A 56,599-nucleotide genomic window follows, 5' to 3' on the forward strand; every position below is an offset into this window, starting at 1 on the left:
CTCGATCCGAACCCACAACTCGTCAGAGACGATCCACGGCGCAGCCATCACCCAAGATCATCTCAGCCCGAGATCACCAACGTGTTAGGGGCTCTTAGGGAAAAAGTTTTCGGGTGGGGTTAGGGGTCCCCGCCCGAAAAGTTTTTCCCTGCGACTTGACGCGCCCCGGTGGAGGGCTACCCTCCGCTGCCTTCCAGCGGGAAAAAGGGGAGCAGACCTAGGTGAGACGGCAACGCAGGCCACCGCCGTCAGGCAGCATCACGGCCCGCGTTCTGCACGCGAAACGCTGCAGCGAAGCGCGCTGTGCCGATTCGAGCGGTATGCGCGGTAGCCTGACCGGGCACTGCGCGCGTGGTCGGTAAACCCCTCCCACGCCCGGTGTCGGGCAGGGTGCGTTTTTGGTCGAGCCGCTTCGGCGGTAAGCCCTTGGGGCTTGCGCACCCTGCCCACCTCGACCACTTCCCGGCGCCGCTCGTCCCACTGCCTCGGCGAGCTCTTCGCGTCGGCGCGCCCGCTCGGACGGAGCGGGGCACCTTGCTCGACACCGTTCTTAGCCTGGCAAGGCCAGTGCTGCCGAACACCGTCGAGAGGGAAGGCCGCGATGACCGAAGACACCCGAGGTACCGGCAGGCGCCGCCGCCGGTCCACCAAGATCAGTGAACGGTTGGAGGCGGCCCGGCGCCGCAATCTCGACCAGCTCGCCGAGCAACGTCGCCGCGAGCAGGAAGTCGAAGGCGCGTTGGCGGAGTTCGTGGAAGCGGGCGAGTCCATCGCCGCCGCGGAGCGGACCGCGGAGGAGAAGATCAACGCGTTGCAGCGCAAGATCGACGGTGTCCGCGCGGACCTTCGGTCGGTCACCGCAGCTTCGCATGATCGACAGGCCCAGGCGGCTCTGCGGATCCACGAGATCGGCGGCCGGACTGTCGAGCAGGTGTCCGACCTGCTGGAGATCGACTCGGTCAAGGAGACCCGACGCGTCCTCGCAGCGGCGCGGGTAGGGCACGCACCCGACGATGAAGCACGGTTCGTGCGGTTCTAGCGGCCCCACCGGTATTGGCGCACGAGCGCGAGTTCGCGCTGGAACCCGCGGAACCACAACCACACCAGGACCGCAGCGCTGAGCAGGACCACGACCACGGCCGGTGGACCTGGCTGCGTGGTCTGGTTGATCCCGCCGAACCCGAGCGGAAGTGCTCCGGCGCCGATGAGCGTGAACAGCAGCCTGCGACGGGCGATGCAGGGACGCAGCCACAGGCAGGTGAGCCTTGCGGTGGCCAGCCCGAAGACTGCACCGAGCAACGCCAGGACCGGTGCACCCAGCAGCCATTCGGGAGTCAGCGAGATCCGCCCCAGCAGGAGCCCGAACAGGCTCGCGATCGCACACCCCAGCAGCACACCGATCCCGGACGCGCCACTGCATCGCAGGAGCACGATGTAGAAGTGGAACCGCATGTCGGGAGGGTAACGCGGCCCTCCGACGCGAGGGCTGACATAGCGCTGCGAGTCGGAACGCGGGAATCGAGCGACCCGCTGTGCGTGGCGGAAGGTGGTCCTGCGCATGGAGCTCCTTGGCGAGGGCTTGCCGGGCCGGGCCCCAGCAGGATTCGGAAACGGGCTTCGGTCCCGGGACGAGCTGACGACGACGCCAGCGACTACGTGAACGACGACTTCGTGCAGAACGCTGCGGCACGCCGAGGTGCTTGGTCGGGGACTTGGCGGACGTTGTGGCTTAGATCGTGGGTGAGGTCGACGCGTCGGCCAGCGCAGGCGCAAGGGGAGGGGAGACGTGAAGGTGCGTTACCGTCGCGACATGCGTCCCGTCCAAAACGTGCAACGGCGTTCCTAAAACCCCAGTTCGCGAAGGGTGCTCTCCACACACGTGGAGGTGGTCCGCGCAACCGCGAGAACCAGACGGTTCCCGGGATGTGCTCTCCACGCACGTGGAGGTGGTCCGCACGGAGATGTGGTACCGCACCGTCGACCGCAGTGCTCTCCACGCACGTGGAGGTGGTCCGGTGGCGGCGGCGACCTGGTCGGACATGCCCATGTGCTCTCCACGCACGTGGAGGTGGTCCGTCGTTCAGTGCGGGGGGGTTCCCCTTGCCCTGGTGCTCTCCACGCACGTGGAGGTGGTCCGTCGAACTCGACGAGCACCTCGCCGCCAGCGTGGTGCTCTCCACGCACGTGGAGGTGGTCCGCGGGTGCTCGCCGCTCGGGCTGAGCGGCGGGTGTGCTCTCCACGCACGTGGAGGTGGTCCGGCGAACTTCCTGGACAGCGCCAGTGCCACGGGGTGCTCTCCACGCACGTGGAGGTGGTCCGCGCTCCCCGGAGGAGGCCCGCGCCGCCCGAGAGTGCTCTCCACGCACGTGGAGGTGGTCCGAGCAGGAACGCGTCGACGCGCTGCGTCCGCAGGTGCTCTCCACGTACGTGGAGGTGGTCCATCCTGTCGCCAGTCGGGCAGTACCAGGGTCAGGTGCTTTCCACCCAGGTGCTGACATCGGGGCTCGGGGATCAGCGGATGTGCTGATCCCCGAGCTGCGGGTTCAGAACGGGGCTTCGTCGTTCTGGCCTTCCGGCGTGGGTGCGCTCCACGGGTCCTGTCCGGCTCCGGTGCCGCCGTTGAAGCCGTTGTTGGTGCGGGCGGCCTTGCTCACCTTGGCGGTGGCGAAGCGGAGGCTCGGTCCGATCTCGTCGACGTCGAGTTCGATGGTGGTGCGCTTCTCGCCTTCCTTGGTCTGGAAGGTGCGCTGCCGCAGGCGGCCCTGCACCAGCACCCGTGCCCCGCGGGTGAGCGTCTCGGAGACGTTCTCGGCGGGCTGGCGCCAGAGGGTGCAGCGCAGGAACAGGGCTTCGCCGTCCTGCCACTGCCCGGATTCGCGGTCGAAGGTCCGCGGGGTGGAGGCGACGGTGAAGTTGGCGACCGGGGTGCCGGACTGGGTGTAGCGCAGTTCGGGATCGGCGGTCAGGTTGCCCACGATGGTAGTCGGGGTCTCGCCGGCCATGATGTCCTCCTAGGTATCGGGAAAAGGGGAGTCGTGCGGGATCCGCTCATTCGCGGATGAGGGGTTGGGCGCCGTGGTCAGGCGCTGTGCGGCAGCAGGGCGCGTGGTCGTTGGACGCCGTAGGCGAGGCCGTCCTCGACGGTGCGGTGCACTTCCTCGGCGGGGAAGTCGGCGCGGTGTCCGGATGCGGCGCTGTGCAAGGCGTTGCGGGCGTCGTCGACGTCGAGGACTCCGGCTCCGGCGAGGGTGCCGAGGGAGATCGCGGCGTGCAGCAGCGTGGTGTGCCGGGTTCCGGGTACGGCGGCCGCGACCGCTTCGCATTCGGCGGTGAGGGCTGCCGCGACGTACCGGCTCATCCGTGCGGGCTCGACCGGTGCTGGTGTGCCGGAGCGAGCAGCAGGCGCGAGCGCGTCGTGTAGCCATCGGGGGAGCGGTGCGATCGGTCCGTCGCGCTGCACCCGGTAGCTGCCGTCGGGCCGGATCGAGCCGGGTGCGACGACGAACCCGCCTTCGCCGCGGGTGTCGATGTGCCAGCCGAGTCGGCCGACCGACGAACGCAGCACCGGGTTCCGGGGAGCTTGGAAGTACAGGTGCTGTCCGTGCGGTGTGGTGACGGTGTAGGTCTCGGCGGGGAACGGTTCACCGGCTTCCCGCGCTAGGCGGGCGAGTACGTCGGTGCCGTCGCGCGTCCCGGCCCAACGGGAGGGCGGACGGTGCCCTTTCGCGTCGTCCAGGTCGATGACGAGCAGTCGGGACGGGCCGCAGGCGATGCCGATGTTGAACGGCGTGGCGGCCCAGATTTCACGGATTCGCAGCGGGTCGGTAGTGGCTGCGTTCTCCCAGTCGGTGACGACCGGGCGTTTCGAGCGGGGCCACAGCGGGAGCACCGCGTGTCCTCGTGCGGCTGCGGTCAAGGCGGCGCGGAGCAACGGCGGGTCGGTGTCGGGCATGTCGTCGAAAGCGCCGGCAGGGACGCTCATGGGCAAGACCTCCCCTGGACAGCAGCCTCGACGTGGACGCGGCGATCACGAGGCCGAAGCAAGTCGTGGCGGTGCAGCACGAGGCCCCTTCCTTCCTCGGTCGGCACCTGGCCGGCCTCCGCAGGGAGCGGGGCCGGCCAGGTGGACGTGGTTCAGGCGGCTTCGCCGAGTTCGGCGGCGTCCCCGATGTCGCCCGTGTTCGACGGGGCCTCGTCGGTGACGAGGGCTTCGACGTCGGCGGGTTCGTAACCCCACTGCTGGATCTGTGCGAAGTACCCGCGCTGGAGTTCGTCGGGCCGTTCCCAGGTGCGGCGCCGGTCGGTGCTCACTTCGATCGCGGCCAGCGCGAGCACCGTCAGGATCACCGTGGCCCGCCCCGGCGTGGCGTTCGCGGCCGCACGCGCGATCTCGGCGGGGCCGCCGGGGAGCCCGAGCAGTTCGCCCGCGAGTTCGTGGCCGCTCTCTAGGGCCTTGCGCAAGCAGTGCGCACCGCTGGCCCAGACCTGCGCGGTCCACACCGGCGCGTCCTTCGGTGCTGTGCGTCGTGCGGCGAACGTGCGCAGCCAGTCCCGGCGCAACGTGGTGGCCGAGTCCCACGATTTGCCGTGGGCGATCACGGTGCGCCGGTAGGCCGTCTTCGCGGCGCGCTCCCGCTCGGTCAGCGCAGCGCCGTTGCTCGGTGCGCTGGTGGCCTGCCCTGCGGGTGCGAAGCGCTCGGCGTGCCCGTGGGCGGGGAAGTCCGAGCAGACTCCGACGTCGTGGACCTGACCGGTGGCTCGGGAGTAGTCCAGGAACACCGCGTGCCCCGGGCAGTGGCGGTGCTGGTCGGGGTCGATTTCGTTGCCGGGTTCGGATTCGGGCGTCGGACGCAGCATGCTGAGCCGGCGGAGTCCGTTGGGGTAGAGGTAGGGCCGCTCGATGACGGTGACGCCCTGCTCGGCGAGTTCGGCGCTGCGTGCGGCCAGGGCGGCGTCCTCGGCGCGCTGGTCCCGCCAGCGCTGAGCGACGTGGTCGAGCTGGTGGGGTTGTTCGGCGGCGGTGGTGCGCAGTTCGGCCATCGCTTCCTCGTCGCCGTCGAACTCGGCGAGGGCGGCGGCCTGGAGGAGGTCCATGCCGGTGTCGAGGACGGCGTGACGGGCGGCGTCGCTGCGCGCGACGACGACCGTTCCTTCGACCCGCTTGCGCGGGATCGAACGCTCACGCGCGATCTGCCGCGCGGTCAGGCCGAGGTCGAGCAGCTCTTGGGTGGCGGCGAGCTCATCGCGGTCGGTGATCTGCTCGCGGTGTTCGTTCTCGCCCAGCTGATCGATGACCCTGGCGATCCGGGACTTCGCGTCGGTGTCCTCGGCTTCGTCGAGCAGCAGCGCGGGGACGGTCGGCTGCTCGGCCTTGATGGCCGCGAGAACTCGCCGCTGCCCCTTGCACACGACGAGTGCACCGTCGCCTCGACGGACGACGGTGACGGGTTCCCGGACTCCGCGTCGCTTGATGTCGGCGACGAACCCCGAGCCCAGCACCGCGTTCGCACGGACGTTGACGCCGATGATCAGCTCGTTCGGATCCACCCGCAGGAGCTGGGCCTCGGACGCCTCGGCGCCGGGGACCTCCTGCGTGTCGGGTTCGGTTGTGGTCACGGTGTTCTCCTTTCAGCGCAACAAAAAAGCACCCCGATCGGGGTGCTTGGGGAGGCGGGATCCCGTCAGTCCAGGCGGAGACTCGGGTCACCGGCGAGGCCATCGAGGATCTCGCGAAGGCGCGCGGGCTCGTGCAAGAGCATCTGGTCGAGCATGCACACGAGGTCGCCGGGTTCCCGGGGAGCAGCGGCCTCACGGGCGCGGTCCAGTGCGATACCGGCCATCGCGCCGTCGCCGTTGAGGTGTGCAGCGGTCGCCAGCAACACCGCGGGTGCCTCGACTTCCGCGTCCGGGGCGTACCGAAGCAGCAGCGTCCAAAGCTGCTCAGCACCCGGCTCCCGACGCGCGAGCATCATGTCCCGCACGAGCGGGTAACCCAGCGCACCGAGCGCTGCCACGGCCTGATCCGTGCTCAACGCTTCGCCGCCGCGGAGCTTCTCCACGGCGGTCAACACCGGAGCAGCGGCGTCACGCAGCGAACCGAACGCGCTCTCGGGAAGCGTGTACCACGCTCGCAGACCGTCGGCGAACTGCTGCCGGTCCTCGTCCGGGACGGGGGCGACCGAGGCCACCATCTCCTCCCGGCTGCCCCAGCGGCGAAACCCTTGGACGGCCGCCATCGCGGCCAGCTGGGACCCGCTGGCGTCGTACACGACCCCCTCGCAACCATCGTGCTGGTAGCAGCACCAGTTCTCCCCGTCGCGCAGGGCTGCGGTCCACAATGCGTGCACGTCCATCTCGTGCGCGTCGAACTCCGAACCGACCGCGGCGATCAGCTCTCGCTGCTCGTCGCGGTCACCGCCGATCACGACCGCGATGACGGCGTCGATCTCCCTGCTCTCGGCGAACTGCCGCAGGTAGCGCGCGGCCGGAGCGCGGTGCTCCGGTGCGGGCAGGTCGATGCGCAAGGTGACTTCCACCTTCGACCTGGTCCCGAGGTCGACCAGCCCGACCAGCACCAGCGAATCGGTGGGGACGAAACCGATGAGGTTCGGGATTTCGCTGACCAGCGGGTCGATTCCGTTGAGCGCCAACTTCGATTCCTCCATGGTGAACGACCTTCCTGTCGTGTGGTGAACGGACGGATGGGGTCAGGCAGAGAGGCGCCGCGGCCCGGCCGCGTACCGGCAGTCCGCGGGCACGCCGTGGTGCCATCCCGTGCAGGTGATCGCGGCGAGCACGCGTTCCGGGCTGCCCGCCTTGCGGCGCGTGATCGTTTCGAGCTCGTCGATCCGCGCACCTTCCAGCGCCTCGTGGGCGTCGTGGCTGTCCCAGAACAGCGGCTGGTCGGGAAACGCGCGCCGCCACATCCGGCAGTACAAGCCGGAAGCGACCGAGGTCAACGGGGTCACCTGGCTGGCTTCGGCGAGCACGCAGCACACCTCGGCCGCGGTCGCCGGTCGCGTGTCGTGTCCGCCCGCGACCCGTTCCAAGATCTCCTTCGCGTGTGAGCGGTACACGAACTCCGTCGACATCAACTCGTGCCGGGGTGGCAGCAGGGCGAACGAATGCCACAGCGTGTCGGCATCTTCGGGGTGCCGGGTGCGCGCGGCGTCGATCTCGTCTTCGGCCCACCCCAACGCCTCGAACGTGCTGGTGATCTCGCGTCCGAGGTTCCCGAGTGCCGCGGAGATCGGGCTGTTCATCGTGATCACGGCCGGATTTGGGGCCATGTGCACCTCCCATGAAAAAGACGCCCGTCCGAAGACGGGCGTCGGTTGAATCGACATGCGGATGGCTCGTTGCTGGTCGAGGAGCCGGTGACGGAGCGGGATGTGCTCGTCAGCCGGCCGCGGGGAATGCGTTCATCCCGTCGACGCGGACATCGATCTGGACCTCGGTCCCGGGTCTTCGGTAGCGCTTGCCTGCCCGTTCACGACTGACGTCGATCAACAGGTGACCGTTATTGCTGATACGTGCAGCGATGTGCACCCCACCGACGGTCATCGTGGGAGCGGATGTCGGCTCGACCAGCCACAGTGGATCGCCGCCTTCCGCGCACAGCTTCGCTCCGAACGCTCCAGGGACGACGGAGGTGGCGGCGGAGATCTCTTCGTCGCCGTGCAGATCGACGTGGAACCGGTCTGACTCGTCCCGTCGCCAGCGGTCCTGCGGCGACCGGACGCCGAGCGCGGACGTCAACGCGTACTCGATCTGCTCGAGCACGTCGGTCCAAGGCGCCGAATCGGGATCTTCGGGGACCGGTGCGTCGTCACCGGAAGACCAGAGCCGGCGTTCGTCCTCGGCCAGGGCGCAGCACACTTCGATGCCCGTGCGGCGAACGGCGACGACCAAGGCGTCGGCTTCCGGAAGCACGCCGCGGACGAGCTGGGACACCTCCAGCATCCGCAGCCGGTAGAGCTGGTCGGCGGCGTGCTCGGCGGTCTCGTTCGCACGAGCGATCCGTTGCGCCAAGTACCGCGAGGGAACAACCGACAACATGACCTCACCTGCCCTTTCGCTCGAAATCGAACCGTCATCGGGACCCGGCGCCGAAGGCGTCACTGCTCGGCTCCGGGAAGATCAGCGATCGTCTGGGGACGCCGCACGACACGATTCGGCACAGGTGGGTCGATGCGGTCATCTCCGAGGATGGCTTCGTCGTTGCCAGCCGTGGTGTTTGCCGCCGGTGATGCGGGTGAGGCGGTCGGCTTCGGCGGGGTGGAGCAGGTGGAGGGCTTCGTTGTTGCTGGCCCATCGGTGTTCGGCGACTTCGGTGGGGTCGGGGTCGGGTGTGATGGTGCCGGTGAGGTGGGCTTCGAAGAGGAAGTGGACCTTGTTCTCGCCGGTTGATGACTCGGCGTGGGAGGTGCCTGCCCACAGCAGTTTCCCGGCGGTGGCGGTGAGGCGGAGTTCTTCGTGGACTTCGCGGACCATCGCCTCGGGCGGTGTTTCGCGTCCGTAGGGGTGGCAGCGGCCGCCGGGGAAGCTGAACCGTGTGTCGTCGGGTCCGCGGACGAGCAGGAGTCGTCCTGCGGCGTCGCGGATCATCGCGGAGGCGCGGACCGGGAGTGTGGGTCGAGGGTGGCTTTGCGGGATCCAGCGGTGGATTTCGGTGACGGCGCGGGAGAGGTCCGCGGCGGTGCGGTAGCGGTCGGTGTCGGCGACGCGGGGGATTCGCCGGTGGTCGGGGTGGATCAGCAGGGCGCGGGCACCTGCGAGGAGTGGTGCGTGGGAGTCCTCTTGTTCGTCTGGTCCGATGTGGACGATGTTGGTGACGTGGATGTCGTGGTGGTGGGCGAGGTTTTCGAATGCTTGCGGCCCGGAGCCGTTGACGTGTCCGGTGTGGTGGGAGAAGTGGGTGGTGTCGAGCAGGGGGCCGAGTTCGGCGCGGATGAGGTCGGCGTGGCCGGTGTCGGCGGCGGCGAGGTTCGTGCTCACGGCGAGCCGGAGTTCCGGGTGGGCGTCGCGCAGTCCGGCGAGCAGTGCTCGCGCGGTCGGTGCGAGCATCAGGGGCCGTGGTGAGTGCAGGAGGCAGCGCACTTTCCGCGCGGGAAGCGCGAGTTCCGCGGCGAGTTGGGCGACCAGTTGTGGTGTGGTGCCGGCCCGGGGGTAGAGCGTGCGGCGCAGGACGTCGGCGACGGTGGCTTCGTCGTGGGGTGATGCCGCTGTCAGGGCGGCGGGGAGCGTCGGACCGCTGGTGGCGGCGAGGGCGCCGATGCTGAAGGAGACCAGCCGGATCCCGTGGTGGCGGGCGGTCATCTCTGCGGCCTCCGGTGTCCGGGGCGGTGGTTCGCGGGTTGTTCCAGGAACCGGGCGAGTGCGGCGAGGTCGTTGCGGGCGGTGATGAGCTTCCTGCGCAGGGCGGGAACGCTCATCGCGGTGGTCTGCTCCGGGTAGAGCACCTTTCCCGCGTCTGGTTGCGGGGACTGGGGAGCGTCCGGGTTGGCGGCGACGCCGGGGATGACGTGCCCTGTTTCGTACATCCAGACCACGAGCTGGGTTCGCGAGCGGGCTCCGGTGCGGCGCAGCAGGGTGCTGGCCTGGGATCGGATTCCGGCGCAGCTGCGTTGCAGGTGGGCGGCGATTTCCGCGTTGGTCCATCCGCGGCTGATCAGTCGGGCGAGAACGAGATCGGTGCGCGAGAGTACGGCGTCGAGGTCGAGCCGTTCGGTGCGATCGGGCGATTCGAGCATGGGCTTCTCCTTCCGGTCGTGGGGTCAGAGCGTGCCGAGGCGGGTGAGTGCGGCATCGACGTCGGTGCGGGCGGCGGTGATCGTGCGGTGCAGGCGGTAGGCGACGCGGTTGCGCTCGGCTGCGGAACCCAGCGGGGGAGGGCTCGCCGGGCGTCGGGCGTGGTCAGGGAAGCCGGGCTGGCCGGGCACGACGTGGCCGCTCTCGTACATCCAGATCACCAGGCCGGACCTGGTTGTGGCGCCGGTTTTGCGCAGCAGGTGCCGGATGTGGCACTTGACGGTGTCCTGGCTGCGGTAGATGCGGGTGGCGATGGCGCTGTTGGTGAGCCCGCACGAGACCAGCCGCGCCACGTCGAGTTCGGCGGGCGTGAGTGCGGCGTGCAGCTTCAACGTGGTGATCCGGTCGGGGTGTGGGTGGGTCATGGTCCTGCTCCGTTCCGCGGGTTGGCGCGTGCCCATGCGCGTGCTTTGACGGCGACGTCGGTGTCGTCCTGCCAGGGTTTGCTGACGCGCACGGTGTCGATCAGGGCGTGGTCGTCGCGCCTGCCGCGTTGATCGCCGTTGTGGACGGTGAAGTGGCCGTCGGGCCGTCCCCAGCGCAGCGTGATCCCGCGGGCGGGTTCGTAGTGCCAGGCGCAGGGGAGTCCGTAGGTGCGAGTGGTCATCGGGCGAAAGTCCTGTTCGGGGACGCGGAGCGCTGCGCGCTGATCCGCTGGGAAGTGCCGCGCGTGGGCAGCCGGGCCCGGCCGCACGACCGGGAAGGGGGTCGTGCGGCCGGGCTGGCCGGTGACGTTCGGGGGAGCGCGTCACGCGGCCGGCTCCCGGCACCTGCCGAGGGGAGGTCAGGTGCCGGTGCACCTCGAACCGGCGGTCGGGGTCCGTCCGGTCCGAGGAGTTCGGGTCAGCGCTGCTGGCCGGGGAACACCCGGGTGCGCGTCGTCGCGCAGCTCGGGGGAGAGGTGGGGCAGAGCCCACCGAAGCGGTCGAGGCGCTTAGCGAAACCGCGCAGCGACGCCGCGAGCCGAGTGCAGTCCTCCGCGGTCACCACGGACGGCTTCTCCATCGCAGCCACGAGTTCGAGGAGCCGGCGCTCAACGGCGTGCGCCTGCTCGACCACCTCACCCGCGTTCGGCGGTGGAGGTGATTCCGAGGGAGTCGGTGGTGAAGGCATGAACAGCTCCGTCTCTTCCGCTGCGGTCGAAGCGTCGGGATCTCCGTGGACGTGACTTGTCGCGACTCCGAAGCGTCCAACTACGACTTCGGACGGTGGTATAGCGTGCACCTAGCGGCGACTGACAACGCGACACTAACGCGAAAGTTTCGAGTAAACGATACCCTGGAAGGGTGAGGTCCGGTTCAAGCCTCGCCATGCTCGGGCAGGAGGAGATGATCGTGTCCACGAAGGACCCGCAGGTCGTGCTGATCCAGCTCGGAATCCTGCTCCGCCGTCTACGAGAGGCGGAGCACCTGACCGCAGCGGCGGCTGCCGAGCACCTGGGTTGCTCCACGGCGAAGATCTCGAAGATGGAGAACGGCAAACAGAGCATCAAGTCCGACGAGGTCGGCAAGCTGCTCGAGCTGTACGGCGCCGACGATTCACAAGCCGCGGAAGCGCTCCGTCTGGCTGCGGTCCCCACGCCGCGCCGTCGCGGTACGTACCGGGACAACGTGCCTGACTGGTTCCGCCGCTTCCTGGTCCTGGAGTCGGAGGCGACCGCGCTCACGATCTACGAGAACGAGGTCATCGCTGGGATTTTGCAGAGCGAGGACTACGCGCGTGCCGTGCTGACCGCTGGTTATCCGTTCGCGTCACGTCAGGAGCTAGACCGGCAGGTTGAAGTCCGGCTTCGAAGGCGTGACGTGCTCATCAAGGAGGACGCTCCGCACGTGGACGCGATCCTGCATGAGGCGACTCTGCATCGAGTTCTCGGTGACGACCAGGTGATGAAGAAGCAGCTGGAGCTCCTCGAGGAGTTGGCCGGACTGCCGAACCTGGATCTTCACATCTTGCCGTTCCGCCCGAAGACGGCGGCTGGGACGGATGGAGCGTTCATCGCGAAGAGCGCCTTCGTGATGCTTCAGCTTGAGTCGACTGGTGCCGTGGTCTACGTCGAAGACGTCGCCGGTGCCAACTACCCCGAGGAAGCTGCCGTCATCGAGGCTCACGCGAACGCCTATCGGCGTCTGCGTAACGCCGCTCTCACGCCGGACGAGTCCTTGGAGTTGATCGGTAAGGTGAAGGCCCAGTACGGATAGGGCGAGAGCATTGTGAGAGGTCGCTGCCATGACCAGCACTGAGCTGCGACAGTTGTCGTGGCGCGTGTCCAGCTACTCCGGCAACACCGGCAACTGCGTCGAGGTCGCAGCCCTGCCGGCCGGAGCACGCGCGGTCCGCGACACCAAAGACCGCGACGGCGGCGTACTCGTCCTGGGCGCCTCCGCATGGACGGCGTTCCTCGCCCGCATCCAACAAGGTACCCTGGCCGAGTAGCGGCCCAGTCGAGTTCGGTCCTGCCCGCTGGGAAGCAGCCGACAGGCAAAGTGATCACGTCGCGCAACTGGGCCGCGAAGCCGGCTCGCGTCGCTCGATGACCTACCCCTGAGCGGCTGTTGGCGACGAAGCCACCGAGGAAGGTTCGACCCGACCCAACATGACTCCCTCCCAAAACGTGCAACGCCCCGCCTAAAACCCCAGCTCGCAAAGGGTGCTCTCCACACGCGTGGAGGTGTTCCGGTGACTGGCGGCCTAGGTGCGGGACAGATGGTGTGCTCTCCACACGCGTGGAGGTGTTCCGTTACTGAGCGCCGGTTCCGGCGGTCGGTGACGGTGCTCTCCACACGCGTGGAGGTGTTCCGCGCTCGACGATCTACATCGGACCCGTGGGAGGGTGCTCTCCACGCGCGTGGAGGTGTTCCGTTCCGCTATCCGGAAGAAACGTGGCGGTGCACGTGCTCTCCACACGCGTGGAGGTGTTCCGGGGTCGAGATGGAGCAGGCGGAAAGCCCGCGCGTGCTCTCCACACGAGTGGAGGTGTTCCGGCCCCGCAGGTCGTACGGTCCGTGCACAAGCTGTGCTCTCCACGAGCGTGGAGGTGGTCCGGGCTGCACCCGCAGCCGCGTGGTCGAACTCAGGGATCGCGCATGGCGAGGTGATCGGCACTGCCTCCGCGTGCCGAAGCGAGGACATTGTGTCCACATGGTCGGCGTCAATGCGCCGATTGCATTGAAATAGAATCTGTGTTGTTCATTCGTCCAGATCAATGGCTTAGGTCAGGTGGGTCGCTTCCGGTCGAACCGGGACACGGAGTCCCATTCGCCGAAACTCGGGATATTTTCCCAGTTCATAGTCACGTCGACATCGGATATGTCGCGAACAGTCTTCTCTTCGGCGACTTTGTCGATCACCTCGTGTTGGATGATCCCATCAGGGTTGTAGCTGACCCGTTCGATCACTGACGCCTGGTTGCGCAACCTGGCATCGTCGGGGTACTTCCAATTCATCACCGTCGTAAGGAAAAGCTTGCTCTCGCGCGCTTGGAAGGAGAAGTGAACGGTTCGGCGAACCTTCTCGTCGAAAAACCACACGCCGAGGTGGTCGTTCTTCCATGCAACGTCGATGACCGCGTCCGGCGAGCCGGGGTCTCCGAGCGTGACTGCGTACGGTTCGCCCGAAGCATGGCGCTCACGCGCTTGTTCTTCGCTGAGCGGCCCCGTGGGCTTACCGGCGAGATCACTGTATCGCTCGCTGTATACCACAGCTGTCATTGATAACGTGGACCTGTCGATTTCGCGACGGATCTGCTGTTGTCGTCGCGGGTTTGAGTCATTCGGGTGCCACTGAAGTCCGGTTGAGGTCAAAAACGTCGATCTGATGGTCGACGAAAATATCTTCCAGTGCTTCTGGCCCATTTGCTTCTGCGTATTGCTTCTCATTCTCGGAAATTGGTACCGCCTGGAGCCAGGCTACCGTCTTGTCGGGGAATCGAAGCGTTTCCAGGTTGTCTTTCCACAGGAATGGGGGGACGAACAAGATGTGGCGCATGGTTGCCTCTGGGTAGTACATGCTGACCACGTTGGGGAATGTCGAACCCGGGGAGCAGAACCATTTGTCATTGATGATGAAAAATGCGATCGTGCTGATGATGTTCGGAAACTTGGAGTTGTCCGTTGCGCCCGCTCCAACAACTTCTGCGCGAACGGAGTACTCGCTGCCGTCGCGCATGAGCGGGTGGTCCGAAAGGCCGAGTGTGCTGCAAGAAGTGACGCCTTCGGTTGGGCTGTCCGCGCACTCCAGGATGTCAACGGAGCCGTGTTCCCGGTCGTCCCAAAATCGAGCCACGGTCGGTTTTGTGCCGAACTCCGTGACCACGGCGCGAGCGATCGCTCGGTTGTCGGCTGTAACGTCGCTCATCAAGTATGTCCGTTAAGCTACTGGAACGCGGTCGAGGTCATAGTAAGGAATCTCGTGCTGCTCGAAAAGTGCTTCGAGCGCAAAGTATCCTTGTTGTTGCAAAAATTTCCGCTCGGATTCGGAGATCAGGATCGCCAGTAGCCAGTGAGCGGTGATCTGTTGGGATGCTTCGACGGACCCAAGGTCCTCCCATGGGAACGGTTCCGCCCACAGGACGTGTTCCAAGGTGTCCGACAGATTGAATTGCTTGACCACTCCGGGAAATACCACTCCCGGTGCGGCCAGCCAGTTTTCCTTGATCAGTTGGAAAGCGGCGGTGGCCAGGAGATTAGGGAACAGTGTCAGGTCCGCGGGAGCTACCCCAGCGAGTTCGACTCGGACATCTGCGTCGTCGATGAAGTTCGGGCTTTCGTGCGCGCCGACGGTGCTGTATGTGCGGAAACCTTCTTGCGGTGTTCCCTCGCACTGAAGAATGCCGATAGAGTGCGATTCGTCCTCGTCGTAGTACCTGTGCACGCTAGCGGCCCCGCCGAGCACTTGAGCCGCCGTCTTGGCGAGGTAGCGGGACTCGCTGCTTACCTTACTCGCCGAAGAGTGCATCGGTTTCGGTGATGATGTCGGTCACAGTGCGCTCTCGATGGCGCTGCTCAACACTGCCATGTTCTCGTCGGCGGCGTGATACGCCTCGTAAAGTGCATCGGACGCGGCCTCTGCGGAGGAGTCGCCGAACGCGGCAAGTGCGGCGCTGGCCGCTCGGGCACGAGTAAAGGCGCGGACGTAATCCTCTTCGGTTCCGAGACCTGAGTCGAATCGGTCTTGAGCATCGAAGGCTGCATTGTCCAAATCATCAACGGCCGCCGATGCGGTGGCCAAGTCGGGAGCTTCATCCGCTGGCGCTCGAAGCTGCTCGATCACCGGCGTGAGACGTTCGTCATCGAGTCTGGTGTGCTCGATCGCGGCTAGCGCAACCGCACGGGCCAGGGTGCGCTGAACGTCCGGCCCGACGGCTTCGATCCGTTCAAGCAGGGCGGGGTCAATAAGGCTAAGGCGATTGACCACGAGGAGGCGCTCCCTTGAGTGGACTGGCCGGCTGCGCGCCGGCGTCGCGGATGATCGGTTCGCACTGGTTGCAGATGGGTCGTCCGGCGCCTACTGAACCGGGGGTGATGCTCTCGCGTTCCATGTAGGACAGGATCCGTTGTTCCGCGTGCATCGTACCGTGGACGTTCGCTACCTCGTCGCCGTCCTGGAGTGCTTCCGCGACCGGTTTGCGCAAGTAGCCGTTGCGTTCACTGGACCCGACGACGTTGCGGACGTTGCCGTCGGCATCACGTCCTACACCGAAGCCGATTGTCACTCGGCCTCGAGTGTTCTCCGGAAGCGTGTTCTGCAACTCCTGGGCGCGGCCGTCGACGTTTTTGAGCGGCACTCCGGTTACGGAATCTGCTGCATTGATGTTCTTCGCGGTAGCCTCGGCGGCTTCCTGTCCGCCTTCGCTGACGACCTTCGCGCCCTTGCCGAGGAGTTTGCCGCCGGTGGCTCCCCAGCCGGCGAACGGGATCATCGCGGCTGCGGAGAGTCCGGCGTTGGTGTAGTCGCCTTCGGCGGCGTACCAGGAGGCGTTGGCGCCGTCGGCGAGTTCGCCGATGCCGGGGATGAGGCCGCCGAGGTCGAGGACGAAGTGCCCGATGTCGGAGAGCGGGTTGCCGGTGTCCTCGGTCTTGCCCCAGGGGAGCCCTTCGTCGCTGCCGGCGGCTGCGGTGAGCTGGTCGGCGGTGTAGCCGTACTCGCCTGCGGCCTGGTGGCCGTCGGCATTGTCCGCGGTGTAGTGGGTGCCGCCGTAGAGGGCGGTGATGGTGTTGGCGCAGCGGCGTTGCGCGGCCATCCAGTCGGCGACGGCCTGGTTGACGGCGCTCATGATGTGGGCGTCGCGGTCGACGAGGTCTCCGTCGTCGGTCCAGTCCTTGTCGGGGACGATGCCGGTCTTGGCGCTGGCGGCGAGTTCGGAGTTGCTGGGTTTCTGGTTCTCGTAGCTGTGGATGTCGGCGACGAGCTGTTCGGCTTGGGCTTTCAGGTCGCGCAGGCGTTGCTGGATGGGGCGGACCTCGTCGGCGTAGGCCTTCAGCGCGCCGGAGACCTGTTCCACGTCGCGGCCGATGTTCCCGGCGACCTGCGCGACGGGCGCGGTGGCCTGCAGCAGCTGGCCGGATTCCGGGGCGGTGTAGGCGGGCGCCAGCGCCTGCCAGTTCGCGTGCACGTCGGAGCCGGTGTCGGCGATGCCGGTGCCTGCGGTGCCCACTCCTGCGGCGTGCGCGGACAGGGCGCCCATGTCGCCGGGGATCTGCGGGATGGCACCCGGGTTGATCACCGGTGGCCTCCCGGCATCTGCGCCCGCGGGTCCGGGGCGTTGGCGATACCGCGTTGGGCGTTGAGCACCATTTCGTGATCACCTTGCAGGTAGGCGTTCACTGCCGTGGTCGCCCCGCCGATCGCCGATTCGACGCGGGAGTACACGAATCGCAGATCCCGGCCGGTGGCTTCGGCGAAACCCACGAGTGCGTCGCCGATGATCCCCGAGCTCGCCTGCCCGGCGGCGCCTTCCATGTCCGAGAGCATCGTCTCGACGTGCCCGTCGAATTCGGCCGCCGTGCTCGCCGTCCGACCCAGCACACCCCGCACCTGCTCGGGGTGGATGTCCCACTGCACCGATCGACTCCTCTACCGCGTCGAGCTGAGAGCTGTACCGATGATCAGCCGATGCCTTGCACGGCGGAACGGGCGCGGGACAGGGCGTTGCCCGCGGAGTCGTCGTTCTGCGTCATGGTCTGCTTGACGAGCTGGATGATCTGGCGGACCTCGGTGGCCGCGGACTTCCACCGCTGCTCGACGTGGTGGTAGTCGTCGGAGACCCCGTCGGCCTGGAAGTCCGCCATCGCCGCGGCGACCGCCTGGTCGCGCTGGCCGATGACCGCTTCCAGGCGCCCGACGATCCCTTGGAGATCGCCCTGCACGGCCTGCGAGGTGCCGGTGTCGAAACTGCGCCGATCCATCGTCATGATCTCTGCTCCCCAGGTCAGCGGGCGCCGAAGCGGGCCGCGTCGAAGTTGGCGCCGGCCTGCGTGGACGTGGCGTTGTCGGCCATCTCGGTGTCGCCCTGCACGAAGGAGGTGTCCATGCCGGACTGCCCGCCGAGGATCGCGTTGAGCGACCCGTTCAGTTCGGCGGTGATCTCGTCGGCGCGCGCCTTGAACCCGTCGAACGCCGCACGACCCGCGCCGTTGAACTTGCCCTCCAGCGGTTCGGCCGCGGCGATCAGCTGCCGGATCAGCGTGCCCAGATCGTCGCTGGAACCCTGCGTCTGCTTGGTCAACGTCGACAGCGTCGACGACCCCATGTCGAACTTCACGTCACACCTCACCAGTCCTCGACCCGGACGTTTCCAGAGCAGATCGTAAAGGTCCGATCAGCTCTTGTGGGCCGAACCGTCGAAATCGGCACACCCGATCGCCGGTACGCGTTGGGTTATCGCTGCGCACGCTGTTTCGGGCATTCGGACTACTCCCTCGTGATCCAGTCGTGATCAACGATTTCACGCAAGATCGAATGGCGCGTCACGTTTCCTCGAGCATCGCGGTCTGCACGACGCGCGGTGCGTCGCCGGGGCGGAGGAACATGCCGCGGCCCGGCGGCAGCGTCGCGGGCCGGACGCCGGGGAACAGCTGGCCTTCGGAACGGTCCCCGGACATCAGCAGGCTCAGGCAGCCGGACTCCCGCACACCCAGCACGAACGGTTCGAACAGCCCGCGCGCCGCGCCCATCACCCGCCGGGTCAGGACCACGTGCAGCCCGAGTTCGCGGCCGGAAGCCAGGTAGGGCACGAACGGGGCCAGCGGCTGGTTGCCGGAGGCGGCGAGGACGTCGTAGTCGTCGACGACCAGCACGATCTTCGGGCCGTTCGAGTTCCCGTTCGCGTGCCGGTGCGACAGCTCCTTGGCTACCGACATGGCGAGGCCGTTGGCCAGCGCGTGGTTCGAGGCGTAGCCGCCCAGGTGGGACTCGGGGACGAGTTCTGCCAAGGCGTGGCGAGGGTCGAACACGGCGAACACGATCTCGTCCTCGGAGTGCTGCCGCAGCAAGGTCGTGGTGACCAGCTTGAGCAGGTTCGTCTTGCCGGTGCCCGTGTCGCCGAGGGCCACGAAGTGCTGGTCCCGGCCGAACAGGTCCAGTGCGGCGGGCTCGAAGTCGTGCTCGAAGCGGCCGAACGCGATGGTCCCGGGCGCGGTGGCGGGCAGTTCCCGCGGGTCGAGCACGGCGGGCAGCACGCGCACCGGCGGCGGCACCGGCCCGGTCCAGCTGTCGCGCACCAGCGCCGCCGCGTCCGCCAGGCCGGAACCTTCGGACAGGTGCGGGAGTGCGACTTGGGCGTAGAGCCGGTCGGTGGTCAACGCCCTGCCCAGCTGCTTCGGGCCGATGCCGCGGGCCAGCTTGCCCTCGATGCTCGACTCGGCGGCGTCGTTGAGCCGCAGTTCGATGCGGTTGCCGAAGGTGGCCTGCTGCGCACCGCGCACCTCGTTCCACCGGCGGGCGGTGGCGACGACGTGGATGCCGTAGCGGCCTCCCCGGGCGAGCAGGTCGTGCACCCGGGCTTCGATCGCCTCGAAGTCACTGGCGAGCTGCCCGTAGCCGTCGATCAGCAGCACGACGTCGGTGCAGGGCAGCTCGGACCGGACGCCGCGCAGCTGGGCGATGTCGTCGATCTGCCTGCGCTGGAACAGCTTCTCCCGCTGGGCGAGCATGGCGTGGACTTCGTCGACGGTGCGCCGGATGCGCTCCCGGTCGTCGCGGGCGGCGACGCCACCGACGTGCGGCAGGTCGGCGAGCGCGCGCATGCCGCTGCCGAGCAGGTCGATGCCGTAGATGCCGACGTCGACGGGCCGGTGCGCGCCCGCCAGGCCGAGGACGAGGGTGCGCAGCGCGGTGGTCTTGCCCGCGCCGGGACCGCCCAGGACCATCAGGTTCCCGCCCGCCACCGACAGGTCCACCGTCCACGTCCCCTGCCACTGGTGCGCCGGATCGTCCAGCAGACCCAGCGGGACGGGCAGCCCGCCGTCGCCGGTGTTGCGCAGCCGCAGCCCTTGGTCGGTGCGGTCGTAGCCACCGGCGGCCGCGTCGAGGGAGATCGCGGCGGGCATCGGTGGCAGCCACACCGGCCGGACCGGTTCGGCGGCGCCTTCGAGCTGCCCGACGATGGTCGACAGCAGCGTCGGGCCCACCGTGCGCCGCGTCGCCTTCGGCTCCTCGGCGTGCTCCTCGCCGCCGGAGGAGCCGTAGCGGGGCAGCGCGTGCACCCGCGGCAGTGCGGTGTCGGCAGGTTCGTCGCGCGCCGGTTCGGCCACCGGCCCGGAGACGTAGGCGGACTTGAACTGGTCGTACACGCTGGTGTCGACCTTGAGGTAACCGGCGCCGGGCACCGGTGGCAGGTGGAAGGCGTCCGGGGTGTCGAGCACCGTGCGGCTCTCCATCTCCGACAACGTCCGCAACCCCAACCGGTAGGCCAGGTAGGTGTCCAGGCCGCGCAGCTTGCCGCCTTCGATGCGCTGGCTCGACAGCAGCAGGTGCACACCGCCGGACCGGCCGATGCGGCCGATGCGCAGGAACAGCTCGATGAACTCGGGTTTGGCGGTCATCAGCTCGCCGAACTCGTCGATCACCACGAACAGGTGCGGCAACGCGGGCAGCTCGGCCGGTTCGCCGTGGGCGGCGCGGTACTGCTCGTACTCGTCGAGGTCGACGCTCATGCCGGCGTCGGCGAGCAGCTCCTGCCTGCGATCGATCTCGCCTTCGAGGCTGGAGTACATCCGTTCCACCAGGGAGGAATCGGACTCCAGGTTGGTGATCAGCCCGGCGGTGTGCGGGAGTTTCTCGAACGGGGCGAAGGTCGCACCGCCCTTGTAGTCGACCAGCACCAGGCCGAGCTGGTCCGGGGGATGGGTCGCGGCCAGTGCGAGGACCAGCGTGCGCAGCAGTTCGCTCTTGCCCGTGCCGGTCGCCCCCACGCACAGGCCGTGCGGCCCCATCCCGAACCGGGCCGGTTCCTTCAGGTCCAGCAGGGCGGGGGAACCGAGCGTGCTCACCCCGACCGGGATGCGCAGGAAGTCCCGGTCGCCCCGCCGCGCCCACATCCGCGCGAGGTCCAGGTGCGCGGGATCGTCGATGCGCAGCAGCGCCAGGAAGTCCGCGGGCGGCATGCCCGAGCCGTCGTCGTAGGAGTCCGCCGACAACCGCAGCGGCGCGAGCTCGCGGGCCAACCCCAGGGCGAACGCGTGCGAAGCCGGTTCGAGGGTGCCGCTGACGGTGACGGCGGGGGAGAGCTCTTCGACGGTCACCTGTTCGCCGATGGTCACCCGGCTGGAGATCTCGCCGGGCTCGTGCAGCCGGTCGGAGAGCAGGTGCAGCACCGTGACGCCGAGCAAGTCCAGGCCGACGCCCTGGTCCGGTGTCGGCAGGACGTGCGCGATACCGCCGAACGCGTCGTCGATCACCACGAGCCGCGAGCGGGTCGTCGCTTCGGATGCCCGCGCGCCGTGGCGGAGTGCCTGCGCGGCCCGTGTGGCGCGGTCGGCGAGATCGTCGGACAGCAGCGCGGCCAGCGCGGCGGCGTCCGGCGCGAACAACGGCTGCGGCCCGGCCGCACCGATGTTGTCGCGGTCCAGCGCGTGCGGGAGCCAGCGCACCCAGCCCCACTCGGGTTCCCGCTCCGGCGGGGTGATCACCGCGATCGTGACGTCGTCGGGTGCGTGCGTGGCCGCCAGCTGCAGCAGCAGCGCCCGAGCGGCGCCCAGGACGTCCTCCCGGTGCTGCCCGATCAGCGAGACGTCACCGGCGCGGTCCAGGTCCACCCGCAGCGGCAGGTCGGGGACCGCGCCGAACCTGCGGCGCAGCGCTTCGGCTTCGGCCAGCATGAACGGGTCGGTCGGGTTGACCGGGGTGCCTTCGACGCGCATCCGCAGCTCGCGCACCTGCCGGTGCCCGCTGCCGATGCGCAGCAGCAGGAAGTCGCGGTCGCGGCGGCGCCGCTCCCACAACCGCGCCGGGTCGTGCACGAGGTCGAGCAGGCTGCCCACCGGCGGGTCGGGCACCGCCGCCCGGGACTGGAAGGTCTTCTCCCACTCCCGCAGGTCCTCCCGCAGCTGTTCGAGGTGGTCGAGGTAGCGCTCCCGCTGCTGCCGCCGCTTGCGGGTCGCCTGCCCGCGCTGGGTGAAGTAGAAGATCCCCGCCGCGCACACCGAGACGAGCATGACGACTGCGCCGAGTGCGGCGAAACCGCTGCGGAAGAACATCATCATGACCATCGCCGCGGCGGCACCGGCCATCGGCAGCAGCGCCTGCACCCCGGCGGCCGTCTTGCCCTCCGGCAGCAGCGGCGGCGGATCCAGGTCGAGCGGCGCCTGGTCTTCGATCGGGCGCACCGTGCGTGCAGGTCGGTGGACCAGGCGGGTCGTCACTGCGTCTCCTCGTCGTACCGGCGATCGGGTCGCGATCCGCCCCTCACCACTGCCGCGCCCGGTGCAGCGCCCACGCGGCGAGCCGGGACGCCTCGGTGAGCGTCGGCTCGGCGAACCTGCCCGGGTTGATCGGTGCCCCGGACGCCACGTGCCGGTCCTGCGGCACCGACACCACCGGCAGCCCGAGCCGTTCGAACGCGGCGCGAGCCGGGGCGTGCCGCAGGGCGTCCCGCCCGTGCGGGTGCTGCGCGTTGAGCGCGATCACCAGGTGCTGCAGCGCGCCGGGTGCCAGGCGCGCGAGCGCGTCGGCGGTGGTGCGCACCCCGTCCGGTGTCGCGGGAACGACCACGATCACCGCGTGCGCATCGGCCAGCACCGCGTTGTTCGCGGGAGCGGCCATCCCGGTCGTGCAGTCCAGGACCGAGACCGCGAACAACCGCGACAACGCCCGGGTCAGGTCGCGCACCAGCTGTGGCCGCTGCCCCGCGCCACCGGGCACCACCCACAGGCCTGCGGCGGTGCGCGGGAGCAGCTGCTCCAGGCTGGTGAGGTTCTGCCCGCTGGCGGTCATCAGCGCGGGAGCGACCCCCGGCAAGGTCATCGCGGATTCGACGCCGAGCCGCCACGGCAACGAACCGAACTCGGGTTCGGCGTCCACGGCCAGCACCGGATCGGCCCGCCGGGCGGCGAGCACCGAACCGACCAGCGCCGCCACCGCCGTCTTGCCCGCACCACCGCGCACCGAGGTCACCGCGATCCGGCGGCCCGTGGTCACCGGCGCCTGCACCGCGGTGAGGATCTCCGCCAGCTCGCGCGGCTGTTTCGTGCTGGAGAAGGCGCGCGCGACCGTGCGCGCGACCCGGCGCGGGAGCGGATCTCCGTGCGCCACGTTCCCGACCAGCTCGCCCGGAGGCTGTGCGGCAGCGGGAGCAGCGGGCGCGGGAGTCCCACCTGCCGGCGGCCGGGCGTCCTGCCGGCCCGGTGCGAACGACGGCCGGTGCGGCGGCGGGCCCGGCTGCGGCCCCGCGCCCGGTGCCTGCCGGGGCGGTGTCCCCGGGTTCACCGAGATGCGCTGCGTCGCCGACGGTTCGGCGTTCTGCTCCCAAGGAGGCCGGTCGGTTGCTCCGCCGCTCCACGGGCGCGCCGCAGGAGGGCCCGGCTGCCCGCCGGGCTCGCGATCCGCTGTGGACACTGAAGGCCTTCCTAGGTCAGAACAGTTGCAAGAGGTCCTGGTACAGCCCGAACACTCCGACGGCTACCGGCACCATCGCCACCACCGCCACGCCTTCGACCCGGTCCACGACCTGTCGAGCGCGCGCCCGCGTGTGCGCGGCCGGGCGGTAGGCGAGTGCCACGAGCCCCGCACCGGACAGGGCGAGCGCCACGAGCACCCCGCCCCACCACTGGGACGGCGCCACCAGCGACCAATGACGCACCAAACCGCCCACGATCACCAGGGCAGCGGTGACCAGGCTGATCACTTCGACCGTCAACGGGCAGGCCCGCACGCGCGAGAAGGTCGTGACGCCGAGCAGGCAGGCCAACGCGATCGCCCACCCGTTCGCCGCGTGCGCGAGGTGCCACCCGGCCAGCGCGGCCGACGCCGCGGTGAACACCACCGCGAGCGCGAGCCCGCGATGCGCCGAGTCCAGCGCGGCGCGCACCGAGGTCCGAGCGACCGGCTGCTCACCCGCCCGCACGTCGTCGAGACGGGTCAGCCCGGACGTCACCAGGGCGAGCCGGGGCAGCAGACCGAGCAGGACGGTCGACACGATCCCCGCCACCGTCGCCGTCCCCACCACGTCGAGACCCGACACGAGCGGAACCACCCACAGCAGCAGCATCCCGAGCAGCACGCCCGCGCCGGTCGCCGACGAGCGGAACCGCGAGTTCGCCACCCCGGCGGCCAGGACCAGCACCGCGACGATCAGCATCCACGCCGACCAGCGCTGCGGCCACTCCGCCAGCCAGAACGGCACCGACATCGCAGCGACCGAAGCACCCGCCGCCAGCACCGCGGTGCCGACCACCCGCGCGCCCGCCAGCGCGGCACCCGTTCCCGCGGCCAGCACCACGAGCCCGACGACGAGCAACGCCACCGGCGGGACGGCCGCCACCGCGAGGAACCCGGCCCACGCGGCCGTCGCGGCGATCACCGCCGTCGCCACCCACCGCCGAGCACCGTCGCCCCACCTGCCGGGGCGCCGCTCCAGATCGTCGGCGACCTCCTCGGTCACGTCGTGGACCACGGCCGGCATCGGAGCATCGCTGACCCGGTCGACCCGCACCAGCGCCCCGTCCGGAATCCCGGCCGAGCGCAGGCTCTCGGTGAGTTCGACGACCCGGCCGTCGACCAGCGACAACCGGTACGACTCCGGAGTCGGAGGGGTCGGGAAACCGAGGATGCGCACGATCTCGGGCAACAACTCGCCCAACGGTGTCTCCGCGGGCAGCACCAGATCGACCCGGCGCCACGGGGCAGCGAGCGTGAGCCGGGTGAGCGTCCCGGCAGCCGACGGCCCCGTCACCTCAACACCTGGCCGACCGTGCTCTGCTGGCGTACCTGCTGCTGGGTCAGCACGTTCTCCAAGAACGCCCACCCGACGCAGCCCGCGCATCCCACCGCCGCGACGACGACACCGACCGCGAACCGCTTCAGGTTGTCGACCATCCCCAACCGGCGATGCGCCTGCCCCCACAGCAACGACTCGCGCAGCCGACCACGCCGAACCGCGACCGACTCCAGAAGCTGAGCGTCATACTCCCGTGCCACTTCCGGGATGCTACCCAGCAGCACCCCGCCGACGGGGGAGGACCGGCGAAACGGTCGCGGACCTCGCGAGTGATCTCCGCAGCCCGCCTCCCAGCACACGCCGGTGCGCTACCGTCCCGGCATGCGCCCCTTCCCCAACGTGCAACGGCGTTCCTAAAACCTCAGCTCGCGAAGGGTGCTCTCCACGCACGTGGAGGTGGTCCGCCGCCCACCTCGTGAAGAACGTCCTCGGCTTGGTGCTCTCCACGCACGTGGAGGTGGTCCGGCGCGGGCGCGGGCGGTGCGGGAGGGCTGGCCGTGCTCTCCACGCACGTGGAGGTGGTCCGGTGGTGGTGGCTTCCTACGGCAACAGCCTCGCGTGCTCTCCACGCACGTGGAGGTGGTCCGGCTGTGGCTCGCCGCGCTGTCGTGGCCGGTGCGTGCTCTCCACGCACGTGGAGGTGGTCCGGGCCTGGCCCGGGACCTGGCAAAGGTTCAAGTGTGCTCTCCACGCACGTGGAGGTGGTCCCTCTACGCGGCGGGTGAGGGACTGTTCTCGCACGTGCTCTCCACGCACGTGGAGGTGGTCCGCGGAGGAGGCCCTGGGCTGGTGGAGCCCGGAAGTGCTCTCCACGCACGTGGAGGTGGTCCGTAATGGCGGATCGGCATGGATCGGGCTCGGGCGTGCTCTCCACGCACGTGGAGGTGGTCCGGCTCCCGTTGAGCTGGCTTGCACATGCCTGGGGTGCTCTCCACGCACGTGGAGGTGGTCCGCGCGCGGCGAGCTTCGCGTACGAGGTCGTGCCGTGCTCTCCACGCACGTGGAGGTGGTCCGTACGCCGAGCGCCCGGACGTGCTCGACCGGGTGTGCTCTCCACGCACGTGGAGGTGGTCCGGCGAGCAGATCCTGCGCGGTGAGCAGGGGGGCGTGCTCTCCACGCACGTGGAGGTGGTCCGCTTGACGATGACGGGACGCGGTTCCGCGACCCGTGCTCTCCACGCACGTGGAGGTGGTCCGGCGAGGTGAGCGGCCGCGTGGGCGGTGAGGGCGTGCTCTCCACGCACGTGGAGGTGGTCCGAAACGCCTGCTGGGCCGGGCCCACCCATCGACGTGCTCTCCACGCACGTGGAGGTGGTCCGTCGTCTCGGTAGTCAGCGATGTAGGCGATGAGGTGCTCTCCACGCACGTGGAGGTGGTCCGTAGCCGATCGCGTCCGCGTCGATCCGGCCGCGGTGCTCTCCACGCACGTGGAGGTGGTCCGCCCGGCGCCCGCGCCGTCGTCGATGCCTGGCGGTGCTCTCCACGCACGTGGAGGTGGTCCGAGCTCACGTTCCCGTTGGTCGGGGCGAACGTCGTGCTCTCCGCACGCGTGGAAGTGGTCCGGCGCCGGAGTTCGCCGCGTTCGTCAAACGCCTGTGCTCTCCACGCGTTCGGAACAGTTGGTCAATCAAGCCACTGCTCTTCCGACCATCTACGGGCCGACTGCGCAAAGGAGACGCGCGTGTTCCGGCATGGATGCTGCTGCGATGAATGGTGCAAGACCATGCGGATCGTGGTCTACGTGATCCTTAGTCCTGGTTCACGGGCTGGTGCCGGCTAGTACGGCATTGCCGTACTGACCAGCACCCCGAACGGCTCGGCGGCCGGATGTCGCTGCGGGGCAACCGCAGCGTTGATGACTCCGGTCGTCGAGCCACCTCGTGAGGCGTCAGCTTCGTCGAGTCGACGGATGCCGCTCGCAACGCTCGCTTGACCAGGGGCGAGGTTGCAGCGCCGCGCAAGGACACTGGCGAAGCCCGTCTCGTTCGTCATTGCCCAACCATGGGCGAACTGGACTGCGTTGGTCGGCGATCTCGCGCGGCCGAAGCTTGTTCCGGCCGATGCGTTCCGGATCGAGCTCATGCAGACCGTTCTCGGTGGGAGCGCATCGGAACCGGTGACCGGGAGGTGCAACGCTCCATTGCGCGTGGTCGTGGCTTATGTCGATGCCATGTGCGCCGGAATGCGGTTAGGGTCCGATCATGACGTCTGCTGATGACTTCGGCTGGTTGGATGATGATTCGATCGTCGGCTACAGCGTCTCGTTCGTCGAGGGTGTCGACCCGGGTGAGGCGCTTCGGCGGATCGGTGCGGAGGCGGACACTTGCCCCGCGTCGTCCGCGGCCGAGGCTGACGAGCTCGCGGGAGATTCCGGTGGCGCCGCGGTGGTGCGGGCCGGTCGGTGCGGTGGGTGGACCGCGCTCGTCGAGCACGATGCGAACGCCGGGGTGAACGAAGCGACCCTGCCCGCGTTGTCGACGGGCACCCGGGTGGTGTGCGTGTTCTCGTCGGCGTCGGGAATGGACTTGTTCTACTTCGCGGAGAACGGCCAGGTGACGACGGTCGTGGAGACCTCGATTCCCGCGAATCGGTTTGGTAGTGAGCCGGATCGGTTCTTGGCGGAAATGGCCGACGTGGGTCTCGTCGCGGGCGAGATCGCCGAGTCCGTGCGTGCGGCGACGATGGCGCTCGCTCGGGAGGTGTGCGGCGTGGAGCTGACCGAGGAGATGATGTTCGACGCTCGGCTGCAGACCGGGCTGGTCAGCTCACCGAGGTGAGGGCAGTGGCGCCGGGCCGCTGCCCTCACCCGGGCGGTCAGGCTGCCGAAACCCAGTAGGGACCGTTGTCGACGATCCGCTGGGCGGTGACGAACCGTCCGAGATCGCCACCGATGTACGTGTTCTGCGTCAACGGGACGTGGACTCGTGCGCAGGTCGTCTCGGGTGCGGGCGCGTGAACCAGGTCGGCGATCGGTGCACCGTCGGGTCCTGTTTGGACTTCGAAGGGAAGGGACAGGAGGTTGACGTGTGGTTTCAGCTCGGCGCAGTCAGGCCCAGGCATGCTCCCGCCTTCCCGAGTGGCCGCGAAGGGATATTCGTCGCAGCTGTCGGTGGGAACGGTGAGGAGATCCGGCGTCCAGCCGGTACCGCAGACGGTGAAGCGGTTCTTGCTCTGCTGGCTGCGATTCGCCAAGCGGTGCAGTGGTTCCCCGCCGGGAACACCAGGGTGGCCGGCCAGGTTCTCCTGAGCCCAGCGGATGCCGAACGCGCCGACCGGGTTGGTCGAGCTGTTGACCTCGTAGGTGGGGATCGCGTCGGTGACGACGCACCCGGCGCTGCGTCCCACCTGGGCGTCACACCGCAACTGCGGGGTCGCCCACACGGCAGGGGCATCGCCGATGGAACCGGGGGAGAGCAGTTCCAAGGTGTAACCAGGCGCGAAGTGGTCGATGCCGCCGCGAGCCTGCGGATTGGAGAACTCGGTCGTGCCGGTCAGCGTCTGACCCGGGCTCAACCACGTTCCGGGAGCGAAGGGGACCGGCTGAGTGGCTTGGCAGTTCGAGCTGCAGCCCGCGGTCCACGTCGCGGACAGGCCGGCGGCGACCACGTCGTTCGCGCTGTCCATGCGAAGCGTGTCCGTCTCCACCCACGTGGTCCGGTTGTTCGCGAGCTGGAAGTCCTGAGTGATCGTCACATGGGCGGAGCCGACCGGAGCACCGGTGCGGATGTCTCGCGCCGTGTAGGTCAGTCCGGCATGCCAGCACCCGCGGAACCGGTCGATCTGCCACTGGCCATCGGGAAAGCCCGCGCACACCAGGTCTTGCGCGTCTACTTGTGCGGCACGACCGCCCGGGGCGGCAGGTTCGTCGAACGCCACCTCGAGCCGGTACGAGTTCTCGGCTCCTGATGGAGCGCTCGTGACGTCGGTCCGTGCTGCGAATGCGGGGGATTCTCCGAATCCAACTACGATCAAGGTCAAGGCCGCTAACGAAGCGGCACACCGTCTCAGGCGCACGTCGTCCCCTCGGATAGCAAGCGATCTTGCCCCGGCAGGCTAAGAGGAGCGCGCGGTGCGACGCTGGAGAATTTTCAAACGGAACGAAAGCTAGCTCGTTTGGAGCAGTGTTGCCCAATCTTGCGGGGACGGGCGTTGAAGCGAGGTACGGAGCCCACAGCGCGGCGCGAAGGTGGGGGCGTTCCTCGGCGAGCTACGTGGCCGGCTTTCCGCTGGTGAGCTTCGATCCGCGACGTAATCGGCGGCCGGCTGTTGCCCCGGGGAGTCGTGGAGGTGCGTTACCGTCGCGGCATGCACCCCTTCGAAAACGTGCAACGGCCTTCCTGAAACCCCAGTTCGCGAAGGGTGTTCTCCACGCACGTGGAGGTGTTCCGGGTCGATGAACCGGACGCACCTGATCGCGCCGGTGTTCTCCACGCACGTGGAGGTGTTCCGGAGTTGTGCCTTGAACGCACAACTCTCCATTCGTGTTCTCCACGCACGTGGAGGTGTTCCGCCGGAACAGCCTCGTCGTCTTCCTTCGGGTCAGTGTTCTCCACGCACGTGGAGGTGTTCCGGACCAATGCCCGTCGCTCGGCGAGGACGTGGTGTGCTCTCCACGCACGTGGAGGTGTTCCGTGCCGCCACTGCGGCACCGCCGCGTCCCGCCAGTGCTCTCCACGTACGTGGAGGTATTCCGGCGCCCTTGCCGGTGCCGTGCGCGAACGCTCGGTGCTCTCCACGCGCGTGGAGGTGTTCCATCCGGGGAGGTCTCCACCGTGACCTGGGCGCCGTGCTCTCCACGCCCGTGGAGGAGGTTGTTTCGCAGGAGGCGGGCGGTGTCGAGTGACGGGTGTGAACGTGTTCTTGTCCGCCTTGGGGATGGGCTTGTTCTACTTGGTAGGTAGCGGTCAGGCGGCTGTGGTCGTGGAGGACGACGATGCGGCGCAATTACTTCGTCGCTCGCAGTGCCTGGATGTTGCTGTCGTGGTTTGGGGAGAGCAGTTTCAGGGGGTGAGCTGTGAGCGCGGATGATTGCTCAGTCTCGTTGGAGACGTTGCGCCAGGTGTTCAACGAAGCCTTGGACAACCTCGAGGAGCGCGTCGGAGACGTCGTCGAACTCGAGGAGGACTTCTTCTGGTCCATTCCCCGTGAAGCCCGCTACGACCCCTACAGGGCTCCTGCCACTGAACAGCTCACCCTCGGTCAGCTGACGTCGTCGTGGAACACGCTCAAACGGATGCACGCCACCGGCGAGCACATGAACGAACACACCCTGGTGTGGGTCGCCGAGCTCCTCCAAGCCCTCGGCCTGCGACCACGGTGACCGGGTGGCCGAGCGGCTCGACGAAGTCGGTGGCACCGATCGCCGGAGCTGTCGGCAAGCCGCGGGCGGACGTGCCTGTGCGCTACCGTCGCGGCATGCGCCCCTTCGAAAACGTGCAACGCCGTTCCTAAAACCCCAGTTCGCGAAGGGTGCTCTCCACGCGCGTGGAGGTGATCCGACCACCGGTGTGCGGTCGAATGCTGCGGGCACGTGCTCTCCACGCGCGTGGAGGTGATCCGTTCGTGGCGGAAACTTACCTCGGCATGAACCGGTGCTCTCCACGCGCGTGGAGGTGATCCGAACCGCTCGGGGCCGACGACCACGGTCACCGTGTGCTCTCCACGCACGTGGAGGTGATCCGCCCGCCTTGATGCCGCCGAACGCGTCCCAGCCGTGCTCTCCACGCACGTGGAGGTGAGCTGACGGGCCGTGTCGCTGCATCCGGGGGTTGGTGGTTGGTCGAGCTTGATTGACGGGGGTGCTTCGCCGACTTAGGTTTCCGCTAGAGAGGAAATCGTGTCGCGCGTTCCGCTAGGTTCGGTCCCGTCTTGTGGTGGGCGGCGGTCGATCTTGCGGATGTCCTGGTGGTCTCGTGGTGACCGATCATCGCTGGTTCGGCGGCCGTCGTGGGTTTCCTCTGCAACCTGTCGGAGGTAGTGACCAGGAGATCTGGATGGCCATCAAGCTCGATCAGCTCGTGGCGGCTCTTCCGCCGGAGTGGGCCGGGTTCGTCCGCGATTGGGATCGTTCGTTGCGGGCGGCCGGGAAGCCGGAGACGACCCGGTACAACTACTTGCTCGCGGTGGTGCAGCTCGGTCGGTACCTGGGCGAGCGTGACGCCGATGCGCCGGGTGCGGTCGATCCGACCGAGGTGGTCCGTGAGCAGGTGGAGGAGTTCCAGGCGTGGATGATCGAGACGCGGTCGCGTTCGACGGCGCTGAACAAGCACAAGTGCCTGCAGCAGTTCTTCCGGTGGCTGGTCGAGGACGAGGAGGAGCTCGAGCGGTCGCCGATGGAGCGGATCCGGCAGCCGAAGAAGGACGTGAAGTTGATCCCGGTCATGGGGCAGGCCGAGACGAAGAAGTTGCTGGGGGAGTGCAAGGGGAAGGACTTCGTCAGCCTGCGTGATGAGGCGATCATCCGGCTCTACTGCAACACCGGCGCCCGGCTCGCGGAAGTGGCGGAGCTGTCGGTCGAGGACCTGGACTTCGGCACCGATTCGGTGGTGTACCGCGGGAAGGGGGCGAAGAGCCGTCGCGTGCGGTTCGGGCACAAGACCGCCCGCGCCCTGAGCCGTTACCTGCGGGCTCGTGCGAAGCATCCGGGGTCCGGGCTGCCGAACGTGTGGCTGGCCGCGCGGGGCGGGGGGCCGTTGGGTGCCAACGGCATCAAGATCAGGCTCAAGAGGCTGGGTGAGCTCGCCGGGGTCGCCGACGTGCACGCCCACCGGTGGCGGCACACCTTCGCGCACGAGTGGAAGCGCGCCGGTGGGGACACCGGAGATCTGATGTTGCTGCTGGGCTGGACTTCGGATGCGATGCCGCGCCACTACGGCGCGAGCGCGGCGGCCGAGCGGGCCCAGGAGGTCCAGCTGCGGATGGGGATCGGTGACGATGTCTGACGGCGAGTTCACCGCTTCCCAGCGGCGGCGCCGGGCGAGGCGGGCCGCGCACATCTCGTGGGCCAACACCTCCGACCGCGCGGCGCGGACGCAGCCGGGAACGCAGGCGTTCCTGTCCCGGTTCGAGCACCAGGTCGATGCCGACGGAGTCCTCGCCCCCGAGGAACGAGCGGAACGCGCCCGCCACGCGCGCCAGGCCCACATGCTCAAGCTCGCGGAGCTGTCGGCGCGGGCGCGGCGGAAGAAGAAGCAAGAGGAACGCTGATCCCTGTCCGGGCTCGGTGAAGTCGGAGTCGATTGCGGTGCCTGTGCGCCCCGGCCGTCGCGGTCGGGGCGCACAGGCGTCCAGTACTGCTCAATCGTGCGGCAGGCGCCCGTTCCCGGGCTGCTCACCGGCCGTCACACGTGATCGCCGATGCCCATGCGTTGCTGGGTTTCCTGCGCGCGTTCGGCGGCGGCGCTGGCGCCGTAGTGCCGGGGCATCGCATCGGAGCTCCAGCCGAGCAGGAGCATGAGGTCGCCGGTGTCGCCGCCGGCGCGCTTCCACTCGTGGGCGAAGGTGTGGCGCCAGCGGTGCGCGTGCAGTCCGCGGAGTCCTGCCTTTTCGCCGAGGCGCTTGAGGCGGATCTTGATGCCGTTGGCGTGCAGCGGGATGCCGCCGCGGTCGGCGAGCCACAGGTTCGGCAGGTCGGCTCCCTTGCGCTTGGCGCGGGCCCGCAGGTAGCGGCTCAGGGCGCGGGCGGTGCGGGCGCCGAGGCGGACGCGGCGGTCTTTGGCGCCTTTGCCGTGGAAGACGAGCGAGTCGGTCTTGAGGTCGACGTCGTCGAGGGTCAGGTTCGCGACCTCCGAGAGCCGTGCCCCGGTGTTGCAGAACAGCCGGATGATCGCCTGGTCCCGCAGGCTGAGGAAGTCCTTGCCCTTGCACGCCTCCAGGAGGCGGCCGGTCACGTCGGCCTCGACGACGGGCACGAGCTTCGCGGGGGTCTTGGGGAGCTTGACCCGTTCCATGGGGGAGCGGTCGATCTCCTCTTCGTCGAGCATGAGCCACTTGAAGAACTGCTGCAGGCACTTGTGCTTGTTCACCGCGGTCGAGGCGGAGCGGGTGTCGATGATCCAGGCCTGGAACGCTTCGACGTGGGCCTTGGTGATCTCGGCGGGGTCCTCGGCCGCGTCGGCGGCGTCGGGGTCCGGCGAGTGCTCGGCGACGTAGCGGGCGAGCTGGGAGGCGGCCAGCAGGTAGTTGTAGCGGGTGGTCTCGGGGTGGTTGCCGGATCGCAGTGCGCGGTCCCAGTCGCGCAGGTATCCGGACCACGTCGGGGACAGCTCTCCGGTGAGCCGATCAAGATCGAGAAGGGGCATCGGAAACCTCCGAAGTCAAGTGGTCCAGCAACGGCGTGCTCGACTTCGAAGAACCGACCAAGATCATGAAAAGAGGGCCTCCGCAGTGTCTGACCTGCGAAGACCCTCTAGACCGTCGGGACGGCGGGATTCGAACCCACGACCCCTTGACCCCCAGTCAAGTGCGCTACCAAGCTGCGCCACGTCCCGGCCACACCCTCTGTCTTGCGGTGTGTGGAAAGCTTAGCGCACAGTCCGCAGAGGATCTTCATCCCCCCTCCGTTAATGGATCTGCGCTGGTCAGGAGCTCTGCGCGGGTGCCGATGAGACGGGTGGGGTGGTCGAGTGCGAATGCGGTGAGCGCTTCGTGGGACGCCTGGGCGAGGGCTCGGGATGAGCTCGTGGGGGCGGGGAGGCCGTGCGCGTGGCTGCGGGTGCGGAAGCGGGAGTCGCGGACCTTGACGACGACGCGGCCGGCCAGCAGTGCGTGTTCGGTGAGGTCGGCTGAGACGAGGGCGGCCAGGCGGGTGAGTTCGGCGCGCAGGAGTTCCGGGTCGGTGACGTCCTCTTGGAAGGTGATCTCGCGGCCGTAGGAGCGCGGTCGGTACGGCTCGGGGTCGACGGGTGTGGGGTCGTAGCCGCGGGCGACGGCGACGAGCCACGGACCGTTGCGGGGGCCGAAGGTCTCGGCGAGGGCGGAGCGGTCGGCGGCGGCGAGCTCGCCGACGGTGTGCAGGTCGTGGGCGGCGAGCCTCGCGGTCGTGCGGCGGCCGATTCCGCGCAGGGCGTCCACGGGTAGTTCGTTCATGGTGGTCGCCCAGTTGTGCCGGTCGAGCCGGTGCACGCCGGTTCCCGCCGGGGGTTTGGCGAATCCGGAGGCGGTTTTGGCGCGGAGCTTGTTGTCGCCGATGCCGACGGAGCAGTGCAGCCCGGTGCGCGCGTGCACGTGCGCGCGCAGTTCGGTGGCCGCGCGGGTGGCGTCGTCGGTGTCGAGCTGGAGGTAGGCCTCGTCCCAGCCCGCTTCCTCCACGACGTCGCAGCGTTCGCGCAGTGCCGCGTAGTAGGTCTCGGACGCCGCGCGGTAGGCGTCGGCGTCCAGCGGCAGGAACATCGCTTCGGGGCAGCGCTTCGCGGCGGTGCGCAGCGGTGTTCCGGAGTGCACGCCGTGCTTCCGGGCCTCGTAGGACGCTCCGGCGACGACGCCGCGTCGGGTGGGGTCGCCGGTTCCGCCGACGAGGACGGGCTTGCCGCGCAGTTCGGGGCGTCGCAGCAGTTCCACGGCGACGATGAACTGGTCGAGGTCCGCGTGCAGCACCACCCGTTCCACGGCTCCAGCGTGCGCGCCCGGCGGTACGGTCGCCGGATGGCGAAGCGCAGCGCGGGTGTCCTGCTGTACCGGATGCGCGCGGGTTCTCCGGAGGTGCTGCTGGTGCACCCGGGCGGCCCGTTCTGGCGGAACAAGGACCTGGGCGCCTGGTCGCTGCCCAAGGGCGAGTACGACTCCGACGAGGAGCCGTTGGCGGCCGCGCTGCGCGAGTTCGAGGAGGAGACCGGCTTCCGCCCGCCTGCGGGTGCGCTGCTGGATCTCGGTGAGGTCCGTCAGAAGAGCGGCAAGGTGGTGACCGCCTGGGCCGCGGCGGGTGATGTCGACGTATCGCTGCTGCGCAGCAACGAGGTGGAGTTGCCGTGGCCGCCGCGTTCCGGGCGGACCGCGAACTTCCCGGAGGTGGACCGGGCGGAGTGGTTCGACCCGGACGCGGCGCGGCGGAAGCTGGTGGCGGCGCAGGCCGAGTTCGTGCCGCGGCTGCTGCGCGCCCTCGGCCTGGCGTGACCGGCTCAGCGCGCCGAGAGGTGCCCGGCGACCAGCAGCACGAGGTACAGCCCGAGCACGACCAGGGTCGCCAGCACCAGCAGGGACGGTTCGGACGCGGCCGCCGCCAGTCCGGTGATCGCGCCGACGATCGCGCACGGGGCCCCCACGGCGGTGATCAAGTAGCGCAGGTGCGGAGTCGGGCGGGTCGGCTCGGCGGCAGGGAGCGCGGTGGGGGGAGGGGTGCCGCGCTGCGCCGGGACGACGTCGCCGAAGCGGGGGCGCGGCTGCGGGAGGTCGTGGAACGGAACGAGCAGTTCGGCGCGGGTGCGGGCCTGTTCGAGCTGCACGGCGCGGTCGCCGAACTCCTCGGAGGTGAGGCATCCCGCCGCGACGTGCTCGTTGAGCAGCCGCATGCCCTGCGCCCGGTCGGCGTCCGACAGGCGGATGTCGCCGTCCCGGGCGGGAAGGTCCGCGTGGGTCACTGCGCTCACCTCGAATCCTCGTGCCGCCGGCGGTCGGCGGCTCGGGTGCGACGCTAGGTCGGCGGTGGCGGGTGGCGGATCGGACTTCGAGCCGGGACGACTCGGCCGAGAAGCCGGGCTGTTGCGGCGGAATCCGGCTGAACGACCGACGGCCCCTCCGGTGCGGAGGGGCCGTCGGGACGAGATCGGTCAGTCCAGCGCGGAGTCCCGCGTCTCCCGGCTCAGCAGCAGCGCGATGAACGTCAGCGCGCCCATCGCGGCCAGGTACACACCGACCCAGCCGACGCCGTAGGAACCGGCCAGCCACGTCGCGATGTAGGGCGCGACGGACGCGCCGAGCAGGCTCGCCAGGTTGTACGACACCGAAGCTCCCGTGTACCGCACCGCGGTCGGGAACAGTTCGGGCAGCACCGCGCCCATCGGCCCGAACGTCAGGCCCATCAGCCCGAGCCCGACGATGAGGAAGGTCAGCACCGCCGGCTCCGAACCGGCTCCGAACCACGGGCCCATCAGCAGCCCGAACACGATGATCGCCCCGGTGATGATCAGCAGCGTGGGGCGGCGGCCGAACTTGTCCGCCAGCAGCCCGGCCACCGGCACCGTCAACCCGAAGAACACGACGCCGACCAGCAGGAACACCAGGAACTCGGAGCGGCTGTAGCCCAGTCCGGACTCCGCGGTGCCGTAGGACAGGGTGAACACGGTCATCAGGTAGAACAGCACGTAGGTCGCCAGCATGATGAACGTGCCCAGCACCAGGCCCTTCAGGCCGGTCCGGAACACCTGCACGAACGGGACCTTGGCGCGCGCACCGGATTCGACGACCTTCGCGAACGCGGGCGTCTCGTGCAGGCTCAGCCGCACCCACAGCCCGACGATGACCAGGATCGCGGAGGCCAGGAACGGCACCCGCCAGCCCCAGGCGAGGAACGTGGCGTCGTCCATCGTCTCGGACAGCAGCAGGAACAGGCCGTTGGCGACGAAGAAGCCGATCGGCGCGCCCAGCTGCGGGAAGGTCCCGAAGAAGGCCCGCTTCCGCGCGGGAGCGTTCTCGGTGGCCAGCAGCGCCGCGCCACCCCATTCGCCGCCGAGGCCGAGGCCCTGGCCGAACCGGCACAGCGCGAGCAGCAGCGGCGCGGCGACCCCGATGGAGGCGTAGCCGGGCAGCAGCCCGATGACGACGGTGGAGACGCCCATCGTCAGCAGCGAGGCGACCAGCGTGGACTTGCGGCCGATGCGGTCGCCGAAGTGCCCGAACAGCGCGGAGCCGACCGGGCGCGCGATGAAGGCGATGGCGAAGGTCGCCAGCGACTGCAAGGTGGCGGCGGCCGGGTCGCCCGCGGGGAAGAACAACTTCGGGAACACCAGCACGGCGGCGGTGGCGTAGACGTAGAAGTCGTAGAACTCGATCGAGGTTCCGACGAGGCTGGCCACCACGACTTGGCGAGTGGAATTGCGCGGCGCGGTGCCATCCGCGACGTCACCGGGAACGTGGCCGACCGCCATGGTCCGGAACCTCCCTGTTCACACGTTCAGACCAGAAGTGAGCACACGCAGGGTAACCCCCGCTGCCCATCTAGCGGGAACCGAGTCTCATCCGGTGGACGTGGGATCGGACACCGAGCGCGTCCCGGGCGGAATCGAGCCGGGGTGCGGCGGCGTTGAGAGCGGTGTGACGACCCCGCTGCGCTTCTCCGTGCTGGACCGCTCGCTCGTGTTGCGAGGGCGGAGCCCGGCGGAATCCCTGCGCCGCACCGTCCGGTTCGCGGTCGAGGCCGAGCGGCTCGGCTACCACCGGTTCTGGGTGGCCGAGCACCACGGCGTGCCGGGCGTGGCCGGTTCCGCGCCCGCCGTGCTCGCCGCGGCCGTGGCGGGGGCGACGTCCCGCATCCGGGTGGGTACCGGTGGGGTGATGTTGCCGAACCACCCGCCGCTGGTCGTGGCCGAGCAGTTCGGCGTGCTGGAGTCGCTGCACCCGGGGCGGATCGACCTCGGCGTGGGGCGTTCGGTCGGGTTCACCGCCGCGGTCCGCGCGGCGCTCGGGCACGGCCGCGACTCCGCGGACCGGTTCGCCGAGCAGCTCGCGGAACTGCTCGGCCACTTCGCGGGCGGACCGGAGGCCGCGGTGCGCGCGATGCCCGCCGCCGGGACGCACGTGCCGGTGTTCGTGCTCGCCACCGGTGCGGGCGCCGAGCACGCGGCCGCCGCCGGGCTGCCGCTGGTGATCGCCGCGGTGCGCGGGGACGAGGCGTTGCGGCGCGCCGTCGACGGCTACCGCGAGCACTTCCGGCCGTCGCCGTGGGCGGAACGTCCGCACGTGGTGCTGTCCCGCTCGGTCGCCGTCGCGGAGACGAGCGAACGGGCCCGGCGGTTGCTGGTGCCGGAGGCGTGGGCCACCGCGAGTTCCTGCGTGCACGGCGTGTTCCCGCCGCTGGAACCCGCGGATGAGGTGCTGGCGCGGAGCATGGACCGGCGGGAGGCCGAGCAGTTCGAGCGGGCGATACGCGGCCACGTGCACGGCACCGCGGCGGAGGTCGCCGACCGGTTGCAGGCCCTGCTGGACGACGTGGCCGCCGACGAGCTGCTGATCACCACCAGCGGCCACGACGAGGAGGAGCTGCTGGACTCGTACCGGCGGCTGGCGGAGCTGATGCCGTGACCGCCGCGCTGGAGATCGTCGCGGCCGGAAGTGCTGGGGTGCAACGGTTCTTCGCCCGACCGCTCCCGTTCGAGTGATCATCGTCCCGCTAGCGGGTGATCAACGGTGCCGATTCCTTGTGCGCCAACGGAATCCTCCGGTCCACTGAGCACCTGCGGGCGGTTTTCCGGGGCCGCCCGCGGGCCGCGGCGTGGGACCACCGTTCCTGGGGCGCGCGGAGCCGTGAGCGGCCGCGCGGGAACGGGTCGTCCCGGGGAGGCGCCGCGGTTCCCGCGCCGGACCAGGGGGCGAACCATGGTGGAGATCTCGACGCGGCCGGTGGTGGCCGCGCCCGACGGTCCGACGTTCGGGCTGACGAAGTTCCTGGATCCGCTGTCGGTCCCACCGGTGCTGCGGCCCACCGCGCACGGCTGCGACGCGGACCTGACGATCCGGGCGATCACCTCCCGCGCGCGGCTGCACGGCGAACTGCCGGAAACCGTGCTGTGGACCTACGACGGGCACTTCCCCGGGCCGACCATCGAAGTGCGCCGGGACCGGATGTTGCGGGTCGCGTGGACCAACGAGGTCACCGGCACCATGCCCTTCGCCGCGGTGCGGATCCCGCAACCACCGGCCGGGACACCACCGGAGGACCTGCCGGCGAACCGACCCGGCTACCCGCGGAATCCCGACGGGAGCCCGGCCGACGGCGCCACGCTCGTCGACGGCGTGACCGAGCTGCCCGCCTGGCTGGTGACGCACCTGCACGGCGCGGACGCGAACGCGGGCAGCGACGGCTGGGCGCACAACGCGGTGCTGCGCGGACATTCGCAGCTCACCGAGCATCCGAACCGGCAGCCCGCCACCGCGCTCTGGTACCACGACCACGCGATGGCGGTCACGCGCTGGAACGTCCACGCAGGACTGTTCGGCGCGTACTGGATCCGCGACGACCGGGAGCGGGCGCTGGGGTTGCCGGACGGGGAACGAGAGGTCCCGCTGCTGATCTGCGACCGGAACCTGGACACCGGTGCGACGGGCGAGCTCACCGGGCGGCTGCTGTTCAAGGTGCCCGCGATCGGCACCGCGATGATCCCGTTCACCGGACCGTTCACGCTGGTGAACGGGACGATCTGGCCGCACCTCGAAGTCGATCCGGCCGCGTACCGGTTCCGCGTGGTCAACACCTCGAACGCCCGCTTCTACCGGCTGAACCTGATCGACGCCGACGGCGCGTCGGAGAACGCCGTGGTGCGCCAGATCGGCACCGACGGCGGGCTGCTGCCCCGGCCGGTCCCGCTGCCCGCGGACGGGCTCGTGCTGGCTCCCGCGGAACGCGCCGACCTCGTCGTCGACTTCCGGCGGGCGCGCGACCGGTCGCTGCGGCTGACCAACACCGCGGCCGACGCCCCGCTCGAACCGGACGTCATGCAGTTCCGGGTGCGGGGCGGCCGGGCGAGGGACACCTCCCGGTTGCCCGACGTGCTCTCCGCGGGGCCGGTGCACCTGCCCGGCGACCACGACCAGGTCTGGGTGGGGCTGGTGCCGCCCGGCACCGGCGGCGAGGCGCATCCGCAGCTGTGGGAGCTGCGCGAGCTCGCCGAGCACGAGATCCCGCCGCTGCCCGCCGCGGACGTGGTGCAGGTGACCGATCCGCGCACCGGGCGCACCCGCACCTTCCGCCGGGTGGCGTCGCTGTTCGACGACGCGGTCAGCGTGTTCATCGCGCACGACGCCGTCGTGGAGTGGAACTTCATCGGCTTCGGCGGGCCACCGCACCCGATGCACATCCACCTGGTGCAGTTCCAGATCCAGGCGCGCCGCCGCTTCACCCCCGACTTCGACCTGCAACTCGGCGGAACCCGGACCCCGGCCGCCGGGTTCACCGACGTCCCGCTGGAGGACTTCGAACGCGGCCGCAAGGACACCACGGTCGTCGACGGCGGCGAGTGGGTCAGCGTGCTGGCGCGGTTCGGCGAGTCCACCGGCCAGTTCATGTACCACTGCCACATCCTCGACCACGAGGACGAAGGCATGATGCGCCCGTTCGTCGTGCACCCGCGCGAGATCGCCCGCTTCCACCCGCATCCGGGCTCGCACCCGCACGAGCCCTACCGCGGGGCGTGAGCAGGCCGCGGTAGGGGTTCAGGCGGCGCTCCGGGTGGTGGCGGGCCGGCGGCGCCGCGCGGGGTCGGTGATCGCCGGCGGGGCGTAGGCCATGTCCAGGGCGCCGACATCGGTGCCCGGCGGGACGATCGCATCGATCCGGTCCAGGACGTCGTCGGACAGCGTGCGGTCCAGCCCGTCGAGGAGATCGCGCAGGTGCTCCATGGTCCGCGGACCGATGATCGCGGAGGTGACGCCGGGGTGCGCGATGGTGAACGCGACGGCCAGGTGGGACAGCGGCATGCCCGCGTCGGCGGCGAGCGGGATCAGCTGTTCCACGACGTCGATGCGGCGTTCGTCGGACAGGTGCGCGAAGCCGAAGTTCGCCCGGCGCGAATCGGGGGACGTGCCCTTCCGGTACCGACCGGTCAACATGCCTTGCGCCAGCGGGCTCCACACCAGGGCACCCATGCCGTACTGCTCGCACGCGGGGAGCACGTCGCGTTCGATGCCGCGGTTGAGCAGGGAGTACGGCGGTTGCTCGGTCCGCATCCGGTGCAGCCCGCGCCGCTCGGCGACCCACTGGGCCTGCACGATCTCGTGTGCGGGCGTGGTGGAGGAGCCGAACGCCCGGATCTTGCCCGCGCGCACCAGATCGGTGAGCGCGGACAGGGTCTCCTCGACATCGGTCGCCGGATCGGGCCGGTGCATCTGGTAGAGGTCGATGTGGTCGGTGCCCAGCCTGCGCAGCGACCCTTCGACGGCCCGGGTGATCCAGCGGCGCGAATTGCCCCGCGCGTTCGGGTCGTCGCTCATGGCCCCGTGCGCCTTGGTGGCCAGCACGACGTCGTCCCGGCGGTGGGCGAGGGCCTTGCCGACGATCTCCTCGGACTCGCCGCGGGCGTAGACGTCGGCGGTGTCGATGAAGTTGATGCCCGCGTCCAGCGCCGTGTGGATGATGCGGGTGCAGTCGTCGTGGTCGGGGTTCCCGAGCGCTCCGAACATCATCGCGCCCAGCGCGTAGGGGCTGACCTGGATGCCGGTGCCGCCCAGCGTGCGGTACTCCACGGGGGTCCTCTCGGTGGTGCGGCACTCCCGCCACACAATCGGAACGTTGTTCCGGAACGACGATACGGAACCTCGTTCCGGATCGCAACACGGGTGGTATCGGATGGGTGCGCGAGGTCCCGATCGGGCCAGTGCGGCGAATGCGGCCCGTCGGTGCTGCGGGAAAATGCCGCATTCGTGGTCGCATGTCCGAGATCGGTGGTGTTCCGGATAACGGATCGGTGGACATCGGGTCGGGTGGGGGCGGTTCCGGGGATAGGTTCAGACCTCGTCGCACCCCCGAGAACGGATTGGCCGCAGCATGAAGCCGACGAGCGCGGAGCACGAACCCCACGTACCGGCGAGCTCGACTCCGCGCGAGATCACCGCCAAGGCTGTGGTCCTCGGCATCGTCCTCGCGGCGATCCTCGCCGGGGCCAACGCCTACCTGGGGCTGAAGGTCGGGCTGACCGTGTCGGCCTCGATCCCGGCGGCCGTGATCTCGATGGCGGTGCTGCGGCTGCTGCGCGGATCGACGGTGGTGGAGAACAACATCGTGCAGACCGCGGCCTCGGCCGGGGAGTCGCTCGCCGCGGGCGTGATCTTCACGCTGCCCGCGCTGGTGCTGCTGGGCTACTGGGACGGGTTCCCGTTCCTGCCGGTGGCGACGATCGCGCTGTGCGGCGGGGTGCTCGGCGTGCTGTTCACGGTGCCGCTGCGGCGCGCGCTCATCGTGGAGAAACCGCTGCGGTTCCCCGAAGGCGTCGCGACCGCCGAGGTGCTCAAGGCCGGTGAGCGGGGCGGGCGCAGCGCGGTGCACATCACCGTCGCGGGCCTCGCCGGTGCGCTGCTGAAGTTCCTGCAGAGCGGGCTGGGGCTGGTGTCGTCCACGGTGACCGGGTCGGTGAAGGCCGGGGGCGTGGTGATCGGGCTCGGCAGCGAGCTGGGCGTCGCGCTGCTCGGTGTCGGCTACATCGTGGGGCTGAACATCGCCTTCCTGGTGTTCCTCGGCGGCGGCCTCGCCTGGTTCGCCGGGATTCCGCTGTACATGGCGTTCACCGATCCGGCGCAGCTGCACGCGATCGTCGGGGACGCGACCGGCTACGACGCGGCGGAAGCGGTGTGGGACGAGAAGATCCGCTACCTCGGTGTGGGGGCGATGGCCGTCGGCGGGGTGTGGGCGCTGCTGTCGGTGGTGCGGCCGATGATCGCCAGCATCCGGTCCTCGGTGGCCGCGGTCCGCGCCCAGCGCGGCGGAGGAGCGGGGGAGGTGCCGCGCACCGAGCGGGACATCCCGGCGAACTGGCTGCTCTACGGCACGCTGGCGATGGCGGTGCCGGTGCTGCTGGTGTTCCTGTTCGTGGTGGACCGCTCGCGGCTGGAGATCGGCGGTGGCCTGTTCGCCGCGACGATCGCGTTCGGGGTGCTGTTCGCGCTGGTGGCGGGGTTCCTGTTCTCCTCGGTGTCGGGGTACATGACGGGGCTGGTGGGCTCGTCGAACAACCCGGTGTCCGGGGTGACGGTGCTGACGCTGCTGGCGAGTTCGCTGCTGCTGCTGGTGATCCTGGGCGTGCAGATCGACTTCGCGGGTGATGAGGCGAAGGCGACGATCGCCGCGTCGACGGCGGTGCTGATCTCCGGGGTGGTCAGCTGCGCGGCGGCGATCGCGGGCGACAACCTGCACGACCTCAAGACCGGGCACCTGCTGGGGGCGACGCCGTTCAAGCAGCAGGTGATGCTGGTGGTGGGCGTGGTCGTCTCGGCGCTGTGCATCGCGCCGATCCTGTCGGTGCTGTACGCGGCGTACGGGATGGGGAACTCGTTCCCGCGGCCGGACATGGACCCGTCGGAGTCGTTGCAGGCGCCGCAGGCCGCGCTGATGAGCTCCATCGCGAAGGGCGTCTTCGGCGGTGGCCTGCCGTGGGGGATGATCTGCGCCGGCGGTGTGCTGGCGGTCGCGCTGATCGTCGCGGACCGGTTGCTGGAGCGGCGCGGCGCGTCGTTCCGGATGCCGGTGCTGGCGGTCGCGGTGGGCCTGTACCTGCCGCTGGAGCTGTCGGTGCCGATCTTCGTGGGTGGTGTGATCGCGTACCTGGTGGCCCGCCGCAAGCGCGGTTCGGAGTCCGGCAGCGGCCCGGGGCTGCTGTTCGCCTCGGGTCTGATCACCGGTGAGGCGCTGGTGGGGATCGTGCTGGCGATCCCGTTCGCCATCGCGCAGAGCGCGGACGTGTTCGCGATCAGCCCGGCGGTGCTGGGCCTGTCGGAGTCGTCGTTCTCGGTGCTCACCGACGTGCTCGGGGTGGCGGCGTTCGTGTTCTTCGTGCTGTGGCTGTACCGGACGGCGCGCAGGTCGGAGTGATCCCGCCGGCCGGGCGCGGCCGTCCGGGTGACTGTGCTGGTGACCACGGGGCCTTGTGGGTTAGGCAAGCCTGTCTTTAATGTTCGGCTGTGCCCTCGAACCCATCGCAGCAACCGGCCGGCGTGCGCGCCCGCGAAGTGGACGTCGCCTACGGTCGCGACGTCGTGGTGCACGGCGCGTCGATCTCGCTGGTCGCGGGCGAGGTCACCGTGCTGATCGGACCGAACGGCAGCGGGAAGTCGACGCTGCTGCGCGCGCTGGCCCGGCTGCATCCCCCGGTCGCCGGTGCGGTGTCGTTCGCCGACGGCGCCGAGCTGCGCGCGCTGTCCGGGAAGGACCTGGCCCGCCGGATCACCCTGTTGTCGCAGCAGCGCACCGCGCCGGGCGGGTTGAGCGTGCGCGAGCTGGTGGAGTTCGGGCGGCACCCGCACCGCTCCCGCTGGGGCGGCCGCGACGCGGACGGACCCGCGGCCGTGGAGCGCGCGATGGCGCTGACCGGGCTCGCCTCGATCGCCGACCGGCCGGTGCAGGCGCTCTCCGGCGGGCAGGCGCAACGGGTGTGGCTGGCGAGCTGCCTGGCCCAGGACACCGAGCTGGTGCTGCTGGACGAGCCGACGACCTTCCTCGACCTGCGCTACCAGGTGGAGATCCTCGACGTGATCCGCGCGCTCGCCGACGAGCACGGGGTCGGCGTGGGCGTGGTGCTGCACGACCTCGACCAGGCGGCGGCGGTCGCCGACCGGGTGCTGCTGCTGGAGGACGGGCGGGTCACCGCGGAGGGCGCGCCGGACGAGGTGCTCACCTCGGCGAACCTCACCCGCGCCTACGGCATCCAGGTGGACGTCGAGGTCGATCCCGCCGACGGGCACCTCCGCACCCGCGCCGTCGGCCGCTTCAACACCTCCGGCGTTCGCGCCCCCTCGGCCTGACCGGCACCTCCGGTCACCCTCCAGGTAGGAGAATCATGCGCAGGACCAGAGCGATCATCGGGCTGTGCGCGGCCGCCGCGTTCTTCGCGGCGGGCTGCGGTACCACCGAGCAGGCAGGTGGCCGGGAGAAGTCCGCGAGCGGCGGCGATCCGGTGACGGTCGTCGACTCCCGCGGCGAGGAGGTCCGCCTCGACGGGCCCGCGAAGCGGGTCGCGGCCACCGAGTGGAACGGCACGGAGAACCTGGTGTCCCTCGGCGTCATGCCCGTCGGAGCGTCCGATGTGGACGGATACGGCAAGTGGGTGGGCGCCGCCCCGCTGGACGCCGAGGTGAAGGACCTGGGCACCCGCGGCGAACCGAGCCTCGATGCGCTCGGCTCGCTGGACCTGGACCTGGTGGTCGTCACCGACAGCCTCAGCGAAGCGGCGCTGGCGCAGGTCGAGCAGATCGCACCGGTGCTCGTGATCAAGGGCGGCGGCGCGCCGGATCCGATCGGCACCATGTTCCAGAACCTGGACCTGATCGCGAAGGCGACCGGCACCGAGGACGCCGCCGGGCGGTTGCGCTCCGAGTTCGACGCGAAGATCGCCGAAGGCCGCGCCGCGGTCGAGCAGGCCGGCGCGCTGGACACCCCGGTCGCGTTCTCCGACGCCTACGTGACCTCCGGCGAGGTGAGCATCCGGCCGTTCGCGAAGGGTTCGCTGGTCTCCGAGGTGTTCGACCGCATCGGCCTGCGCAACCCGTGGCCGATGGCGGGCGACCCCGAATACGGCCTCGCCTCCGCCGACGTGGAAGGGCTCACCCGGCTGCCGGACGTGCGGTTCTGGTACGAGGCCAACGGGTCGGAGACCGACGCCTACGGCGAGACGCTCAAGGACAACGCGATCTGGAAGAACCTGCCGTTCGTGCGCAGCGGCAAGGTGGAGCGCCTGCCCGATTCGCTGTGGATGTTCGGCGGCCCGAAGTCCATGGAGCAGTACGTCGACGCCGCGATCGCGGCGCTGAAGGCGTAGTCCCGCGGTGACGACGCTCGTCCGCCCGCCCGCCCCGCCGGTCGCGACCGTCCGGCGGGGCGCGCCGCTGGTGCTGCTGGTGGTGGCGCTGGCCGCGCTGATCCTGCTGGGTTCCGCGGTGCACCTCACCCAAGGTACGTCCACAGTGGACTTGGGTGGGCTGCTGCACCTGGTGCTCGGCGGCGGCGCCGAGGACACCGCGGCCGTCGTGCTCGAGTCGAGGCTGCCGCGGCTGCTCACCGCGCTGCTGGTCGGCGCGTCCCTCGGCATCGCGGGTGCGGTGCTGCAATCGGTGGCGCGCAACGTGATGGCCTCCCCGGACACGCTCGCCGTGGACGCCGGGGCGCACCTGGCGATCGTCGCGGTCGCCGCGTTCGGCGTGTCGTTCCCGGTGCTGGGCACCACGGCGATCGCGTTCGTCGGCGGGCTCGGCGCGGCGCTGCTGGTGATCTCGCTGTCCGGGATGGGTGGCACGGGGATCGTGCGGCTGGTGCTGGCCGGGACCGCGATCGCGCTGGCGATGCACTCGCTGACGCGGATGTTGCTGCTGCTGTTCGACCAGGAGACGCAGGGGCTGTTCGCCTGGGGTTCCGGTTCGCTCGGGCAGACCGGGCTGGGCGGGATCGAGGACGTCGCCCCGGTGATGGGCGTGGCGCTCGTGCTCCTGCTGCTGCTGTCGCGGCGGCTGGACCTGGTGTACCTCGGCGACGACCACGCGCGGACCCTCGGCGTCCACGTGGGACGCATCCGGTTCGCCTCGATCGCGCTGGCGGTGCTGCTGGCGGCGGCCTCGGTGACCTTGGCGGGCCCGGTGGGGTTCGTCGGGCTCGCCGCGCCCGCCGTGGTGCGGTTGCTGGCGAACCGGGTTCCCGGTCTGCACCGGCACGCCGCGCTGCTACCGATCTCCGGAGCGATGGGCGTGGTGCTGCTGGTGGGCGCGGACGTGCTGCTGCGCGCGCTGATCGGGGCGCAGAGCGCGCTGGAGATCCCGACCGGGGTGGCGACCACGCTGATCGGCGCGGTGTTCCTGGTGGTGCTGTGCCGCAACATCCGGGTGTCCGCCTCGGCCGCGGAACCCCCGGCGGCGGGGGTGCGCGGCGGCGTGTCGGCGGCCCGGGTGCGGCTGGTCGTCGGCGGGCTGGTGCTGCTGCTGGTCGCGGTGGTGATCGGGGCGGTGCTGCTGGGCGACGTCCTGCTGCTGCTCGGCGACCTGGCGAACTGGGTGAGCGGGCAGGCGGGGCCGATCGTGAGCAACGTGATGTCGAACCGGGTGCCGCGGGTGGTCGCGGCGGTGCTGGCGGGAGCGGCGCTGGCGCTGTCCGGCGCTTCGATCCAGGCCGTGGCGCGGAATCCGCTGGCCGAGCCGGGGATCATCGGTGTCGCCGGAGGTGCCGGGCTCGGCGCGATCACGGTGATCACCGTGTGGTCCGGCGCCGGGTTCTGGGTGCTGGCCGGTGGTGCCGGGCTCGGTGCGGCGGTGGCGACGCTCGTGGTGTTCGCGATGGCCGCGAAGGGCGGGTTCGCGGGCGAACGGCTGGTGCTGATCGGGTTCGGCGTGCAGGCCGCGGCCCAGGCGCTGGTGACGCTGCTGATCACGCTGTCCGATCCGTGGAACGAGACGAAGGCGCTGACCTGGCTGGGCGGCTCCACCTACGGGCGCACCTACGAGCACCTGGTGCCGATGGCGCTGGCGCTGCTGGTGCTGGTCCCGGTGCTGGTGCGCGCCCGCGGCGAGCTGGACCTGCTGTCGGTGGACGAGGAGACGCCGCGGGTGCTGGGCGTGCACGTGCCGGGGGCGCGGTTGCTGCTGCTGTGCTGCGCGGTGCTGCTGACCGGTACCGCGGTGGCCGGGGTCGGGGTGATCGCGTTCGTGGGGTTGATCGCCCCGCACGCGGCGCGCGCGATCGTGGGCAGGCGGCATTCCCGGATGCTGCCGGTGGCGGCGCTGCTGGGCGGAGTGCTGGTGTGCGTGGCCGACGTGGTCGGCCGCGCGGCGATCGCCCCGGCGCAGCTGCCCGCGGGGATGATGACGGCGCTGATCGGCGCGCCGTACTTCGTGTGGCTGCTGTCCCGCACCCGGACCCGCTGATCGGCACCCGGACCCGCTGATCCGCACCAGGTGAATGGCCCATTCGACCGGTGAGGGTGGTCGAATGGGCCATTCACCTACGGGGTCAGGCGTCGAGGAGCAGGACCACGTGCAGGGTCCGCGGCCCGTGCACGCCCTCGACCCGGTCCAGTTCGATGTCCGAGGTCGCCGAGGGGCCGCTGATCAGCGTCGTCGGCCGCACCGGGTCGAGCCTGGCCACCGCCTCCGGAACCCCGGCGACCACTGTGGACAGCGCCACCAGGCACACGTGCAGGTCCGGCACCAGCGTCAGCGCCCGGCGGCCCTGGTCGGCCGACGAGTCCAGGAAGATCGTGCCGGTCTCCGCGCACGTCACCGCCGACCCGGTCACCACCCCGTCCAGCTCGTCCAGCCGCGCGGGCGGCACGTCCGCGGAGTCGACGGTGATCTCGCCGCCGAACTCGGCGACCCACCGGCGGTCCAGCCCGGCGGGGATGCCGATCCGGCGGGTGCCGCGCAGCGCCGTCCCGATCGCCCCGGGCGCGTCGGCGGCGTCGCACTGGTGCACCGCGGCGCCGTAGTCCTCCAGCCGGTCCACCAGCAGTTCCCGCCGCCGGTCCGCGGGCAGCGTCCGCGAGCGCCGGTACTCGCGCGGCACCTGCACCGCGGCGGGCGGGGCGAGCGCGAGGGCGTCGCGCACCCGGCCCAGCACGGTCTCCCGGGCGTTCACCGCGCACCTCCTTCGCGCCGGGCGCGGTCGAGCGCGGCCCGGCCTTCCGCGGAGTTCCACCACTGCCGGAACGTCCGCTTCGGCGGCACCGGCAGGTCGCGCGACGAGGTCCACGCGCTGCCGGGCGGTGGCAGCACCTTGATCCGCCCGCCGCGGCCGAGCAGCCTGCCCAGCTGCGCCGCGCGCTGCGCCGCGGTCCACCGGCCCGCGGAGCCCATCGCCGCCGACGCGGCCTTCATCATCGCCTGCTCGGCGTCGAACCCGGCCTGCTCGACGTGCTGGTGGCGCAGTTCCACCAGCAGCGACGGAATGTCGATCTTCACCGGGCAGGCGTCGAAGCACGCCCCGCACAGGCTGGAGGCGTAGGGCAGCGAGCCGTTCGGATCCCCGGACCCGGCGTTCATCCCGGCCAGTTGCGGCGTGAGCACCGCGCCGATCGGTCCCGGGTACGTCGAGCCGTAGGCGTGCCCGCCGGTCCGCTCGTACACCGGGCACACGTTGAGGCAGGCCGAGCAGCGGATGCAGTGCAGCGCCTCGCGCCCGATCTCGTCGGCGAGGGTGGCGGTGCGGCCGTTGTCCAGCAGCACCAGGTGGAACTCCTCGGGTCCGTCGCCGGGCGTGACGCCGGTCCACATCGAGGTGTACGGGTTCATCCGCTCGCCGGTGGAGGACCGGGGCAGCAGCTGCAGGAACACCTCCAGGTCCTCGAACCGGGGGATCAGCTTCTCCAGCCCCATCACGGTGATCAGCGTCTCCGGCATGGTCAGGCACATCCGCCCGTTGCCCTCGGATTCCACGACCGACAGCGTGCCGGTGTCGGCGACGCCGAAGTTCGCCCCGGAGATCGCGACCCGCGCGCGCATGAACCGGTCGCGCAGGAACCGCCGGGACGCCTCGGCGAGGTGCGCGGGATCGTCGTCCAGGTCCGGGTCGACACCGGGCATGGCGCGCAGGAAGATCTCCCGGATCTCCGCGCGGTTGCGGTGGATCGCCGGGACCAGGATGTGCGAGGGGCGGTCCGCGCCGAGCTGCACGATCAGTTCGGCCAGGTCGGTCTCGATGGCGGTGATGCCCTCGTCGGCGAGGTGCTCGTTGAGGCCGATCTCCTGGGTGGCCATCGATTTCACCTTGAGGACGTCCGCGGAGCCGGTGTCGCGGACGAGCCGGGTGACGATCGCGTTGGCCTCGGCGGCGTCGCGCGCCCAGTGCACCGTGCCGCCGCGCGCGGTCACCGCCTGCTCGAACTGCTCCAGGAGTTCCGGCAGCCGGGCGAGGACGTCGCGCTTGATCGCGGCACCGGCGGAGCGCAGCTCCTCCCAGTCGGGCAGTTCGCCGGTGACGGCGAGCCGCTTGTCCCGGATGGTGCGGGTGGCCTTGCCGACGTTGCGGCGCAGCTGTGCGTTGCCGAGCTCGGTGCGGGCCGCCGCCGGGAACGGTTCGCCGCCGCGGAGGTTGCCGGTGCCGCGCGGCGGGGCGGTGGGCATGCCGAGGAACGTGCCGCTCATGCGAAGGCTCCCTGCTTCGGGGCGATCGTGCGTTCGGTGGCGACGAGGATCTCCGCGAGGTGCTTGGTGCCGACGCCGGTCTGCAGCCGGGACAGCCCGCCGCCGATGTGCATCAGGCAGGACGCGTCCCCGGCCGTGCAGTACTCGGCGTCGGTGCCGCCGATGTGGCGCAGCTTGTCGGAGAGCATCGCGGTGGAGGTGTCGGCGTTCTTCAGCGCGAAGGTGCCGCCGAACCCGCAGCACTGGTCGGCTTCGGGCAGCTCCACCAGGTCGATGTCGCGCACCGCGCGCAGCAGCCGCAGCGGTTTGTCCCCGACCCGCAGCATCCGCAGCGAGTGGCAGGTGGGGTGGTAGGTCACCCGGTGCGGGAAGGTGGCGCCGACGTCGACGACGCCGAGGACGTCGACGAGGAACTCGGCGAGCTCGTAGGTCTTCGCCCGCGAGCGCACCACCTGTTCGCGCAGGCCGGGCCGGCCGAAGCGCTCGGCGACGATCTCGTGCTGGTGCCGGATGGATCCCGTGCAGGAGCCGGAGGGCACCACCACGGCGTCGATCGAGTCGTCGGCGAAGCAGGCCGCGTGGTTCTCGACCAGCGGCAGCGCTTCGCGCTGGTACCCGGTGTTGACGTGCATCTGCCCGCAGCAGGTCTGCGCCTCCGGGAACACCACGTCCTGGCCGAGCCTGCTCAGCAGCAGGGCGGTGGCCTGGATCGCGTCCGGGAACAGCGTGTCGCCGAGGCAGGTGGCGAACAGGGCTACCCGCATGCGTCGGACTCCCTTCGTGTGTGGTCTGACCACACCGTAACCGGGGTGGGCGAGTTCGGGAACGGGCGGTGTCCGACCGCCTCGGGCCAGCGTTGCGGCAGCGGGCGGCGCCCGCAACGCGCACCGCGCGGAGCTCGATAGGCTCCCCGGGTGGCGAAGGCTGGACCGCGGGCGTGGGAACGGGTGCTCGCGCAGATCGAGGACGACCTGGTGCAGGGCCGGATCGCGCCCGGGCAGCGCCTGCCCGGGGAGCGGGCGCTGGCCGAGGAGTTGCAGGTCGGACGCTCCTCGGTGCGCGAGGCGATGCGGGTGCTGGAGGCGCTGGGCCTGCTGCGCGCCCAGACCGGATCCGGGCCGGAGGCGGGCGCGGTGATCCTGGCCCGCCCGACCGGCGGCATGAGCGCGCTGCTGCGGTTGCAGGTGGCGGGGCAGGGCTTCCAGGTGCGCGACGTGGTGCGCACCCGGCTGGTGCTGGAGACCGCCTCGGTCACCGAGCTGGCCACCGGCTCGCCCGATCTCGCCGCGGCGCAGGAGCTGCTCGACGCGATGGACGAGCCGGACCTGGCCCCCGCGGAGTTCCTGGCGCTCGACGCCCAGTTCCACCTGTCCCTGGCGCAGGCCGCGGGCAACGAGGTGGTCGCGGCGATGATGTCCGGGCTGCGCGACTCGATCGAGCACTACACCCGCGAGACGGTCCCGCTGCTGGATTCGTGGGCGGCGACCTCGACCCGGTTGCGCGCCGAGCACCGCGAGCTGCTGGCCGCGATCCGGGACGGTGACGGCGCGCTGGCGGGTCGTCGCGTCACCGCGCACATCAAGGGCTACTACGCCGACGGTGGCCTCGCGCTCTGACCTGGCGGCGCGTGTCCGTCCGGTCCGGCGGGCCGTCGGCGCCGCTGACGCGAGCCGCGGGTCAGGAGCCGCGAGTCAGGAGCTGGGGGTCAGACGCTGCGCAGGACGGACACGACGACGCCGAGGACGGTGGCGTGGTCGCCGTCGATGACCTCGTAGGCCGGGTTCCGCGGTTCCAGTAGCACGTGCCCGTTCCGCTTCCGGTACACCTTGACCGTCGCCTCGTCGTCGAGCAGGGCCGCGACGATCTGCCCCGAGTGCGCCTCGGGCTGCTGCTTGACGATCACGGTGTCCCCGTCGCAGATCGCGGCGTCGATCATCGAATCGCCGCGCACCCGCAGCGCGAACACGGTGCCGCGCCCGGCGAACTCGCGGGGCAGCGTCAGCGTGTCGTCGAGGTGCTCGTCGGCGGCGATGGGCGTCCCGGCGGCGATGTCGCCGACCACGGGCACCGTCACCGAATCCCCGTCGCCGCGGGCGGCGGCGGTGCCGTGCAGGAACGCGCGCACGTCGATGGGCCGGGACACGGTCTCGCTGCGCCGCAGGAAGCCCTTGTCCTCCAGGCTCGCCAGGTGCTTGGACACCGAGGACGTGGAGCGCAGGCCGACGGCCTCGCCGATCTGCCGGGTGCTCGGCGAGTACCCGTGCCGCACCACCCAGTCGCGGATCGTCGCCATGATCCGCTGCTGGCGCAGCGGCAGGGACGAGGCGTCCAGGTGCTCGAACGGGTCGAGATCGTCGTAGCCGGTCATCCGCCGAATGGTAGATCCCGCCGCGCCGAACCCGATCACCGGCACGCCGACGCGGGGTGATCGGCGCGGTGCGGGGTCAGGAGGTGGGGAGGATGAGGCAGGTGGTGGTGGCGTGCGCGATGAGCTTGCCCGCCTCGTCGTGGACCTTGCCCTCGGCGGTGGCGGTGCGGCGTCCGGCGTGCACGACGGTGCCTTCGGTGGTGAGCACCTGGCCGTCGGTGCGCGCGGCGCGGATGTAGTTCACCTTGAGCTCCAAGGTGGTGTAGCCGACGCCCGCGGGCAGCGTGGTGTGCACGGCGCAGCCCATCGCCGAGTCGAGCAGGGTCGCGGCGATCCCGCCGTGCACGGTGCCGAGCGGGTTGGCGAAGTCGGGCCGGGTGTCCAGCGAGACCACGATGCGCCCGTGCTCGACCACGTCGAAGCGCATCCCGAGCAGGCCGCCGATGGACGGGGTGTCCGCGAAGGCCCCGGACTGCACCCGGCGCAGCAGTTCCAGTCCGGACGGGGCGGTGGATTCGGTGGTGGACATGGGCCTCTCCTCGGACGGCGGCGTTCCGGCCGGCCCTTGGCTACCGGTCGGTAACTTACGTTATCCGAGGTGGACGGCGCGGCGGAGCCCGATGTGGCGCGGATCGCTCGACCGGACGTCCGGACCGGGCGCCCGGTCCAGGCGTCGTGCCGGACGCCCGGCCCGGACGCCGTGCCGGACGGCGGTCCGCGGCCGCCGCCTAGATCGTCCCGAGCGGCGGTCCCGCGAGCGCCACCCGAGGCCCGGTCTCCCGAGCCTCACCAGGCGCCCGCGGCCTCACCAGGTGACCGGCAGCGACTCCACGCCGTAGACGAGCTTGCCGAACTTGAACGGGATCTCCGCCGGGTCCACGGCCAGCGCCAGCGACGGCACCCGCCGGTGGAGCGTGCCGAACACGACCTGCAGCTCCACCCGCGCGAGCTGCTGGCCGATGCACTGGTGCACGCCGAACCCGAACGCGTTGTGCTGCCGGGCATCGCGGTGCAGGTCCAGCCGGTCCGGTTCCGCGAACGCCGCGGAATCCCAGTTGCCCAGCGGCAGCGCCAGCACGATGCCCTCGCCCGCGCGGATCGTCTCGCCCTCGACCTCGATGTCCTCGCGCGCGACGCGGCGCAGCCCGTGGTGGGCCACCGACAGGTAGCGCAGCATCTCCTCGACCGCGCCCGCGACGACCTTCGGGTCCTCGGCGTCGCGGAACACGGCCAGGTTCGCGGGGTCTTGGAGCAGCTTCGCTGTGCCGAGCCCGATCATGTTCGCGCTGGTCTCGTGCCCGGCGATGAGCAGCACCATGCCCATCTGCGCGGCCTCGGCGACCGTGACGTCGCCGGCGGTGACCCGCTGCGCGAGGTCGGACACCCAGCCCTCACCCGGTTCGTCGACGCGAGCCGTGATCAGGTCGGCGAGGTAGTCCTGCAGCGCGCCGCTGGAGGCCGCGCTCTGCTCCGGCGTCGCGTCCCGGTCGATGGCGAGCACGCTGTGCCGCTGGAAGAACTCGTGGTCGGAGTAGGGCACGCCGAGCAGTTCGCTGATCATCAGCGACGGCAACGGCAGCGCCAGCGCGGCGACCAGGTCGGCGGGCTGCGGCCCGGCGAGCATCGCGTCGATCAGCTCGTCGGTGGTGCGCTGGATGAACGGCCGCAGCGCGGAGACCCGCTTGGCGGTGAACGGGAACGTCATCATCCGCCGGAACCGGCTGTGCTCGGCCGCGTCGGAGTTGAAGATGCTCGGCGCGCGGTCGGCGGCGTGCGCCTGGGAAGCGGCGCTGATGTGCGGGAAGCCCGGCTGCTTCTCGTCGGTGCTGACGCGGGCGTCACCCAGCAGCGCGCGCTGCGCGGCGTGCCCGGTGATCACCCACGGGGTGCTGCCGTTCCACAGCCGCACCCGCGACAGCGGCCGCTGCGCGGCGGCCTCGCGCAGCGCGGGCGGGGGAGCGAACGGGCAGGACGGGGCGCGTTCGGACGGGAATTCCGCTGTCGCGGCGAGTCGTTCGGTCATGGTGGCCTTCCGGGGGAGCGGTTCTCGGGAACGTCCGAAGTGGACTTCAGCGGGCGGGTGCGGCCTCGGCGGCGTCGAGGATCTCCTGGCGGCGCAGGCGGACCTGCTTGGGCATGTTCCAGCCGAGGACCGCGGTGGTGCGGCCGTCCTCGCGGTAGCGCACCACGAACCGGCCGTCGGCGGGGTCGCCGTCCACCACCTCCGCGTCGGCGGCGGGCCGCACCGTCCCGTGCACCTGGATCTTCACGTCGTACTGGTCGGTCCAGAAGAACGGGATCGGCGAGAACGCGCGGTCGGCGCCCAGGGCGTTCGCGGCCACCGCCCCGGCCTGCTCGGTGGCGTGCGTGCGGTTCTCCAGGCGCAGCGACGAATTCGTCCGCTCGTCGAGCCACCGGCACACGTCGCCGACCGCGTAGATCCCGGGCGCGGCGCGGCACCGCGAGTCGCACACCACGCCGTCCGCCAGCCGCAGCCCGCTGTCCGCGAGCCACTCGGTGTTCGGCACGGCGCCGACGGCGACGACCACCGCGTCGGCGGGCAGCTCCTCGCCGGAGTCCAGCCGCACCCCGGTCACCCGGCCGGACCCGGTGAACCCGGTGACGCCGCGGCCGAGGCGGAGCTCGACCCCGCGATCGGCGTGCAGTTCCGCGAGCCGGGCGCCGACCAGCGGGCCGAGCTGCCCGGCCATCGGTGCCGCCAGCGGCCCGGTGAGGGTGACGTGCGCGCCCGCGGCCCGCGCGGTGGCGGCGATCTCGGAACCGAGCACGCCCTCGCCGACCACGACCAGCCGGGCCCCGGGGCGCAGTTCGGCCCGCAGCGCCAGCGAGTCCTCGACGGTGCGCAGCACGTGCACCCCGTCCAGCCCGTCCTGCCCGGGCAGGGTGCGCGGCCGCACCCCGGTGGCCAGCACGATCGTCGCCGCGCTGAGCAGCCGTCCCGCGGCGGTGCGCACGGTCCGGGAGCCCGCGTCCAGGGAGACCGCCGCGTCGCCGAGGACGAAGTCGACGTCCAGCGCGGCGAGCGCCTCCTCGGTCCGCAGCCGCGCCCGGTCGGGTTCCCACTCCCCGGCGAGCACCTTCTTCGACAGCGGCGGCCGGTCGTAGGGCAGGTGCGGTTCGTCGCCGAGCACCGCGATCGGCCCGTCGTGCCCGCCCCGGCGCAGGGCTTCCGCGGTGGACAGGCCGGCGGCGGAGGCGCCGACCACCAGCACCGGTCCGGTCACGACTCCTCGCTGAGCGCGATGGCGGCCGCGGGGCACATGTTCGCGGCTTCCCGGGCACCGTCGTGCAGTTCGGCCGGGGGAGCGGCGTCCAGCAGGACCACCACGCCGTCCTCGTCGCGCTGGTCGAAGACCTCGGGCGCGACCATCACGCACGTCCCGGCGCCGCAGCACTTCTCCTCGTCGATGGTCACCTTCATCGTGTTCGACTCCTGTCGTATCGGGTTCGGCCGTCGTAGTGGGTTCGGGTCGCGGAGCCCGCTCGGCTCCGCGGCCGCCGGGCCGGGCTGCGCATCGCGCGAGCACCGGCGGTCACGGTGCGCCGTCCCGTTCGCCCGGGAGGCTTCCAGCGGTGGCGGGCGCGAGCCAGAGGCCGGTGATCGCGTCCACCAGGCCGGTTCCGGCCTGCTGCCAGGTTCGGCGCGGGGTGGGGGTGCCGTCGGCCAGTGCGAGCTCGCGCTCCGCGACCACGTGCACCACCAGCCGCCGGGCCATGTCGCGGCGTTCCTGCCGCACGGGTTCGGGCAGTTCGGCCAGCAGGCGGTGCAGTTCCTCGCCCGCGCGCCGCAGCGATGGGGAGTTCCACGAGGCGCGTTCGGCGATCTCGCGGTAGGCGGGGTCGGTCATGACCTGCGCGCCGAACCGGCCGTACCAGGTCGGCCCGCCCAGGTCGGCCAAGTGCTGCGCGCTCGGCAGCACCATGCACGCCACCCAGTCCCGCACGGCGGTCGACCCTTCGGCGTCGGCGACCATCCGGGCGCGCAACCGCTCGACCTGCTCGTAGTGCTTGCGCAGGATCGCGGCGACCAGTTCGGCCTTGGTGCCGAAGTGGTAGCCGACGACGGCGTTGTTGCCCTGTCCCGCGGCCTCCCCGATCTGGCGGTGGGACACGGCGGTGATCCCGTGCTCGGCGAACAGGCGCTCGGCCGTCGCGAGGATCAGCTCCCGCGTCGCCCGCACCTGCCGGGACCGCGCCGCGCCCACGGTCACCACCGCACCGGGACTTCGCGCAGGCCGCCGACGACGAGTCCTTCCAGCGGTCGCAGCTGCGCGGCGGGCACCGCGAGCTCCAGCGACGGCAGCCTGCGCAGCAGCACTTCGAGGGTCACCTGCAGCTCGTTGCGGGCCAGCGCCTGCCCGAGGCAGGAGTGCGCGCCGGTGCCGAACGCCAGGTGCGGGTTCGGGGTGCGGGCCAGGTCCATGTCGTCGGCGCCGTCGAAGGCGGTTTCATCGCGGTTCGCGGCGGCCATGTTGCACATGACGGTGGTGCCGCGCGGCAGCTCGGTGCCGGCGATCTCGACGTCCTCGTTGAGGAAGCGGACCATGCCGAGCCCGGAGTTGGCGTCGAACCGCAGCACCTCTTCGACCGCGGAGCGCACCAGCGACGGGTCCGCCAGCAGCCGCTCCCAGCGCCGCCGGTCCGACAGCAGCATCGCCACCATTTTGCCGATCATGTTCGCGGTGGTCTCGTGCCCCGCGATGAGCAGGCCGAGCCCGGTGGCGGCGAGCATCCGGTCCGGCATCCGCTCGCCCTCGGAGTCGGTGGCGGCGATGAGCTCGCTGAGCAGGTCGTCCCCGGGCTCCTGCTGCTTGGCGGCGATGTGCCCGGCCATGTAGGCGAAGAAGTCTGCCTCGGCGGCCTTGAACTCCTGCTCGGAGTACCGGGTGAGATTGAGGAAGGTGTCCGACCAGCGCGAGAACCGGTCCCGGTCGGCGGTGGGCACGCCGAGCATGTCGCAGATGACCCACACCGGCAGCGGGAACCCGAGCGCGGC

Annotated in this window: 55 protein-coding genes, 1 tRNA gene and 5 CRISPR repeat arrays (1 of these 61 cut by a window edge); of the genes, 15 read left to right on the top strand and 41 right to left on the bottom strand. The window is 70.4% G+C overall.

Translation table 11 applies throughout. The features are described 5' to 3' along the window. Positions 1-601: 601 nt before the first annotated feature. Positions 602-1,039, top strand: a complete 438-nt coding sequence (locus ABZ805_RS17520) for a hypothetical protein (RefSeq protein WP_358440967.1) — start codon at positions 602-604, stop codon at positions 1,037-1,039. Here the strand turns inward: ABZ805_RS17520 and ABZ805_RS17525 are convergent. The 12 genes from ABZ805_RS17525 to ABZ805_RS17580 all read right to left on the bottom strand — a co-directional run bounded on the left by ABZ805_RS17525 (position 1,036) and on the right by ABZ805_RS17580 (position 10,870). Beyond that, positions 1,036-1,452, bottom strand: a complete 417-nt coding sequence (locus ABZ805_RS17525) for a hypothetical protein (RefSeq protein ID WP_358440970.1) — start codon at positions 1,450-1,452, stop codon at positions 1,036-1,038. The two genes, ABZ805_RS17520 and ABZ805_RS17525, sit on opposite strands and share 4 nt — an antisense overlap. A gap of 412 nt (positions 1,453-1,864) precedes the next feature. Next, positions 1,865-2,442: direct repeats of the CRISPR family, unit length 29 nt; unit sequence GTGCTCTCCACGCACGTGGAGGTGGTCCG. 102 nt (positions 2,443-2,544) lie between these two features. Beyond that, entirely contained in the window at positions 2,545-3,003 is a 459-nt protein-coding gene (locus ABZ805_RS17530) for a single-stranded DNA-binding protein (protein WP_358440972.1), read from the bottom strand. 77 nt (positions 3,004-3,080) lie between these two features. Beyond that, complete coding sequence (locus ABZ805_RS17535; RefSeq protein ID WP_358440974.1) at positions 3,081-3,983, bottom strand: bifunctional DNA primase/polymerase; 903 nt, start codon at positions 3,981-3,983, stop codon at positions 3,081-3,083. 152 nt (positions 3,984-4,135) lie between these two features. Then, entirely contained in the window at positions 4,136-5,617 is a 1,482-nt protein-coding gene (locus ABZ805_RS17540; RefSeq protein WP_358440977.1) for a ParB/RepB/Spo0J family partition protein, read from the bottom strand. A 65-nt stretch (positions 5,618-5,682) separates the two neighbouring features. Continuing rightward, entirely contained in the window at positions 5,683-6,666 is a 984-nt protein-coding gene (locus ABZ805_RS17545) for a DUF4192 domain-containing protein (RefSeq protein ID WP_358440980.1), read from the bottom strand. 42 nt (positions 6,667-6,708) lie between these two features. Further along, positions 6,709-7,290 carry a hypothetical protein gene (locus tag ABZ805_RS17550; protein WP_358440983.1) on the bottom strand — a complete coding sequence of 194 codons (582 nt, stop codon included), beginning with the start codon at positions 7,288-7,290 and terminating at the stop codon, positions 6,709-6,711. A gap of 109 nt (positions 7,291-7,399) precedes the next feature. Further along, on the bottom strand, positions 7,400-8,032 hold the full coding sequence (locus ABZ805_RS17555; RefSeq protein WP_358440986.1) for a hypothetical protein: 633 nt from the start codon (positions 8,030-8,032) through the stop codon (positions 7,400-7,402). 165 nt (positions 8,033-8,197) lie between these two features. Next, the gene (locus ABZ805_RS17560; RefSeq protein WP_358440988.1) at positions 8,198-9,319 is read right to left on the bottom strand and encodes an NUDIX hydrolase; all 1,122 of its coding nucleotides are present in this window, start codon (positions 9,317-9,319) and stop codon (positions 8,198-8,200) included. Continuing rightward, complete coding sequence (locus ABZ805_RS17565; RefSeq protein WP_358440991.1) at positions 9,316-9,753, bottom strand: LuxR C-terminal-related transcriptional regulator; 438 nt, start codon at positions 9,751-9,753, stop codon at positions 9,316-9,318. The genes ABZ805_RS17560 and ABZ805_RS17565 overlap by 4 nt, the downstream gene beginning before the upstream one ends. Positions 9,754-9,777: 24 nt before the next feature. Further along, a complete protein-coding gene (locus ABZ805_RS17570; RefSeq protein WP_358440994.1) occupies positions 9,778-10,176 on the bottom strand; it encodes a helix-turn-helix transcriptional regulator in 399 nt (132 codons plus the stop codon). Continuing rightward, positions 10,173-10,418 carry a hypothetical protein gene (locus tag ABZ805_RS17575; protein ID WP_358440997.1) on the bottom strand — a complete coding sequence of 82 codons (246 nt, stop codon included), beginning with the start codon at positions 10,416-10,418 and terminating at the stop codon, positions 10,173-10,175. Before ABZ805_RS17575 ends, ABZ805_RS17570 begins: the two co-directional genes overlap by 4 nt. A 236-nt stretch (positions 10,419-10,654) precedes the next feature. Further along, on the bottom strand, positions 10,655-10,870 hold the full coding sequence (locus ABZ805_RS17580) for a hypothetical protein (protein ID WP_358441000.1): 216 nt from the start codon (positions 10,868-10,870) through the stop codon (positions 10,655-10,657). Positions 10,871-11,145: 275 nt separating this feature from the next. On the opposite strand from ABZ805_RS17580, the gene ABZ805_RS17585 reads away from it, so the two are divergent. Both ABZ805_RS17585 and ABZ805_RS17590 read left to right on the top strand, forming a co-directional pair. Further along, a complete protein-coding gene (locus ABZ805_RS17585) occupies positions 11,146-12,009 on the top strand; it encodes a helix-turn-helix transcriptional regulator (protein ID WP_358441003.1) in 864 nt (287 codons plus the stop codon). Between the two features lie 28 nt (positions 12,010-12,037). Next, on the top strand, positions 12,038-12,244 hold the full coding sequence (locus ABZ805_RS17590; RefSeq protein ID WP_358441005.1) for a DUF397 domain-containing protein: 207 nt from the start codon (positions 12,038-12,040) through the stop codon (positions 12,242-12,244). 214 nt (positions 12,245-12,458) lie between these two features. Beyond that, positions 12,459-12,853: a CRISPR direct-repeat array (repeat unit 29 nt; unit sequence GTGCTCTCCACACGCGTGGAGGTGTTCCG). 170 nt (positions 12,854-13,023) lie between these two features. Here the strand turns inward: ABZ805_RS17590 and ABZ805_RS17595 are convergent. The 12 genes from ABZ805_RS17595 to ABZ805_RS17650 all read right to left on the bottom strand — a co-directional run bounded on the left by ABZ805_RS17595 (position 13,024) and on the right by ABZ805_RS17650 (position 24,442). Continuing rightward, entirely contained in the window at positions 13,024-13,509 is a 486-nt protein-coding gene (locus ABZ805_RS17595; RefSeq protein ID WP_358441008.1) for a hypothetical protein, read from the bottom strand. Positions 13,510-13,576: 67 nt separating this feature from the next. Continuing rightward, the gene (locus ABZ805_RS17600) at positions 13,577-14,164 is read right to left on the bottom strand and encodes a suppressor of fused domain protein (RefSeq protein ID WP_358441011.1); all 588 of its coding nucleotides are present in this window, start codon (positions 14,162-14,164) and stop codon (positions 13,577-13,579) included. Between the two features lie 12 nt (positions 14,165-14,176). Then, entirely contained in the window at positions 14,177-14,680 is a 504-nt protein-coding gene (locus ABZ805_RS17605; RefSeq protein WP_358441013.1) for a suppressor of fused domain protein, read from the bottom strand. Between the two features lie 105 nt (positions 14,681-14,785). Further along, entirely contained in the window at positions 14,786-15,223 is a 438-nt protein-coding gene (locus ABZ805_RS17610) for a hypothetical protein (RefSeq protein WP_358441016.1), read from the bottom strand. Beyond that, positions 15,207-16,532, bottom strand: coding sequence for a hypothetical protein (locus ABZ805_RS17615; protein ID WP_358441019.1), 1,326 nt, complete (start codon positions 16,530-16,532; stop codon positions 15,207-15,209). The genes ABZ805_RS17610 and ABZ805_RS17615 overlap by 17 nt, the downstream gene beginning before the upstream one ends. Continuing rightward, positions 16,529-16,870 (bottom strand): DUF6507 family protein, encoded by a 342-nt coding sequence (locus ABZ805_RS17620; RefSeq protein ID WP_358441022.1) that lies wholly within the window; start codon positions 16,868-16,870, stop codon positions 16,529-16,531. The genes ABZ805_RS17615 and ABZ805_RS17620 overlap by 4 nt, the downstream gene beginning before the upstream one ends. A gap of 44 nt (positions 16,871-16,914) precedes the next feature. Next, positions 16,915-17,220 (bottom strand): pore-forming ESAT-6 family protein, encoded by a 306-nt coding sequence (locus ABZ805_RS17625; RefSeq protein WP_344926890.1) that lies wholly within the window; start codon positions 17,218-17,220, stop codon positions 16,915-16,917. A 17-nt stretch (positions 17,221-17,237) separates the two neighbouring features. Next, entirely contained in the window at positions 17,238-17,570 is a 333-nt protein-coding gene (locus ABZ805_RS17630) for a hypothetical protein (RefSeq protein ID WP_344926892.1), read from the bottom strand. Between the two features lie 205 nt (positions 17,571-17,775). After that, entirely contained in the window at positions 17,776-21,669 is a 3,894-nt protein-coding gene (eccCa, locus tag ABZ805_RS17635) for a type VII secretion protein EccCa (protein ID WP_358441026.1), read from the bottom strand. A 43-nt stretch (positions 21,670-21,712) separates the two neighbouring features. Continuing rightward, entirely contained in the window at positions 21,713-22,558 is an 846-nt protein-coding gene (locus ABZ805_RS17640) for a chromosome partitioning protein (RefSeq protein ID WP_358441028.1), read from the bottom strand. A gap of 319 nt (positions 22,559-22,877) precedes the next feature. Beyond that, complete coding sequence (locus ABZ805_RS17645; protein ID WP_358441030.1) at positions 22,878-24,197, bottom strand: EsaB/YukD family protein; 1,320 nt, start codon at positions 24,195-24,197, stop codon at positions 22,878-22,880. Further along, positions 24,194-24,442, bottom strand: a complete 249-nt coding sequence (locus ABZ805_RS17650) for a hypothetical protein (protein WP_344926901.1) — start codon at positions 24,440-24,442, stop codon at positions 24,194-24,196. Before ABZ805_RS17650 ends, ABZ805_RS17645 begins: the two co-directional genes overlap by 4 nt. 175 nt (positions 24,443-24,617) lie before the next feature. Further along, positions 24,618-25,866: a CRISPR direct-repeat array (repeat unit 29 nt; unit sequence GTGCTCTCCACGCACGTGGAGGTGGTCCG). Between the two features lie 577 nt (positions 25,867-26,443). Between ABZ805_RS17650 and ABZ805_RS17655 the strand changes: the two genes are divergently transcribed. After that, positions 26,444-27,019, top strand: coding sequence for a DUF6461 domain-containing protein (locus ABZ805_RS17655; RefSeq protein WP_358441033.1), 576 nt, complete (start codon positions 26,444-26,446; stop codon positions 27,017-27,019). Positions 27,020-27,056: 37 nt separating this feature from the next. On the opposite strand, the gene ABZ805_RS17660 is transcribed toward ABZ805_RS17655, so the two are convergent. After that, entirely contained in the window at positions 27,057-28,118 is a 1,062-nt protein-coding gene (locus ABZ805_RS17660; protein ID WP_358441036.1) for a hypothetical protein, read from the bottom strand. Between the two features lie 483 nt (positions 28,119-28,601). Further along, positions 28,602-29,057: a CRISPR direct-repeat array (repeat unit 30 nt; unit sequence GTGTTCTCCACGCACGTGGAGGTGTTCCGG). Between the two features lie 244 nt (positions 29,058-29,301). Between ABZ805_RS17660 and ABZ805_RS17665 the strand changes: the two genes are divergently transcribed. The 3 genes from ABZ805_RS17665 to ABZ805_RS17675 all read left to right on the top strand — a co-directional run bounded on the left by ABZ805_RS17665 (position 29,302) and on the right by ABZ805_RS17675 (position 31,448). Then, entirely contained in the window at positions 29,302-29,562 is a 261-nt protein-coding gene (locus ABZ805_RS17665) for a hypothetical protein (protein ID WP_358441039.1), read from the top strand. A gap of 149 nt (positions 29,563-29,711) precedes the next feature. Next, positions 29,712-29,984: direct repeats of the CRISPR family, unit length 29 nt; unit sequence GTGCTCTCCACGCGCGTGGAGGTGATCCG. Between the two features lie 251 nt (positions 29,985-30,235). Then, a complete protein-coding gene (locus ABZ805_RS17670) occupies positions 30,236-31,183 on the top strand; it encodes a tyrosine-type recombinase/integrase (protein WP_358441042.1) in 948 nt (315 codons plus the stop codon). Further along, complete coding sequence (locus ABZ805_RS17675) at positions 31,176-31,448, top strand: hypothetical protein (RefSeq protein ID WP_344926911.1); 273 nt, start codon at positions 31,176-31,178, stop codon at positions 31,446-31,448. The genes ABZ805_RS17670 and ABZ805_RS17675 overlap by 8 nt, the downstream gene beginning before the upstream one ends. 134 nt (positions 31,449-31,582) lie before the next feature. Here ABZ805_RS17675 and ABZ805_RS17680 read toward each other — a convergent pair whose 3' ends face one another. The 3 genes from ABZ805_RS17680 to ABZ805_RS17690 form a co-directional block, all read right to left on the bottom strand. Next, positions 31,583-32,542 carry a tyrosine-type recombinase/integrase gene (locus ABZ805_RS17680; RefSeq protein ID WP_358441046.1) on the bottom strand — a complete coding sequence of 320 codons (960 nt, stop codon included), beginning with the start codon at positions 32,540-32,542 and terminating at the stop codon, positions 31,583-31,585. A gap of 115 nt (positions 32,543-32,657) precedes the next feature. Then, a tRNA-Pro gene (locus tag ABZ805_RS17685) sits at positions 32,658-32,731 on the bottom strand. Positions 32,732-32,789: 58 nt separating this feature from the next. Further along, positions 32,790-33,848 carry a DNA polymerase IV gene (locus tag ABZ805_RS17690; protein ID WP_358441049.1) on the bottom strand — a complete coding sequence of 353 codons (1,059 nt, stop codon included), beginning with the start codon at positions 33,846-33,848 and terminating at the stop codon, positions 32,790-32,792. A gap of 36 nt (positions 33,849-33,884) precedes the next feature. On the opposite strand from ABZ805_RS17690, the gene ABZ805_RS17695 reads away from it, so the two are divergent. Further along, positions 33,885-34,352 (top strand): NUDIX domain-containing protein, encoded by a 468-nt coding sequence (locus ABZ805_RS17695; protein WP_358441051.1) that lies wholly within the window; start codon positions 33,885-33,887, stop codon positions 34,350-34,352. 5 nt (positions 34,353-34,357) lie between these two features. Here ABZ805_RS17695 and ABZ805_RS17700 read toward each other — a convergent pair whose 3' ends face one another. Further along, positions 34,358-34,825: a DUF1707 domain-containing protein gene (locus tag ABZ805_RS17700; protein WP_358441054.1), complete on the bottom strand. Its 468-nt coding sequence runs from the start codon at positions 34,823-34,825 to the stop codon at positions 34,358-34,360. 180 nt (positions 34,826-35,005) lie between these two features. Then, on the bottom strand, positions 35,006-36,322 hold the full coding sequence (locus tag ABZ805_RS17705) for an MFS transporter (protein WP_358441057.1): 1,317 nt from the start codon (positions 36,320-36,322) through the stop codon (positions 35,006-35,008). A gap of 166 nt (positions 36,323-36,488) precedes the next feature. Here ABZ805_RS17705 and ABZ805_RS17710 point away from each other — a divergent pair, with 166 nt between their 5' ends. Together ABZ805_RS17710 and ABZ805_RS17715 are read left to right on the top strand one after the other, a co-directional pair. After that, positions 36,489-37,475 (top strand): MsnO8 family LLM class oxidoreductase, encoded by a 987-nt coding sequence (locus ABZ805_RS17710; protein ID WP_358441060.1) that lies wholly within the window; start codon positions 36,489-36,491, stop codon positions 37,473-37,475. Between the two features lie 294 nt (positions 37,476-37,769). Further along, positions 37,770-39,584, top strand: coding sequence for a multicopper oxidase domain-containing protein (locus ABZ805_RS17715; RefSeq protein ID WP_358441063.1), 1,815 nt, complete (start codon positions 37,770-37,772; stop codon positions 39,582-39,584). Between the two features lie 18 nt (positions 39,585-39,602). Here the strand turns inward: ABZ805_RS17715 and ABZ805_RS17720 are convergent, their stop codons facing one another. After that, positions 39,603-40,631, bottom strand: a complete 1,029-nt coding sequence (locus tag ABZ805_RS17720) for an aldo/keto reductase (protein ID WP_358441066.1) — start codon at positions 40,629-40,631, stop codon at positions 39,603-39,605. 301 nt (positions 40,632-40,932) lie between these two features. Between ABZ805_RS17720 and ABZ805_RS17725 the strand changes: the two genes are divergently transcribed. From ABZ805_RS17725 to ABZ805_RS17740, 4 genes are all read left to right on the top strand, one after another. Then, entirely contained in the window at positions 40,933-42,969 is a 2,037-nt protein-coding gene (locus ABZ805_RS17725) for an oligopeptide transporter, OPT family (RefSeq protein WP_358441068.1), read from the top strand. An 89-nt stretch (positions 42,970-43,058) separates the two neighbouring features. After that, positions 43,059-43,898, top strand: a complete 840-nt coding sequence (locus tag ABZ805_RS17730) for an ABC transporter ATP-binding protein (RefSeq protein ID WP_358441070.1) — start codon at positions 43,059-43,061, stop codon at positions 43,896-43,898. A gap of 35 nt (positions 43,899-43,933) precedes the next feature. Beyond that, positions 43,934-44,911, top strand: coding sequence for an iron-siderophore ABC transporter substrate-binding protein (locus tag ABZ805_RS17735; RefSeq protein ID WP_358441073.1), 978 nt, complete (start codon positions 43,934-43,936; stop codon positions 44,909-44,911). A 7-nt stretch (positions 44,912-44,918) separates the two neighbouring features. After that, positions 44,919-47,000, top strand: a complete 2,082-nt coding sequence (locus ABZ805_RS17740; protein ID WP_358441076.1) for an iron ABC transporter permease — start codon at positions 44,919-44,921, stop codon at positions 46,998-47,000. An 85-nt stretch (positions 47,001-47,085) separates the two neighbouring features. On the opposite strand, the gene ABZ805_RS17745 is transcribed toward ABZ805_RS17740, so the two are convergent. The 3 genes from ABZ805_RS17745 to ABZ805_RS17755 are packed head-to-tail and all read right to left on the bottom strand — an operon-like array spanning position 47,086 to position 49,978. Next, positions 47,086-47,709 carry an LUD domain-containing protein gene (locus tag ABZ805_RS17745; protein WP_358441078.1) on the bottom strand — a complete coding sequence of 208 codons (624 nt, stop codon included), beginning with the start codon at positions 47,707-47,709 and terminating at the stop codon, positions 47,086-47,088. Further along, on the bottom strand, positions 47,706-49,193 hold the full coding sequence (locus ABZ805_RS17750; RefSeq protein ID WP_358441103.1) for a lactate utilization protein B: 1,488 nt from the start codon (positions 49,191-49,193) through the stop codon (positions 47,706-47,708). Before ABZ805_RS17750 ends, ABZ805_RS17745 begins: the two co-directional genes overlap by 4 nt. 17 nt (positions 49,194-49,210) lie before the next feature. After that, entirely contained in the window at positions 49,211-49,978 is a 768-nt protein-coding gene (locus ABZ805_RS17755) for a (Fe-S)-binding protein (protein ID WP_358441081.1), read from the bottom strand. 150 nt (positions 49,979-50,128) lie between these two features. On the opposite strand from ABZ805_RS17755, the gene ABZ805_RS17760 reads away from it, so the two are divergent. After that, on the top strand, positions 50,129-50,830 hold the full coding sequence (locus ABZ805_RS17760) for an FCD domain-containing protein (protein ID WP_358441084.1): 702 nt from the start codon (positions 50,129-50,131) through the stop codon (positions 50,828-50,830). Positions 50,831-50,919: 89 nt separating this feature from the next. On the opposite strand, the gene lexA is transcribed toward ABZ805_RS17760, so the two are convergent. From lexA to ABZ805_RS17795, 7 genes are all read right to left on the bottom strand, one after another. Beyond that, on the bottom strand, positions 50,920-51,582 hold the full coding sequence (gene lexA / locus ABZ805_RS17765; RefSeq protein ID WP_358441087.1) for a transcriptional repressor LexA: 663 nt from the start codon (positions 51,580-51,582) through the stop codon (positions 50,920-50,922). A gap of 76 nt (positions 51,583-51,658) precedes the next feature. After that, the gene (locus tag ABZ805_RS17770) at positions 51,659-52,111 is read right to left on the bottom strand and encodes a PaaI family thioesterase (protein ID WP_358441090.1); all 453 of its coding nucleotides are present in this window, start codon (positions 52,109-52,111) and stop codon (positions 51,659-51,661) included. A gap of 276 nt (positions 52,112-52,387) precedes the next feature. After that, positions 52,388-53,605 carry a cytochrome P450 gene (locus tag ABZ805_RS17775; protein ID WP_358441092.1) on the bottom strand — a complete coding sequence of 406 codons (1,218 nt, stop codon included), beginning with the start codon at positions 53,603-53,605 and terminating at the stop codon, positions 52,388-52,390. 46 nt (positions 53,606-53,651) lie between these two features. Further along, positions 53,652-54,827, bottom strand: coding sequence for an FAD-dependent oxidoreductase (locus tag ABZ805_RS17780; protein ID WP_358441095.1), 1,176 nt, complete (start codon positions 54,825-54,827; stop codon positions 53,652-53,654). Next, positions 54,824-55,024, bottom strand: a complete 201-nt coding sequence (locus ABZ805_RS17785) for a ferredoxin (RefSeq protein WP_358441098.1) — start codon at positions 55,022-55,024, stop codon at positions 54,824-54,826. The genes ABZ805_RS17780 and ABZ805_RS17785 overlap by 4 nt, the downstream gene beginning before the upstream one ends. A 112-nt stretch (positions 55,025-55,136) precedes the next feature. Next, a complete protein-coding gene (locus ABZ805_RS17790) occupies positions 55,137-55,808 on the bottom strand; it encodes a helix-turn-helix domain-containing protein (RefSeq protein WP_358441106.1) in 672 nt (223 codons plus the stop codon). A 2-nt stretch (positions 55,809-55,810) separates the two neighbouring features. Beyond that, on the bottom strand, positions 55,811-56,599 hold the 3' portion of the coding sequence (locus ABZ805_RS17795) for a cytochrome P450 (RefSeq protein WP_358441100.1). 429 nt of this gene lie beyond the right edge of the window; the window shows 789 of its 1,218 coding nt (coding positions 430-1,218); its start codon lies beyond the right edge, outside the window; the stop codon is at positions 55,811-55,813.

Source organism: Saccharopolyspora sp. NPDC047091 (assembly GCF_040643635.1).
In the GTDB taxonomy this organism is placed as follows: domain Bacteria; phylum Actinomycetota; class Actinomycetes; order Mycobacteriales; family Pseudonocardiaceae; genus Saccharopolyspora_C.

Coding starts and splice junctions, on each gene's coding strand:
- ABZ805_RS17655 (WP_358441033.1), top strand. CDS start 26,444: ATGACGTCTGCTGATGACTTCGGCTGGTTGGATGATGATTCGATCGTC.
- ABZ805_RS17600 (WP_358441011.1), bottom strand. CDS start 14,164: ATGAGCGACGTTACAGCCGACAACCGAGCGATCGCTCGCGCCGTGGTC.
- ABZ805_RS17770 (WP_358441090.1), bottom strand. CDS start 52,111: ATGTCCACCACCGAATCCACCGCCCCGTCCGGACTGGAACTGCTGCGC.
- ABZ805_RS17565 (WP_358440991.1), bottom strand. CDS start 9,753: ATGCTCGAATCGCCCGATCGCACCGAACGGCTCGACCTCGACGCCGTA.
- ABZ805_RS17550 (WP_358440983.1), bottom strand. CDS start 7,290: ATGGCCCCAAATCCGGCCGTGATCACGATGAACAGCCCGATCTCCGCG.
- lexA (WP_358441087.1), bottom strand. CDS start 51,582: ATGACCGGCTACGACGATCTCGACCCGTTCGAGCACCTGGACGCCTCG.
- ABZ805_RS17530 (WP_358440972.1), bottom strand. CDS start 3,003: ATGGCCGGCGAGACCCCGACTACCATCGTGGGCAACCTGACCGCCGAT.
- ABZ805_RS17520 (WP_358440967.1), top strand. CDS start 602: ATGACCGAAGACACCCGAGGTACCGGCAGGCGCCGCCGCCGGTCCACC.
- ABZ805_RS17545 (WP_358440980.1), bottom strand. CDS start 6,666: ATGGAGGAATCGAAGTTGGCGCTCAACGGAATCGACCCGCTGGTCAGC.
- ABZ805_RS17695 (WP_358441051.1), top strand. CDS start 33,885: ATGGCGAAGCGCAGCGCGGGTGTCCTGCTGTACCGGATGCGCGCGGGT.
- ABZ805_RS17570 (WP_358440994.1), bottom strand. CDS start 10,176: ATGACCCACCCACACCCCGACCGGATCACCACGTTGAAGCTGCACGCC.
- ABZ805_RS17725 (WP_358441068.1), top strand. CDS start 40,933: ATGAAGCCGACGAGCGCGGAGCACGAACCCCACGTACCGGCGAGCTCG.
- ABZ805_RS17680 (WP_358441046.1), bottom strand. CDS start 32,542: ATGCCCCTTCTCGATCTTGATCGGCTCACCGGAGAGCTGTCCCCGACG.
- ABZ805_RS17705 (WP_358441057.1), bottom strand. CDS start 36,322: ATGGCGGTCGGCCACGTTCCCGGTGACGTCGCGGATGGCACCGCGCCG.
- ABZ805_RS17775 (WP_358441092.1), bottom strand. CDS start 53,605: ATGACCGAACGACTCGCCGCGACAGCGGAATTCCCGTCCGAACGCGCC.
- ABZ805_RS17735 (WP_358441073.1), top strand. CDS start 43,934: ATGCGCAGGACCAGAGCGATCATCGGGCTGTGCGCGGCCGCCGCGTTC.
- ABZ805_RS17755 (WP_358441081.1), bottom strand. CDS start 49,978: ATGCGGGTAGCCCTGTTCGCCACCTGCCTCGGCGACACGCTGTTCCCG.
- ABZ805_RS17675 (WP_344926911.1), top strand. CDS start 31,176: ATGTCTGACGGCGAGTTCACCGCTTCCCAGCGGCGGCGCCGGGCGAGG.
- ABZ805_RS17625 (WP_344926890.1), bottom strand. CDS start 17,220: ATGACGATGGATCGGCGCAGTTTCGACACCGGCACCTCGCAGGCCGTG.
- ABZ805_RS17715 (WP_358441063.1), top strand. CDS start 37,770: ATGGTGGAGATCTCGACGCGGCCGGTGGTGGCCGCGCCCGACGGTCCG.
- ABZ805_RS17575 (WP_358440997.1), bottom strand. CDS start 10,418: ATGACCACTCGCACCTACGGACTCCCCTGCGCCTGGCACTACGAACCC.
- ABZ805_RS17535 (WP_358440974.1), bottom strand. CDS start 3,983: ATGAGCGTCCCTGCCGGCGCTTTCGACGACATGCCCGACACCGACCCG.
- ABZ805_RS17560 (WP_358440988.1), bottom strand. CDS start 9,319: ATGACCGCCCGCCACCACGGGATCCGGCTGGTCTCCTTCAGCATCGGC.
- ABZ805_RS17670 (WP_358441042.1), top strand. CDS start 30,236: ATGGCCATCAAGCTCGATCAGCTCGTGGCGGCTCTTCCGCCGGAGTGG.
- ABZ805_RS17750 (WP_358441103.1), bottom strand. CDS start 49,193: ATGCCCACCGCCCCGCCGCGCGGCACCGGCAACCTCCGCGGCGGCGAA.
- ABZ805_RS17785 (WP_358441098.1), bottom strand. CDS start 55,024: ATGAAGGTGACCATCGACGAGGAGAAGTGCTGCGGCGCCGGGACGTGC.
- ABZ805_RS17590 (WP_358441005.1), top strand. CDS start 12,038: ATGACCAGCACTGAGCTGCGACAGTTGTCGTGGCGCGTGTCCAGCTAC.
- ABZ805_RS17525 (WP_358440970.1), bottom strand. CDS start 1,452: ATGCGGTTCCACTTCTACATCGTGCTCCTGCGATGCAGTGGCGCGTCC.